Source organism: Alteromonas sp. (assembly GCF_984505615.1).
In genome coordinates this window covers 25,602-66,536 of record NZ_CFHOXV010000022.1, presented here as the reverse complement: position 1 = coordinate 66,536, position 40,935 = coordinate 25,602, and the positions used below count along the sequence as shown (strand labels likewise).

The 40,935-nt window shown below is 44.3% G+C and carries 38 protein-coding genes; 21 read left to right on the top strand and 17 right to left on the bottom strand.

Annotated elements, in window-relative coordinates; genetic code table 11:
* The first annotated feature begins 243 nt into the window (after positions 1–243).
* Positions 244–552, top strand: coding sequence for a hypothetical protein (locus AC4PME_RS12895; protein WP_491046563.1), 309 nt, complete (start codon positions 244–246; stop codon positions 550–552).
* Between the two features lie 84 nt (positions 553–636).
* Here the strand turns inward: AC4PME_RS12895 and AC4PME_RS12890 are convergent, their stop codons facing one another.
* Positions 637–1,749 carry a tyrosine-type recombinase/integrase gene (locus tag AC4PME_RS12890; protein ID WP_491046564.1) on the bottom strand — a complete coding sequence of 371 codons (1,113 nt, stop codon included), beginning with the start codon at positions 1,747–1,749 and terminating at the stop codon, positions 637–639.
* 269 nt (positions 1,750–2,018) lie between these two features.
* On the opposite strand from AC4PME_RS12890, the gene AC4PME_RS12885 reads away from it, so the two are divergent.
* Both AC4PME_RS12885 and AC4PME_RS12880 read left to right on the top strand, forming a co-directional pair.
* Positions 2,019–2,591, top strand: coding sequence for a hypothetical protein (locus AC4PME_RS12885; RefSeq protein WP_491046565.1), 573 nt, complete (start codon positions 2,019–2,021; stop codon positions 2,589–2,591).
* A gap of 13 nt (positions 2,592–2,604) precedes the next feature.
* The gene (locus AC4PME_RS12880) at positions 2,605–2,826 is read left to right on the top strand and encodes a hypothetical protein (RefSeq protein ID WP_491046566.1); all 222 of its coding nucleotides are present in this window, start codon (positions 2,605–2,607) and stop codon (positions 2,824–2,826) included.
* A gap of 260 nt (positions 2,827–3,086) precedes the next feature.
* Here the strand turns inward: AC4PME_RS12880 and AC4PME_RS12875 are convergent, their stop codons facing one another.
* The 3 genes from AC4PME_RS12875 to AC4PME_RS12865 are packed head-to-tail and all read right to left on the bottom strand — an operon-like array spanning position 3,087 to position 6,701.
* Positions 3,087–4,655 (bottom strand): hypothetical protein, encoded by a 1,569-nt coding sequence (locus tag AC4PME_RS12875; RefSeq protein ID WP_491046567.1) that lies wholly within the window; start codon positions 4,653–4,655, stop codon positions 3,087–3,089.
* Between the two features lie 2 nt (positions 4,656–4,657).
* A complete protein-coding gene (locus AC4PME_RS12870) occupies positions 4,658–5,776 on the bottom strand; it encodes a hypothetical protein (protein WP_491046568.1) in 1,119 nt (372 codons plus the stop codon).
* Positions 5,777–5,834: 58 nt separating this feature from the next.
* Entirely contained in the window at positions 5,835–6,701 is an 867-nt protein-coding gene (locus tag AC4PME_RS12865; protein ID WP_491046569.1) for a WYL domain-containing protein, read from the bottom strand.
* 1,012 nt (positions 6,702–7,713) lie between these two features.
* Between AC4PME_RS12865 and AC4PME_RS12860 the strand changes: the two genes are divergently transcribed.
* The 5 genes from AC4PME_RS12860 to AC4PME_RS12840 all read left to right on the top strand — a co-directional run bounded on the left by AC4PME_RS12860 (position 7,714) and on the right by AC4PME_RS12840 (position 14,437).
* Entirely contained in the window at positions 7,714–8,604 is an 891-nt protein-coding gene (locus tag AC4PME_RS12860; protein ID WP_491046570.1) for a transporter, read from the top strand.
* Between the two features lie 181 nt (positions 8,605–8,785).
* Positions 8,786–10,690 (top strand): sigma-54-dependent Fis family transcriptional regulator, encoded by a 1,905-nt coding sequence (locus tag AC4PME_RS12855; protein WP_491046571.1) that lies wholly within the window; start codon positions 8,786–8,788, stop codon positions 10,688–10,690.
* A gap of 166 nt (positions 10,691–10,856) precedes the next feature.
* Complete coding sequence (locus AC4PME_RS12850) at positions 10,857–11,405, top strand: gluconate 2-dehydrogenase subunit 3 family protein (RefSeq protein WP_491046572.1); 549 nt, start codon at positions 10,857–10,859, stop codon at positions 11,403–11,405.
* Positions 11,406–11,423: 18 nt separating this feature from the next.
* Positions 11,424–12,971, top strand: coding sequence for an FAD-dependent oxidoreductase (locus AC4PME_RS12845; protein ID WP_491046573.1), 1,548 nt, complete (start codon positions 11,424–11,426; stop codon positions 12,969–12,971).
* Between the two features lie 11 nt (positions 12,972–12,982).
* The gene (locus AC4PME_RS12840; protein WP_491046574.1) at positions 12,983–14,437 is read left to right on the top strand and encodes an aldehyde dehydrogenase family protein; all 1,455 of its coding nucleotides are present in this window, start codon (positions 12,983–12,985) and stop codon (positions 14,435–14,437) included.
* Between the two features lie 151 nt (positions 14,438–14,588).
* On the opposite strand, the gene catC is transcribed toward AC4PME_RS12840, so the two are convergent.
* From catC to AC4PME_RS12825, 3 genes are all read right to left on the bottom strand, one after another.
* On the bottom strand, positions 14,589–14,867 hold the full coding sequence (gene catC, locus AC4PME_RS12835) for a muconolactone Delta-isomerase (protein ID WP_491046575.1): 279 nt from the start codon (positions 14,865–14,867) through the stop codon (positions 14,589–14,591).
* Between the two features lie 19 nt (positions 14,868–14,886).
* Positions 14,887–16,002 (bottom strand): muconate cycloisomerase family protein, encoded by a 1,116-nt coding sequence (locus AC4PME_RS12830; protein ID WP_491046576.1) that lies wholly within the window; start codon positions 16,000–16,002, stop codon positions 14,887–14,889.
* A gap of 153 nt (positions 16,003–16,155) precedes the next feature.
* The gene (locus tag AC4PME_RS12825) at positions 16,156–16,935 is read right to left on the bottom strand and encodes an IclR family transcriptional regulator domain-containing protein (protein WP_491046577.1); all 780 of its coding nucleotides are present in this window, start codon (positions 16,933–16,935) and stop codon (positions 16,156–16,158) included.
* 271 nt (positions 16,936–17,206) lie between these two features.
* On the opposite strand from AC4PME_RS12825, the gene AC4PME_RS12820 reads away from it, so the two are divergent.
* The 11 genes from AC4PME_RS12820 (at position 17,207) to AC4PME_RS12770 (ending at position 28,101) form a co-directional block, all read left to right on the top strand.
* Positions 17,207–18,022 (top strand): CoA transferase subunit A, encoded by an 816-nt coding sequence (locus tag AC4PME_RS12820; protein ID WP_491046578.1) that lies wholly within the window; start codon positions 17,207–17,209, stop codon positions 18,020–18,022.
* A gap of 1 nt (position 18,023) precedes the next feature.
* Positions 18,024–18,842 carry a CoA-transferase subunit beta gene (locus AC4PME_RS12815; RefSeq protein ID WP_491046579.1) on the top strand — a complete coding sequence of 273 codons (819 nt, stop codon included), beginning with the start codon at positions 18,024–18,026 and terminating at the stop codon, positions 18,840–18,842.
* Positions 18,839–20,047 (top strand): 3-oxoadipyl-CoA thiolase, encoded by a 1,209-nt coding sequence (gene pcaF, locus AC4PME_RS12810; protein ID WP_491046580.1) that lies wholly within the window; start codon positions 18,839–18,841, stop codon positions 20,045–20,047. Before AC4PME_RS12815 ends, pcaF begins: the two co-directional genes overlap by 4 nt.
* The gene (locus AC4PME_RS12805; protein ID WP_491046581.1) at positions 20,047–20,829 is read left to right on the top strand and encodes an alpha/beta fold hydrolase; all 783 of its coding nucleotides are present in this window, start codon (positions 20,047–20,049) and stop codon (positions 20,827–20,829) included. The genes pcaF and AC4PME_RS12805 overlap by 1 nt, the downstream gene beginning before the upstream one ends.
* Before the next feature lie 524 nt (positions 20,830–21,353).
* Complete coding sequence (locus AC4PME_RS12800) at positions 21,354–22,523, top strand: DcaP family trimeric outer membrane transporter (RefSeq protein WP_491046582.1); 1,170 nt, start codon at positions 21,354–21,356, stop codon at positions 22,521–22,523.
* Between the two features lie 128 nt (positions 22,524–22,651).
* Positions 22,652–23,839 carry an ABC transporter substrate-binding protein gene (locus AC4PME_RS12795; RefSeq protein ID WP_232373487.1) on the top strand — a complete coding sequence of 396 codons (1,188 nt, stop codon included), beginning with the start codon at positions 22,652–22,654 and terminating at the stop codon, positions 23,837–23,839.
* 52 nt (positions 23,840–23,891) lie between these two features.
* On the top strand, positions 23,892–24,755 hold the full coding sequence (locus AC4PME_RS12790) for a branched-chain amino acid ABC transporter permease (RefSeq protein ID WP_119500389.1): 864 nt from the start codon (positions 23,892–23,894) through the stop codon (positions 24,753–24,755).
* Positions 24,756–24,764: 9 nt separating this feature from the next.
* Positions 24,765–25,733, top strand: a complete 969-nt coding sequence (locus AC4PME_RS12785) for a branched-chain amino acid ABC transporter permease (RefSeq protein WP_491046583.1) — start codon at positions 24,765–24,767, stop codon at positions 25,731–25,733.
* A complete protein-coding gene (locus AC4PME_RS12780) occupies positions 25,730–26,488 on the top strand; it encodes an ABC transporter ATP-binding protein (RefSeq protein WP_491046584.1) in 759 nt (252 codons plus the stop codon). Before AC4PME_RS12785 ends, AC4PME_RS12780 begins: the two co-directional genes overlap by 4 nt.
* Position 26,489: 1 nt before the next feature.
* Positions 26,490–27,203, top strand: a complete 714-nt coding sequence (locus tag AC4PME_RS12775; RefSeq protein WP_491046585.1) for an ABC transporter ATP-binding protein — start codon at positions 26,490–26,492, stop codon at positions 27,201–27,203.
* Between the two features lie 106 nt (positions 27,204–27,309).
* Positions 27,310–28,101: an IclR family transcriptional regulator gene (locus tag AC4PME_RS12770; protein ID WP_491046586.1), complete on the top strand. Its 792-nt coding sequence runs from the start codon at positions 27,310–27,312 to the stop codon at positions 28,099–28,101.
* 98 nt (positions 28,102–28,199) lie between these two features.
* Here AC4PME_RS12770 and AC4PME_RS12765 read toward each other — a convergent pair whose 3' ends face one another.
* The 9 genes from AC4PME_RS12765 to AC4PME_RS12725 all read right to left on the bottom strand — a co-directional run bounded on the left by AC4PME_RS12765 (position 28,200) and on the right by AC4PME_RS12725 (position 37,612).
* On the bottom strand, positions 28,200–29,462 hold the full coding sequence (locus tag AC4PME_RS12765; protein ID WP_491046587.1) for a tannase/feruloyl esterase family alpha/beta hydrolase: 1,263 nt from the start codon (positions 29,460–29,462) through the stop codon (positions 28,200–28,202).
* A complete protein-coding gene (locus tag AC4PME_RS12760) occupies positions 29,389–30,048 on the bottom strand; it encodes a tannase/feruloyl esterase family alpha/beta hydrolase (protein ID WP_491046588.1) in 660 nt (219 codons plus the stop codon). Before AC4PME_RS12760 ends, AC4PME_RS12765 begins: the two co-directional genes overlap by 74 nt.
* A gap of 328 nt (positions 30,049–30,376) precedes the next feature.
* Positions 30,377–31,579 carry a benzoate/H(+) symporter BenE family transporter gene (locus AC4PME_RS12755; protein WP_491046589.1) on the bottom strand — a complete coding sequence of 401 codons (1,203 nt, stop codon included), beginning with the start codon at positions 31,577–31,579 and terminating at the stop codon, positions 30,377–30,379.
* A gap of 184 nt (positions 31,580–31,763) precedes the next feature.
* Positions 31,764–32,543: a 1,6-dihydroxycyclohexa-2,4-diene-1-carboxylate dehydrogenase gene (locus tag AC4PME_RS12750; RefSeq protein ID WP_491046590.1), complete on the bottom strand. Its 780-nt coding sequence runs from the start codon at positions 32,541–32,543 to the stop codon at positions 31,764–31,766.
* Positions 32,540–33,562, bottom strand: a complete 1,023-nt coding sequence (gene benC / locus AC4PME_RS12745) for a benzoate 1,2-dioxygenase electron transfer component BenC (RefSeq protein ID WP_483957501.1) — start codon at positions 33,560–33,562, stop codon at positions 32,540–32,542. Before benC ends, AC4PME_RS12750 begins: the two co-directional genes overlap by 4 nt.
* A 15-nt stretch (positions 33,563–33,577) precedes the next feature.
* Positions 33,578–34,060, bottom strand: a complete 483-nt coding sequence (gene benB, locus AC4PME_RS12740) for a benzoate 1,2-dioxygenase small subunit (RefSeq protein ID WP_491046591.1) — start codon at positions 34,058–34,060, stop codon at positions 33,578–33,580.
* Positions 34,061–34,072: 12 nt separating this feature from the next.
* Positions 34,073–35,440, bottom strand: a complete 1,368-nt coding sequence (locus AC4PME_RS12735) for an SRPBCC family protein (RefSeq protein ID WP_491046592.1) — start codon at positions 35,438–35,440, stop codon at positions 34,073–34,075.
* A gap of 26 nt (positions 35,441–35,466) precedes the next feature.
* The gene (catA, locus tag AC4PME_RS12730; RefSeq protein ID WP_491046593.1) at positions 35,467–36,408 is read right to left on the bottom strand and encodes a catechol 1,2-dioxygenase; all 942 of its coding nucleotides are present in this window, start codon (positions 36,406–36,408) and stop codon (positions 35,467–35,469) included.
* Positions 36,409–36,493: 85 nt separating this feature from the next.
* On the bottom strand, positions 36,494–37,612 hold the full coding sequence (locus AC4PME_RS12725; RefSeq protein WP_491046594.1) for a muconate/chloromuconate family cycloisomerase: 1,119 nt from the start codon (positions 37,610–37,612) through the stop codon (positions 36,494–36,496).
* Positions 37,613–37,714: 102 nt separating this feature from the next.
* Here AC4PME_RS12725 and AC4PME_RS12720 point away from each other — a divergent pair, with 102 nt between their 5' ends.
* Positions 37,715–38,620 carry a LysR family transcriptional regulator gene (locus tag AC4PME_RS12720; RefSeq protein WP_491046595.1) on the top strand — a complete coding sequence of 302 codons (906 nt, stop codon included), beginning with the start codon at positions 37,715–37,717 and terminating at the stop codon, positions 38,618–38,620.
* Positions 38,621–39,116: 496 nt separating this feature from the next.
* Here AC4PME_RS12720 and AC4PME_RS12715 read toward each other — a convergent pair whose 3' ends face one another.
* A complete protein-coding gene (locus tag AC4PME_RS12715; protein WP_491046597.1) occupies positions 39,117–39,557 on the bottom strand; it encodes a cupin domain-containing protein in 441 nt (146 codons plus the stop codon).
* A gap of 338 nt (positions 39,558–39,895) precedes the next feature.
* Between AC4PME_RS12715 and AC4PME_RS12710 the strand changes: the two genes are divergently transcribed.
* Positions 39,896–40,114 carry a dihydroxy-acid dehydratase domain-containing protein gene (locus AC4PME_RS12710; RefSeq protein ID WP_491046596.1) on the top strand — a complete coding sequence of 73 codons (219 nt, stop codon included), beginning with the start codon at positions 39,896–39,898 and terminating at the stop codon, positions 40,112–40,114.
* The last annotated feature ends 821 nt before the right edge of the window (positions 40,115–40,935 follow it).

Sequence of the window (40,935 nt, the reverse complement as noted above, 5' to 3'; positions counted from 1 at the left end):
ACGGTATAGAGCTATCACAATGGCATCGATAAAAAATGGGTTTTCACACAGTCTGTACGTAAAGCGGACCTCAGCACCACGTAAAATAAATAGCGATTATGATCGACTGGTAGGCGCAAAATAATAGGTGCGAAGTGTCTTGAACACTGGTGGCGATTCATTGACCTTTTTCACTGTAAGTATTGTTCAAAGAAAAATGGGATAGCTAGCCCCGGAGCAAGAGTTGATGACGTATATCAAGTAGTGGGTCAAGCAGGAAAAAGTGTTAAGTGGTTTGGCGATAAAGAAAAGCTTATCTTACGTCTGATGGATCGTGAGCGCACTAGACTCAATCAAGGCAAGGCGTCACGTATTGATAAGAGTAAATATGAAGATTTGGTTCATCTTGCAAAGGTCGCAAGGTATTCAAATTTTAAGCTGGGAATAGCCATTGTTCAGCCCGCTATATCGAAAGCTCAAGTATCAAAGGATCAATTGTCAGTTTTGGGCGCTACATCGGCCTATATTGATGAAGTAAGCGGAGTTAAGTTGAGGGTCATCATTAACCAGTAAATTCCAAAAAACTCCGATTTTCAGCGAATTACATTATAGAAATCGAATATATCATTCTCCGATAATTCGTTATACTAGTGCTCATCAATTCAACGCGCTTAATTTATCGCGAGCAATTCGCTTCTGCTCTTCTTTTTCCATGTTATAGCGTTGAGTGGTGTCTGAATTCTCATGCCGCATAAATAACTGAGCCGTTTGCACGTCAAATCGCTTGATCATGTCGGTACAAAACGTTCGTCGTAGATCATGTGGAGCGATGGGCCCAATACCAGCACCAGAACATAATTCACCCAGGATGTACCGCACACCTGCACCCAGTAACGGGCTATCACGAAAGGTATCGTTTTTATTGATAACGGTGAAGAGATAGGCACTCTCATCCTGCGGCGTCCAGGCATCAAGATAGGCTTTTAGTGGTAGCCATGCCTCATCAAACAAAGGGATCTCTACGCGCTTGTTGCCTTTACCGAGCACACTCAACTGGCGATTCACAAAATCCAGATCCGCATACTTCACCAGTCCAATCTCACTGCGACGCAGTCCGGCGTATAATAATAGTCCGAAAATGGCCGCATCCCGCATTCCACGCCGGGTTCGGGATAATGACGCGTACCGCGTAACCTTTTTTTGCACTTCTGCAGGGATGTACTGGCCCCTGGGTGGCTGTGATCCTGACTTCACTTTTATCCGGCTGACCGCATAGTACTCATGCTCACTCATGAGCTTCATATCGGTATAGGCACCGATGATTTGCTTGAAGATAGACTTCATCAGCTGCTTGGTGGCTTGGGAAGCCGGCTTAATCACTTTCTCTTTGACGCCGTCAGGGTTCGTCTCAAATGATTGAACTGACAGTGAATTTAGCATCAGTCGGAAGTCGGCCGCTGTGACGTGTTGCCATGGGTAAGTGAAAATATTGGGCTTTGCGCCATCCGTTCTGACAACGTTAGGCTCTAGGGCCCGGATGATTCGCTGCAGCACGCTGACAGATTTTTTGCGCGATTCCAGTGAGCTCAGAGACGCAATGTACTGCAGGACCGGATGTTCGGTCACCGCAGAGCGAAGATCATTTTCTGACACTCCGTATAGCTGATACTCAAAAACCTGATCATCTGATAACGGTTTACCATGAGCCACCAGCTCCGACATAGTCCGGTTCGGTATATGGGCATCGTAAGGTGAAAGCGTTGTGAACATGTGTCAGTCCTGTCAGATCGTCCGGATCAGGATAGCAGACTCTTTTACTTTCTGAAATAGTCATTTCCGTTAGTAATAATTAGCTAATGTATAGTGGGTTAGTGCCTTAATTGGTGATATGTCACTTTTTTACAGAAAGTAGTTCACAAGGTCAGGGGAGGGGTGCTATAAAAGGTAACATATCACCTTTAAAGGGTAGGGGACTGGTTGGTGGTTACCTGGCATCAAATATAGGTAATCAAGACCACGCCATCACAGCAGGTATTATCATGACAGACAAAGAACAATTAACCAATGAAGTTTGGCAAAGCTATATTGAAAAAGGCCACGTTAGAAAATCCGTAAATCAGGATATAGAATTAGCATTATCCGGAAATTATAAAGCAGATATAAATTACCTTTTCGGAATTATATCGAAAGAAGATGTTGATAATATCCGTCAGAAGTTTAAAACATTCAAATACCGAAGCAAGAAAGAAACTACGACTATAGCTATCAATAAAAAGACGCTGGATAAGCTGAAAACTGCAGCATCATTGAATAGTATTAACCTGAAAGAAGACGGTTACGATCTCCTGTTTGAGATACTTCTATCTACACGTTCTGACGATTATATAGAAGGTGGTCAAAAACTTAGTGAACTTCCAAGCGCCATGGACACGGACAAATTTCTTGCAGTGCGTTTGCGTACAGATATAAAGCCAGGTCGTTATAAATCATGGCTAGAGATGTTAGCATGGGTATTTCAACAAGGATGGAATGCTAGATCAAGACACAAAGGTCGACTAAAAAACACAACTTTTGAAGAAGAGTTATTATCGTTTGAAGAACGTATACTATAAATAAGGATTTTTAATGGGTCGCTCAAATAAAAATTCAACAAGAAACGCTGGAAAAAAACAATCTAAAGAACAATTAAATGCCAACGATTTACTTATAAAACCAATAGATTTCAATAAATTTCTTTCAGTATTCATGATAAACGAGAAACCTGCTTATGCGCTACAAACTGAATCAGTTTACTCAAGGAATTATATAGGCCTACAATCTGCAAGGGCCCTTGGAGAGTTTGCATGAACCGTTGAAATTCAGCCCTAATCATAAAACGCCCTTATTCTACATTATTTATTTTTCAATTCTGAGGGGAGAATTTTCCAACGGGAAGCCTTAAATAAAAACGCCAAACACTAGAACTATTCACCCAATGTTAAAATCTACTTATTGTGCTATTGAGCTTATCTAAGAGTCGAGGTTGCTGAGAATACCAGAGTCAACAACGTAAAAAATATGTCTCATGCTTAGCTCTACTTTGACTTGCCTTGTTCTTTTATCAAATATCAATCCTCTACTTGATTACTAGCGTTCGATTTTTCCTTAATAACTGGCTTAGTCTTCAACGGAGTGGGGTCAACAAGAACCTTAACCTCTTTAGTACTTCCGACATTTTTGCTTTTGTTTTCTGATTTACTAAAATGCCAATTTCCAGTCGCAAAAGATAGAATAAATACAGCTAGCAATATCGACCACCAAATACCATAGCGTTTTAACTGTGATTTCAGGTAAACTCGGTTTTTGTCAATGACAGGATTAACTACATCTTCAATTTCAGACTCCATAATTACTTTTTGGTAATTTAACTTCAAGATGTCTTTGATCGTTTCAGACGCACTTTCAAATCGTTTGTTTGTCTCTAATAAAGTCATAACTAACCATACAATTGACACTAGAGTTAGTATTAGAACAATTGCTAGATAGCCATCACTAAATACCATCTTGTAACCGTTATCTTTAAGACCATTAACCAAAACAACCGTCAATAAAAACGTTAATAGGACTAAAATGTTGTTCTTTAGTGACTCCAATAACTGGTCTGCAATTCCATAGGTTTTTGCGGTCGAATCAATTATAAATTCACCGATCTTGTTTTTGACTTCGAGGTAACTTTGTAAATTTTCTTTTAAATATACCTGATAATTTGACTTAATGGCTTCCCAGGCTTCACTATCAAACCGAATACGGTTTCTATCGTCTAAGTGGATAGACAAAACATTTCGGACTAAACCCAGCTTATCAACTTTATTACCACCTTCGTATGCCCAAGAATATATCTTATGAGGTAGTTCACCGAAATCACTTATGTCAGTAAACTCTGCCTCATCATAGGAAATCATCTTATAACCATTAATTTTATAAGATAATTTCCCATCACTTGTTATCTCCGAAGTGTTAGAAATAAAGATAACTGAAAGGACACTTGCTAATCCATCAAAGTATTTTGCGATCTTTGACGCCGTATCGGGCCTTTTAATAAAGCTAAAATCTGAGGGTAGAAATTTCATATCATGACTAGTGTAATGACAATTTTCACTAAACATCTCAATTTGCTTTGCACGAATTTCCGGCTCTGACTGTGTGAAGTTATCTGGGAAATAGTCTTTTTGATAAAACACTATACTATTCGAATAAAATGGTTGGATAGTTGAGAAAACCTCAAAGTACAGTTGTTCTTCAAACATTGTAGAGAGCGTAGTAAGAATGTTATTAGGTGTCTCATCCTCAAGATATACTGAGAACTCATTAATAAAATAAACAGATACAGTCTTATCAACTACGTTCTTTTCAACCTTTAACTCGATCTCATATTCAGATCCAGCCTCATAACAATCTTTTACGTGAGCCGAGATAATATCGTAGCTATCCCTAGATGCATTTCTTATGCTCACTGAGCTCCCGTCGATTACAACAAATAACTCATAGCTATCTCGTGAAGATATTGTCTTCAGCTCATCGAAAAGCTTAGTCAACGAAGGCTTAAAGTCACCTATATCCTGTGTCGCTATTTTTAGTTGATTCAACGTTTCCCTTACAGAAACGCCTTCAAAGGAGTTAAAAAATTCGTTAAGCATTTTTAAGTCCTAACTTTTTCTTTAAATCTATTAAATTCTTTCTCCGACGAATCAATAACGACTAGATGACGACCATCCGCAGCTCTCTCACTCCAAACTTTGTCATGAATATTTTCAATTCCGTCTTCGATTGTTAAAGTGATTTCCTGTGATAATTTATATGTAGATTTTTTAAAGGGCACTTCTGACGGCACTAGGTTAAAGCGTGTATCAAAGTCCTTCTTTTCTGGCAACTTTTTTAATTGCTCAACAATTTTAGGTAGCTTTTCTACTAGTACAGGATCTTCAGGCTCGTAGTTTTCAAACGTATCGTGAATAAATTCATCGTACTTCAACTCACCCTTTTGTTTGAATGATGAAATAGCTGAATTTCTGAGAATGGTATGATCAGCTGGGTGATCTTTCTTTAGTTTATCGACGACCCTTAAAACTGACTTCGAAGCTTCTCTAGTATTATGAGAATCATTTCTTAGCTCTTTCAGCTCAAGAAACTCGCTCCACCAATACACAGAAGGCTTTGTATTAGTATCGTAAACAAAAACACTTTGTGGCACCCCAGCGGTATCAAAAGATGCCTTACATGCCTTATAAACCTTATTGGCTATAGATATGCCGATCTTTTTTCTGAAGTCTTCTTCATCTAAAAATGTTTGATGTTCTATTTTGACACCTAAATAAGATATTGAATCTGCATCTCTGTATAAAAACTGCAAATAACTACCTTTTTTAACATGACCAGCTCCGCTCGCACCCAGATGACCATACTTTTCATCAGCTTTAACTTCTTTATCTAGCAGCCTTTCTGCAAGGTTAGTCGAAACGGTATTTGCCTGAAGATCTTGGTTTCCCCAATATGAACTTAGTGCGTTATAAAACTCAGTTGTTTCTCTAACAAAGTCATAGCTTCGCTTTTGTTCTTTTGAGTGAATTTCCGACAATAAATCATCTAAGTAGCTTTCTAAATCCGTATTAGCACTGGATATCTCTATTAGTGTCGAACTTTTAGACTCAACATCTATTTGATGAAGAACTGTACTTATTATTCTTCCTGGCTGTTGTACGATTTCTTGAGGATTTTCTGCAAGCATTAAGCTTCTCCCTTTATATTTTTTATCTTCCAAATTTAGCCTGATTACTGCTCAATGAAAAACTAGATTCAGATATACTTATTTAATTTTTTTAGTTACTGCATGGAGCTATAGAAAAATCAATTGCTCCATTTAAACTGTTTTTATTTCTTAAATACAATTGATACTCTTTACCAGTCAATGTTGCATTGTCTGTACAATCAACATTCCATTGACGGAGTATGTAATTTGCTAAAGCGGCTCGCACCTCAATTTGCAACATGCCTTTTGTCATGGCGTAGTCCATCTCAATAGCTCTGCTATGGCTAAGCCTGGGATGTGGTACTAGTTGCAATTCACACAGCGTATTCCAAGTACTATCCATGTCGGCTAATTCATTACTTTTAGGCTCAGTTTCTTGTAGTTCGATATGCTTAAATCGCGTGCAAACAAAATCCCTAAATTCTCTACATCGACGATCAAATGCCCTTACATGCCAGCGATGACCATTGTTAACAATGGCATGTGGCACTAACTCTCTCTTGGTTGCACCGCTGCTAAGCGACTCGTATTCACACTTAATCGCTAAATTCGAGTAAATCGCTCGCATTATGGCCGAAATGATTACTGACTTAGGGTGAACTAATCGAACCGCATCAAAACACCTTGGTGACTTCTCTAATGGCAACGAGAAGCCGTCTCCAAAGCCTTTAGTCAAAGTTCTAAGGGCAGACTCAGGATCATGTTCGAAAATGGCTTTGAAAGCGTCTGAGCGGACATAGCGCTTATTCTCATGCATGAGCACAGCGTTATCAGGTGCTAGTTCTTTGTAAAGCGCGAGATCACGAGTGCAAGAAGCTAGGCCAGTGCCAAACTGTTGGATCAAGTCAGCCCTTGCTATTTGACCAAAGAATTCAAGGCTAAAGTCAATAAAAGCAAGGCGTTCACGCTGTGCATGGTTCAGATATTCGAGCTGCATACTTTAATAAAACCAAGTTTAATCAAAATACACTAGCTTAATCAAAGCTAGGAAGCAATCAAATTGATGTAATCATTTTGATTATTTTAGAGTTAATGGTGTAGGCTATTTAATAATTAATACAACAGAACTCGGAAAAGATGCTTGTTTCTGTGTCTTAGGTCACTCAAACCGCGGTTTCTAGGCATTAGCTCTGTTAAAGATGTTTGTTGACGGCACGATCACCGACATTGGTCAGGAGCGGACATAAGTCGCATTGTTGTATAATCCAGGGTCGTGAGCTTCAACCCTGTCAGAAGAACATTCTCATAGCGCAATAGACGAGCAGCAAAGCTAATATGCGATTTACCAACCGACCATGCTTGTGAAAGAGTGTTTTAAATATATGGCCCGCTAGTGCCCATACAAGATTCCCTACACAACCAATGATCGCAAGTAAAATACTTACATCCTATGCGTTATTCTTTTTGGTGTTATGGGCCTTGCTATGCTTGTATCAACATAATTTGTCATGCCATCAGATAAAACCCAAGCGACGACAAGATGTGCTTAATTATCTCTGCGCTATTCCGATGACTTCATCACAAAAAAATTGTAGGGAAGATTAACGGTAATTTTTTAAAAGTTAGTTGCTTATGTAAACCTCCCCTAAATATTCCTTCTTTTTGTTGCAAATTTCCCTTCCAACTTTGACAACTCACCCATGTGCTTATTAACGAAGTGTGAGCTTAGCTCTCTACGTATGAATTAGAGTAAAAAAGATTTGCAGCTAATCAGTGATCACTGATACCCAAAGAAAGTCTCAGACTTCATATAAAACTGTTTCATTTTGAGACGGCAGTCTTATGCGTATGTTTGTTTTTAAAACATCAATGAGGCGCACCTTTTTGGACAAAAATATCTAACTAACTGTTATTGCATCACTTAAATGTTTATGGAATGTTAAATGCTATTTATCCCTGTGACCTAAGAGAGCTTTTGCTCAGCGTAATCACTCACAAAGGATAACAAAATGAAAAACACATTCTTAAAAGCTGCTGTTCTGTCTGCTGGTCTTGCCTGCTCTACAATTAATAATATCTCTCATGCGGCTCAGGTTGCTACAGATCCGGGTGACTATTCACCATTGCCAGCAGGTATAGATCTCGGGATTCTATATCTGCAGTCTTTCGACAATGATGAGTTTTATGTCGATGGCAAACAGATTGAAAATGGGCCGACGTTAGGCGCAGATATAGGTCTTTTGCGTTGGGTCCACTATATGGAAATCGGTGGATTTATTATCGACCCTCAAATAATTCTACCATTCGGCCAACTGAAACTGGAGGCCGGCGGCAATACAATAGAAGCATCGGGTATTGGTGATCCTATACTCGGCGCAACGATCTGGTTATACAACAACGCCGAAGCAAAGCAAGCTTTCGGATTGACTGGTTTGGTTTCAGTTCCATGGGGTAGTTACGACATTGAAAAAGGACCCGTTAACCTTGGTGAAAACAGAACAAAATTAATCACGCAAGCTGCATTTGTAACACCGCTAACTGAACACTTTTCTCTTCATTTGATTGGTGAATATACATTCTTTGGAGACAACGACGATTTCGGCGCTTCAGGGGTCACCCGGAAGCAGGATGATCAGTACGGCTTTCAGGTACATTTGAACTACCACATTTCTGACTCCACTACTGCGTCGGTTAACTATTATCAGGATTTCGGTGCGGAAACTGAGGTAAACGGTTCCCGACAACAGGATAAACTGAACAGCAATCGTTGGCAGGCAACTCTGCAGCACTTCATCAAGCCCGACCTTCAGGTTCAAATACAATATGGCCGCAGCATCTCTGTAGAAAATGGCTTTTTCGAAAACGACAGACTTAACCTACGTTTTGTTAAAGTGTTCTAACTACATTTCCGCCGGAATAACAGACACCTCAAAAGTTCGCAATAAAAACCAAAGTTCGCCCAATAAACACATTACATTTAATTTACATTTCATGCTAAGTTATAGCTCCATTGAACAGGTATAAGGCTAATCGCCAAATGACCGATTTCAGTTTTCAATCTGGATAATGAGGGCAGTAGTCATGAATAACGAGCTTAGCGTAATTCGTCAGCGATTTGATGAGGGAGATACTCGGGTAGCCGACAGGCTGCCTGACGCTATCCGTGACTCTTGGCTTCGTTGTGCTAACCTGACTATTCAGATGTCCGGGCAGCTTGAATACGCCTATGTTCGTCCTGATAATCTTAAAGAGCTTAAATCTAAAAATTCTCGTTTACTAAACATTTCTAACCGGCATGTTGAACAATTATTTCAAGCTGTTGCTGGTGCTGGCTGGTCTGTTTTACTCACTGATAAAGACTGTACCGCTTTACAAGTCAGGCAAGCAAGTCGACTGAGAAATACCCGAATCGCGTCTGCTTTTCGAGATGGTGTCATATTAAATGAAAGTACTGTAGGTACCACTGCCATGTCATGTGCAGTAAACAGCAAACAGTTCAGCCGGGTTTTCGGTGCAGAACATTATCAACAACAACACAACTCATTTCACTGCGCAGCAGCTCCTGTGTTTGATCATCTTGGCCGACTATGTGGCTCTCTGGACATTACTAACGAAAACTCACTGAATGATATGGCCGTGTTTTATATGCTCGAGACATGTGCCAGAAACATCCAAAAATCACTTATATTAGATCTCAATGACAGTTATGTCTTAGAAATCATCCCCTCCTCCGGACAATTTGGTGATATTACAAACTTATTATTGGCTATCACTCCGGACGGTAAAATGACGGGATGTAATGAAGCTGCTTCAACATTTATCACCGATCAACGTCGTTTTTATGAAACCAGTTTTAGCGATTTATTCAGCTCCGACTTTCAAAGCCTGTCTTCACGAAGCGCAATCACCGGCGATCCCTTTTATCTCACATTACATTCTGGCGTGACTCTCGCGTCGAGGGTAATTAGCTTACCCCACGAAGATAAAAATCTAACGCGGTGCAAAGGCAAAATTAAACCTGTCGCCTCTGGTAAAAAAGAACCGGATACCACCTTTGGCGATGAAGGGTTGAAAAATTCTGTTGCACGAGGAGCTAAAGTGCTTAACCGACTACCGGTAATGCTCTACGGAGAGTCTGGAGTAGGTAAGGAAGTGACTGCCCGGCACCTGCATGAGGCCAGCCGATGCAATGGAAAGTTTATTTCTATCAATTGCGCTTCGATCCCTGAAAACCTCATTGAAAGTGAACTATTTGGTTACCAACCGGGCGCTTTTACCGGTGCTGACAAAAAGGGGTTCAAAGGCCGCATTGCCGAAGCCGATAGAGGTACTCTTTTCCTTGATGAAATTGGTGACATGCCTTTGGCCCTGCAGAGCCGGCTGTTGCGGGTCCTTGAAACCCGTGAAGTCAGCCCTTTAGGTTCTGCCCGCGAACATAAAGTTGACTTCCAGCTCATCTGTGCAACTAATGTGGATCTTAAATTAGCAATCGAAGAAGGCAGGTTTCGCCAGGATCTTTACTTCCGTCTGAAGGGATTTGAAATTCCAATTAAGCCACTGCGTGAGCGAAGCGACAAACTTGCCATCGCCCATCGAATCTTAAACAAAGACTGTCAGTATAAAAAGCACCTTAGTGCGGAGGTAGCTGAATTTATCGAAAAGCACACCTGGCCAGGTAATATCCGTGAATTACGTAACGTGCTTCTATACGCTGATACAATAGGGGAAGAAAGCAAAGAGGTAGCAACCTACGAACTTCCGGAAGAATATCAAAGCTGCCGTGGCATTCTGGTTCAGACATATGAGTCCGCTCCAAAACATACAACATCAGGGCGTCTCTTAGACCAGGCTAGTCAGGATTTGATAAACCAGGTTGTCGAAGACTGTAAGGGCAACATAAGTCAGGCCGCCAAAAAGCTTGGTATATCCCGGGCGACACTTTATCGCAAATTAGCGAAAGAACGTGACACTACTGCCTTAAACTGAGACGCACCAAAACACAGGGTGTTTCACTATGAAACACCTTCCCCTCCAGCCCCCTTAAAAAGCTAACGAATACAATAAATTAACTTAAATTTAACTTTTGGCATGATCTCTGCGTTGTTATGTGTAGTGAGTTCTTATCTCGATAACAACGAAAAAAGGCAAAGATATGTCAGATATAAATAAACAACGCAGGCAGTTTTTGAAACTGGCAACCGCCATCAGTGTTGCCGTTGCAAGCCTCTCTCCTATGCAGGTAATCGCAGGTAAAATAACTGAAGACAATAAGATGGACGCCACTGAGCATGCTGTTTTTACTAAAATGCTCACCATCTCCCTGCCTACGGAAGGCAGTCCTCTCATCCCCCCTGCAAGCTTGCCGGTTATCCCCACCATAGAAGGTGCACTCCTTGCAGGGATGCCGCCTCACATCCGCCAGGGCCTGAATCAGGGCATTCATTACTTCAATCAGGGGCCGCTGAAAAAGTACGGCAAATCATTTAATGAACTCCCTGATGAACAAGCTACAGCCTTTGTTGACGAATGGACTAACAGTGACAAAGCTCCACATCGTGCACTTGCAATGGGCTTAAAGAAGCTAACAGTTCTTGCATATTGGGCAATTCCTGACACCTGGACGCCACTAGGCTATGTCGGGCCTGTTTCAGAAAAGTGGAAGCTTAAATACCGCGGTGTCACACCAGAGCCAAAAGCATAAAAACAGGCAGGAGAAAAAATGATGTCGAACAAAAATCAGTTAAATGTAAAAACCTCAGAAGATATGACCGCCACTGAATTAAATATCGAAGCTGATGTAGTCATTATCGGCTCAGGCGCTGGTGGAGGAATTAGCGCCTACGAGCTTGCTAAAGCCGGGAAAAAAGTCATTGTTCTTGAAGCAGGTCCTTACGTACCTTCAGAGAAATTCACCGAAATGATGGCCGTCTCCATGGCCACCATGTATGAAGGAGAAGGTGCGCAAAGCAATACCGATGGCGATATAACAGTACTTCAGGGACGCTGTGTGGGAGGTTCGACTGTCGTAAATGCAGCTTTATGCTTCCGTACTCCGGACTACTATCTGAACAAATGGGGCAAGGAGTTTGGGCTTACCAATTTGACGCCTGAAGTAATGCTGCCTTATTTCGAAAAAGTTGAAAAAAATCTCGGCATAACTGAAGTAAAACCTCACGAAACCAGCTCTGGTGCAGAAACAATCAAAAAAGGTCTGAGAGCATTAGATATCCCTTTAGGTCTGGCTCGCCGAAATATCCGCGATTGTGCGATGACAGGTTTCTGCTTCGCTGGCTGCAAAACTGACCGCAAACAATCAATGATGGTGACCTATCTTCCCTGGGCGTGCAACCACGGTGCAGAGATTTATGCTGACACCCAGGTAACGAAAATTATCGCCGACAACGGCACAGCCAAAGGCGTTAATGCTGAAGTTATAGATCCTAAAACCGGAGTAACGAAAACAAGCTTAAGTGTAAAAGCTCCTATCGTCGTGCTGGCAGCAGGCCCAACTGGTTCGCCCCTTCTGCTTCAACAATCCGGACTGGCAAATTCCAGCGGACAGGTAGGTAAGAACTTTGCTTGTCATCCGTCGTTGTCGATAACGGCCATTTATGAAAAGAAACTAAACGACTTCCATGGTGCTACACATAGCCTGTTTGATGATCGCCATACCCTACCGGAAAATGGCGGTTGGATCCAGCTTAATGCCGTACAGGACCCCGTGGAAGCTTCATTTATGGCTGAGCCGGGTACAGGAAAACCCTATGTTCGATACATGCAGAACTATCCAAATTCTACCCGTCTCATCACACTTATCCATGATAAGAATGTCGGCGAGGTCACGATGGAAAATGGCTATAAAGAAATTCGCTATCAAGTAGACGACAAAGATTTTGAAGCCATGAAAAAAGGCCTGAAAGAGAATGCACGGATCTTGTTTGCATCCGGCGCTAAATACCTCTATTTACCCACCTATGACACTCAGCGAATTAACTCTGTAGACGAAATTGACAGTGTTATCGATGCGCTTGAAAACGAGAGCGCCCGATACAGATACACCTCGTTCCATCCTCAGGGCACCTGCCGCATGGGTGCCGATAAGTCGAAAACAGTAGTGAACCCCTATGGCGAAACTCACGACATAAAAAACCTTTATGTCGTAGATGCCAGCTTACTGCCAACCTCAATAGGCTATAACCCGTCCGAAACGGTGTATGCCCTCGCCAGCTATATTGCAGACCATATTAACGAAGCTAACCCGGGTTAAGGATTTTAAAAATGAAATATAACGAAATAAAAGAGCATGATTTTGTTCTGGATTATGATTCCGGTTTCTCAGGCGAATACTTCGATATTAGCGAACCCGCTACTGGCAAAATTTTCGGAACCGTAAGGGGGGCAAGTATTGAGGAAACGAAAAGGATAATTAGCTCTTGTAAGCACGCCCAGCCGGACTGGGCTGCCACCACGTTCGAATACAGGGCGGCGATTCTTCGTCGGTTTGCACAAGCTTTGGGGCATCACTGCGAAATGATTCACGCCTGGAACGCCAGAGAGTGCGGTTCAATTCGTCCTAAAAGTGAATGGGAACTTCAGGCTTGCATAGAGCAGGCTTATACGGCTGCTAACCTGGCGCAAGCCCCCAATGGTGAATTGTATCCGTCAACAATGCCCGGGCGGAAAAATATGCGGGTGAAAGTGCCGGTTGGTCTGGTCGGAGTGATTGCGCCCTGGAACTTCCCGCTGTTACTTTCCCTACGTGCAATTCTACCCGCCCTTGCACTGGGCAACACGGTAGTTTTGAAACCAGATCCACAGAGTTTCTTTACCGGCGGTGTCATCATAAGTGAATTAATGGCTGAAGCGGGATTACCAGAGAATGTACTCAGACTAATTCCGGGTGGCGCAGAGCCAGGCCAGACGATTGTAGAACATCCGGATACAGGAATGATTGCGTTTACAGGCTCAACGGCCGTTGGTCGTGCTATCGCTCATCAATGTGCAGGAACATTTAAGAAAACATCGCTGGAATTAGGTGGGAACAATGCGTTTATTGTAATGGCTGATGCCGATATAGAATCAGCCTCATCTTGCGCAGCATGGGGCTCGTTTTTGCATCAGGGTCAAATCTGCATGCAATCGGGCCGGCATATTGTGCATGAGAGCATTGCAGATAAATACGTGGAAGCACTGGCTGCCAGGGCCAACCAGCTCGTCACTGGTAACCCGTTTACAGAACAATGTCATCTGGGTCCGCTCATTAATGCGCAACAGGCTGAAAAGGTCAGGACACTCATTGAAGAATCTGTCGCTATGGGGGCAGAGATCGTGACCGGCGGTACGATAGATACCCAACTGGTGTCCCCTACAGTTCTGAAAAATGTGTCCTCTGATATGCCAGTATTTCAACAGGAGATTTTTGGGCCGGTTGCGCCCGTAGTAACGTTTAAAACGGAACAAGAGGCTATAGCGCTGGCAAATGACACAGCTCTCGGATTGTCGGCTTCAATTCACACATCAGACAGCGCGCGGGGAGAATATCTGGCGACGTTTATCAATGCAGGAATGGTGCACATTAATGACCAGACCGTTAACAACGAATATCACATTCCTTTTGGTGGGTTGAAAGACTCAGGTGATTCGGGCCGTATCGGCGGACCGGTGAATCTCGATGAATTCACACACACAAAGTGGATTAGTGTGATGAATCAGGGGGTTCAGTATCCTTTCTGAATGATGTTGAAGATTATTTAGGGGGCTGTGTTGCCCCCTTAGTTGTACTAGCTCTTTACCCTTTTGAAATTTCTGAAGTAGTGCGTTGGTGATCTCAGGAACCAGATAGCAACAAAGCCTTTATGGTCATAATTACCGAAATCGTGTCAGGCTACTTTATTGATGACGGATGCTTACAAAGAGCGGTTACGGATAAAGTCATATAAGGATAAAGTGGAAGTCCCATCAGAACTTCGTGAAGATGTGCGTTATCCTCAACCTCAAAGATACTTACATTTGCATACTGCCCAGCCACTCTCCACAGATGTACCCAAATGCCTTTCTTTTGTAACTCCTGTGAGTATTCTTTCTCTGTCAATTTGATAGCGTCAAATTCCTCAGAGCTCATGTCCTTAGGGGGATTGACTATCATCTTTACCTGAAAAAGCATCTTTGAATCTCCTGATTAGTTATTTGCGAACATATTGTGAAAACTTGTCTTCATCTATTTCTACACCCAGTCCCGGCAGCGTTGGAATTTCCACCCCATTATTAGCGTATGTTAGCGGGACTTTTACGATGTCGTCTTTTTGTAACAGAGGCCCGAACATTTCCGTACCCCACTGAATTTTAGGTAGTGCAGCCCATGTGTGTAACGAGGCCACTGTACCAATGGTTCCTTCGAGCATCGTTCCGCCATACAAACCAAAGCCAGCCCCGTTGCACACGGACGCTAAATTCAGTGCTCCGGTAAGTCCGCCGGCTTTTGCTATTTTCAGAGCCACTGCACCGCCGAAACCAGCACGAGATAGATTTACGCCGTCTGTTGCATCCAGAACGGATTCATCGGCCAGGATGGGCATATGAAACTTTTGAGCCAGACGAGCCAAAGTGGAAAAATCTCTGGCCGGGGTTGGCTGTTCAACCAGGTCGACGCCCACTTCCTGCAATGCAGCCATCGCCAATGATGCGGTAGGCTCATCCCAAGCCTGATTCACGTCTACACGAATACTGATTTCATCACCCAAAGTTGCTTTTATTTTGCTAACGTGGGCAACATCATCCTTATAATGGCGGGAACCAATTTTTAGTTTGAAAACATTGTGTCTACGTTCTGCAATTAGTGCCCGGGCTTCTTCAATATCCTGCTCCGTATCACCTGATGCAAGTACCCATAAGCATGAAAGATGTGAATTGCAGGCTCCCCCCAACAATGTGGAAACCGGCACGCCCAGGATTTTTCCCTGCAGGTCGAGTAGTGCCGTTTCAATAGCAGATTTAGCAATGGCATTGCCCCTGCAACTCTTATCTATGGCTAACATCAATTTTTTAATGTTATTTAGAGGCTGATTGAGCAGGTGTTGTACGAAATATTTATCAATATTAAGTTTGATACTTTCAGGACTTTCAGGTCCATATGCGAGACCACCAATGGTCGTACCTTCGCCAACACCCTCACGCCCTTCATTATCTCTGACACGAACAATTACCATCGACTGAACGGCCATTGATGTCACGGACAATTTGTGTGGCCGTATAGTAGGAATATCGACGATATAAGTCTCGATGTGAGCGATGTAACTCATACTAATTAATCAAGCTCCAAGTTGAACAGACGTAAACTTAGTGTGATTTAAAAGTGGCGACCAATATTGAATTAGTATCAGGCTATACCTTGAGGGTATGGAGCGGTTGTTTAATATGTGTGGCTCGCATCGCAGAACTATCTAAATTTATATTCAGCGGGTATGCACCCTGATATTTTCTATTGCTGCCATTAATACAGGCAGGCAGCGCTCTTTCAGGTCCTCCAGTGAAACCCGTAGCGCATTCGTACTTATATTGACGGCACCTATTAAGTGCCCTTTATGATTGAAAGCCGGTGCTGCTAAGGATCTCAGACCCAGTTCCAATTCCTGATCAACAATGCAGTACCCCTGAGCTGAGACTTTCTGCAGTTCAGAGCTCAATGATGCCTTGTCTTTAACACTAAAACTCGTATAAGCACTAAATGACACGCCGTTCAACCACTCTTCCTTCCTATCAGCCCCTAATTGGGCAGCCAAAACCCGTCCCATCGACGTGTATGCAGCGGGCAATCTGATGCCCGCAGAAAGATTAATCGACATTAACCTGTGAGCAGCACTTGAACGTACAACATAAATTATGTCTTGCCCGTCCAGGACAGCCAGTGAACAAGACTCACCAAGTTCTGCAGTCACTTCATGAAGATAATGTTCGACGACAGGTAAATAATCATTGCCTGCGCTATAAGCATATCCAAGCGAAAGTACTTTCGGCGTTAACATGAACAGCCTGCCATCTCTACGAATAAAACCCAGCGAATGAAGCGTCAGCAGAAACCTCCTGGCTTTTGCTCTGTCCATTCCTGCTCTTTCAGCAACTTCCGATAAAGTCATTTGCCGGTGACTGGCATCAAAAGCCTGGATAACTACGAGCCCCGAAGCTAACGCACCAACGAAATCGCGATGTTCTGGTGTAATACTTTCGTCTTCCATCTTGTTCCTAAAAACTTTGTCGTTTGAAATTTCTGCGGTATGCAGCCCTTCGCCATCTCAGGCTGAATTCTATCCAACACGTCCTAACCATGCAGCTGATTATTTTACGCATTTAAGTACATGAATACTTAGCTTACAAATCAATAGCTTGAAAATACCACAATAAATGACCGCACAAAATTTTAACAATTTATCTTGACGGTAACAGACAGTATGGCTTACTTTGTTCGTATATTAAATTTTAATTCGCATATCGAACAAAGGAGAAGCTGTGACTACATTCAGTTCACTGGCAGATGCAATTCGCGATGGGGTGAAAGATGGTGATAGCGTTGCGATGGAAGGTTTCACCCACCTTATTCCCTTCGCTGCAGGCCATGAAATTATCCGTCAGGAAAAACGAGAGCTGACACTTATACGCATGACACCGGACTTAATTTATGACCAATTGGTTGGTGCCGGGTGCGTAAAAAAACTCATATTTTCATGGGGTGGCAACCCTGGAGTGGGCTCTCTGCACAGAGTTCGCGACGCGATTGAGAACCAGTTCCCCAGGTCTCTGGAAACGGTAGAACACAGTCATGCAGCAATGGCTAACGCCTATGAAGCAGGTGCTTCAGGCCTGCCGCTGGCAGTGTTTCGCGGATATGTCGGTAGCGAATTACCCCTTGTGAATAATCAGATTGCAAAAATAACTTGCCCGTTTTCTGGCGAAGAACTGGCAGCAATTCCCTCTATTCGCCCGGATGTGGGAATCGTTCACGCTCAAAGAGCAGACCGCAAGGGCAACGTGCTGTTTGAAGGCATTGTCGGGATACAAAAAGAAGTCGTGCTCTCAGCAAAACACAGCATTGTGACAGTGGAAGAAATTGTGGATGAATTAGAAGCAAGTCCTAATGCCTGCGTACTTCCGTCATGGACCATAAACACTATTGCGGTTGTACCCGGAGGCGCGAAACCATCATACGCTCACGGCTATTATCCGCGGGACAATCAGTATTACAAAGATTGGGACAACATTGCCCGCGATCGTGAGCAGTTCACCGTGTGGCTAAACAACAGCGTTTACAAAAAGGGAGAGCAGTAACATGAATCAGTCTTATACACCTTCAGAAATGATGACAATCACTGCTGCCCGCGCTCTGTCAAATGGGACCAGTTGCTTTGTTGGTATTGGTTTACCCAGCGAAGCTGCAAACGTCGCAAGACTTACCCATGCGCCGGACATAACTTTAATTTACGAATCAGGGACCATTCAAACAAAACCTGATGTGCTACCTCTCTCGATAGGAGATGGCGAACTGTGTGAATCGGCATTAACCACGGTTTCGGTACCGGAAATGTTTCGCTACTGGCTTCAGGGTGGCCACATTGACGTAGGTTTTCTGGGGACCGCTCAAATCGATCGTTTCGCTAATCTTAACACCACAGTTATTGCAGCTGAGCACCAGGCTGACGGAAAACATGGTGCATATAGTTATGCACATCCCAAAGTACGTTTGCCGGGAGGCGGCGGTGCGCCTGAAATATCAACAAATGCAAAAGAAGTGTTCATCACTGTAAAGCACTCCACCCGCACTTTTGTAAAAGAAGTCGACTTTGTTACAACGCTGGGTTTTGGTCGCGATGGGAAGGGCCGCGAAAATAATCCTAATATTGGTGAGGGCCCCTCTGTCGTCATTACTGATCTATGTATTCTGAAACCTGATCCAGAAACCAAAGAACTGGTTGTGACAAGCCTTCATCCGGGAGTGACACAAAAGCAAGTACAAGATGCCACAGGTTGGGAAATTAAATTCGCCGAAGAGCTCGATGAAACACCCGTACCCGATGAAGCATCGCTAAAAGTGCTACGCGAATTAAAGGCCCGTACTGCAAGACAACATGCTGGGGGGAATGCACAATGAAAATCTCTCTTTGCCACCCCCGACGTTCTGCGGTTGGACGCTACGCCGGCGGCCTTGCTCCAATCCGTCCGGATGATTTACTTGCGCAGGTTATCCGGGCAACTATGAAAGAAGCGGGCGACCTGGATCCTGCTGCTATAGATGACGCAATTTTCGGATGCGCGAACCAGTCAGGTGAAGACAACCGCAATGTTGCGCGGATGTCAGTATTACTGTCAGGCTTACCTCAATCAGTGTCTGCCACAACAATAAACCGCTTATGTGGCTCTGGAATGGACGCAATTGGGACGGCTTCACGCGCAATACGAGCCGGAGAATCTCACCTTGTTCTTGCCGGCGGTGTAGAGTCGATGTCACGTGCTCCGTTTGTTATGGGTAAAGCCGGAACAGAATATGACCGTAGCCAAATACTGGAAGACACGACAATGGGCTGGCGTTTTATTAACCCCGCACTTAAAAGTCTCTATGGCACTGAAACGATGCCAGAAACTGCTGAGAATGTGGCTGAGAAATATGGTATTTCCCGCGAGGACCAGGACGCATTTGCCTTGCGCTCTCAACAAAAAGCAGTAGCAGCAAGGGAATCCGGCCGGTTTGCAAAGGAAATTGTACCTGTTACCTTTACCCCCCGCAAAGGCGACCCCATTATAGTTGACACTGACGAGCATCTCAGACCACAGACAACACTGGAAGCACTGGCAAAGTTGCGAGCACCTTTCAGAGAAGGGGGTACCGTCACTGCCGGCAATGCATCAGGCATAAACGATGGTGCTGCAGCCATGCTAATAGCCAGTGAGCTGGCAGTAAAACAGCACGGGCTACTTCCTGTTGCAAATGTTATAGCAATGGCAACAGCGGGTGTTGAGCCTGCATTAATGGGGATGGGCCCGGTAGCAGCGGTACAAAAGCTCCTGCAACGCACCGGCATTTCTCTGGCAGAAGTCGATGTGATCGAATTGAATGAAGCATTCGCTTCGCAAGGACTGGCCTGTATGAGAGAGTTAGGTCTGAAAGATGACGACGCGAGAGTAAACCCGAATGGAGGGGCAATAGCCCTTGGACATCCACTGGGCATGTCAGGCGCCCGCCTAGTGCACACCGCAGCAATACAACTACAGCAAACGGGAAAACGTCTTGCACTTTGCACTATGTGTATTGGTGTGGGCCAGGGAATTGCAATGTTAATTGAACATCCGGAGGCATAATGACACCAGTACTTAATTATGAAACCCTTGGCGATAGAAATAATCCCGCCCTGGTTCTCGCTCATCCCCTGGGTATGAATTTACATGTATGGGATCACTTAGTTGAGCACCTTAAGGATAGTTTCCATATTCTCAGGTTTGATTTGCCGGGCCACGGAAAATCGAAACCGGTAGCACCAGAAATCACCGCGCTTAATGAAACCAGCATTGTAGATGCTGTTTTGAATGCATGTGATTCGGCTGGGATCCAGCAGTTCCACTTTGTAGGTACATCTATTGGTGGAATGCTCGGACAACAATTGATTATTAATCATCGCGACCGGTTGTTGAGTGCTGTGCTGACGAACACCGGTCTTGTTATCGGTACCCGGGAAGGCTGGCTTCGCAGGCAAGCTGACGTAATATCATCAGGCCTTAGCAATATGGCCCCTACGCTTGTTTCCCGCTGGTTCGGTAAGGTCTTTACTGCAACCCGACCTGACCAGGTAGTACACTGGACAGAAGAGCTGTCGAAAGTTGATGATCATAGTTACGGATTGTTGTCAGCCTGGATAGGTGAAAGGAACTTCATCGGAGAACTGACTCCCCTACACCACCCCACAATATTGATTGCCGGAAGCGATGACATGGCGACCCCTCCTTCGTTACTGGCAACATTATCGCTTAGCCTGGGGAATCCGCCACTGTTGGCAATGCCGGATACGGGACACGTTCCTTCAGTGGAGCAACCCGAACAATTTACACACCATGTAAAACAATTTTTGGCGACCGCTTGTCGCTGAAACCAGTCGCCGTAAGTCAAAGGGCGGGCTTCCTGATTTTGTTCGCCCTTTTTATCTGAATATATGGCGTTTTGAACACTGCCTGTAGCACATCTCTTTATCAGCTTCGGTAGAGATCATTTATCGATGCGCATCAAAACTCTTTTTTGACTCTCCTGATCAGCCTCCAGAAAATTTATTTTTAGTAAACAGGTTCACCAATTATCAATAAAAGCCACGCATTCTGTCAGGAGGTAAAAGTTCAACAGCCGCTGTTCAAACTAAAATCAAATCTATATTTTTCAGCATTTTAATAGTTAAAACCATTTTTAACATTATCATCATAAACTAAAATCATCCTTCACTGATACTTAGAGGGTATCCCACGGGACTCATTCAGTATTGGATAATGTAAAAAGTTCAACGTAATTTCTCCAAATAAAGAAACAATCAAATAACACTTATTTTACAACAAGGATGTGAGCAGTGTTGTTCGGACGTTTCAGATAAAAGCGTGTGTTTTGCAAATTCCAACGGAGAGAACCATGAACACTTTAGAACGAAAAACGCTCAACAAAACCCTACTCGCTGTATCAACAATTACTGCACTCACTCAACTCCAAACGGCAAGCGCTGCCAACATTGCTGGTACAGATGTAAAATTTAATGGCTATATTAAGGTCGACGCAATGTACAGCGATTATTCAAACGGTGAAGGTATTGGCCCGATGAGAGATATCTACGTTCCCTCTCTGGTCCAGACAGGCGCTGAAGATGATGATCTAGGCGGACGATTTGACGCTCATGCAAAACAATCCCGTTTCAGATTTACAACCAATACAGCTGTTGATGGCGAAAACAGCGTTACAGGAGTCCTGGAGTTTGATTTTCTGCTGACTTCTGGCGGTGACGAGAGAGTAAGTAACTCATATGTACCAAGGTTACGTCATGCATATCTGCAATATGGTAACTGGCTGGTAGGCCAAACATGGTCAACCATAATGGATCTCGGTGCACTGGTCGATTCAGTAGACTTTATCGGAACGACCGACGGCGTTGCGTTTACCCGTCAACCTCAAATCCGCTATACCAATAATGGATTTTCTATTGCTCTGGAAAATCCTGAAACAACTGTCGGTACTACCGAGACAGCCCAGATTACAACAGACGATAACTCGGTTCCGGATCTTATTGCTACCTACACAATGAAAACTGGCTGGGGCCACGTGAAATTCGGTGGTCTTGTTCGCCAGTTGGCTTACGAAATTGCAGAAGAGGATTATACCGAGACTGGGGTTTCGCTCTCGCTGTCTTCAAGAATTAACATTGGTAATGGTGATGACATTCGTATTCAGGTTGCCAGTGGTTCTGGTATTGGCAGATATGTGGGTGTGAACGCCGCAAATGGTGCATTTCTTAATGCCGAAGGCAAGTTTGAGGCTGTTGACGCTACCGCAGTTACGTTGGCGTATCGCCATACATGGAATGAGCGTTCACGGTCAAACATAATTTTCTCATCTCTGGATGTCGACACGATTGAAGGCATGGTGGGTTCATTGACTAACGATGTTTACAGCACCCGAATCAATTACATCCACCACATAACAGCTCCCCTCTCACTTGGTATTGAATATACCTATGCCAAACGTGAAACAGTCAACGGTTTCGACGGCGACATGAGCCGGGTACAAGTTTCAGCAAGATACGACTTCTAAGCTTTTTACCGAACCTGCCCAACCGGCAGGTTTGTACTCCAGCTGACAAGATTATCAGCCAGATTTCTACAAATTAAAAAATAACTACATAAGTTCAGAAATTTAATTTTCAAAAATGCGAGTAGACAATGATGAAACTGAATAAAAAATTTATTAAACAGTGCATGTTGGCAACAGGCATGATGGGTACAACTTTAATGGCTACTTTTCCTGCCCATGCAGATGAGGAGCCGATTAAGATAGGTGTAATGTTACCTTATAGCGGCGTTTATGCTGGTCTGGGCGAAGCAGCAACCAATGGCCTCAAACAAGCGTTGAAAGAACATGGTAATGAAATTGCCGGTCGTCCCGTGGAATTCATGATCAGTGATACCGAAGCAAAGCCAGCGCGGGCGCCGGAACTCACCTCTGCAATGGCAGATAAAGACGATGCCGATTTCATTGTAGGACCCGTTCACTCTGGTGTAGCTATGGGGATGATAAAAACCATCCGAAATAAAGATTCCATCATGATTATTCCCAATGCGGGAGCCAATGCTGCGACCGGCGCCTTTTGCCAGCCCAATGTATTCCGGACATCATTCTCATCCTGGCAGACCGCATATCCTATGGGAAGCGAAGCGGTTGAAATGGGCTATAAGAAGGTCGTAACCATGAGTTGGAATTATGGTTTCGGTAAGGAGTCTTTAGAAGCTTTTGAAGAATCCTATGAGAAAGCAGGGGGCGAAGTTGTTAAAAAGATATACGTTCCGTTTCCCAATACAGAATTCCAGTCTTACCTGACAGAAATAGCCTCAATTAAACCAGATGCTGTTTTCGTATTCTTTGCTGGCGGCGGCTCAGTCAAATTTGTAAAAGATTACGATGCTCTGGGCCTCAAAGGCAAAATTCCACTTATCGGTTCAGGATTCCTGACGGAAGGAACAATTGAAGCACAAGGTGACTCTGCTGAAGGTTTACTCACCACGCTGCACTATGCAGATACGCTTGATAATCCGAAAAATAAAGCCTTCCGTGAACATTACCAGTCACTCTACAACAAGCCTGCCGATTTATACGCTGTTCAGGGTTACGATGCCGGACAATTAATAATTCAGGCTGTCGAAGCTACAAAGGGTAACACAAGCGATAAAGATGCGCTGATCAAAGCGATGGAGAAGGTGGAAATAGACAGCCCCCGTGGTGCATTCCGTTTTTCTAAAGCACATAACCCAATTCAGAACATTTACCTGAGAAAGGTTGAAAACGGAGAAAATGTTGTAGTTAAAACTGCCGCAAGCGAGCTGAGTGACCCTGCTCGCGGTTGCAGATTATAAGCTTCAAGCGTTGTACGGAAGCCTGCGGGCTTCCTTTATAAGGTGTAATAGTATGGATATGTCTTTATTCCTGGTGCAGTTGTTGAATGGTGTTCAATACGGGCTTCTCCTGTTTCTGATTGCATCCGGGCTTACGTTAGTTTTTGGCGTAATGGGAATACTGAACCTTGCCCACGGTTCAATGTATATGATTGGCGCTTACCTCGTGTATTACTTCGCGACGGTAACAGATAACTTCTTATTTGCGGTTATCATTGCATGTCTTATCGCAATGATTCTCGGAATAGTTATTGAGCGCTTTCTGATCGTACATTTATATAAACGGGATCATCTGGATCAGGTTCTGTTAACTGTCGGTCTGATTTTTATCTTTAATGCTGCACAGAGCTTTATCTGGGGCAATGATCCTCTTGGCGTTCAGGTACCATCACTTCTCTCTTCCTCAATACAAATAACTGACATTGTTGAGTATCCAGTTTACCGTTTATTTGTCTCTGTATTGTGTGTAGCAATCGCCGTTGCGATGTACTACATCATCAATAACACAAAACTTGGAATGATGATCCGGGCAGGAGAATCAAACCGGGAAATGGTGGAGAATTTAGGCGTAAATATTGGCAAGCTGTTCACCATTGTATTTGCCGTTGGCGTTACCTTATCTGCACTTGCGGGCATCGTATCAGCGCCAATTGTCAGCCTGGTGCCAGGTATGGGTGAAAGGGTTTTAATATCCTGCTTTGTAGTGGTTGTTATCGGAGGAATGGGATCCATAAAAGGCGCCTTCGTCGCAGCTTTGCTTGTAGGCATCGTAGATACCTTCGCGTCTGTTTTGTTACCGGGGATGTCGAGCATGACAGTTTATCTGTTAATGGCAATTATCCTCATTTTCAAACCACAAGGGCTATTCAAAAGTTAAGGTATACCGATGTCTGTATTTTCTACCAAAGCTGAAAAAATATTCATTTTTGCGTTCTTTTTCATTGCCCTTGGGATCCCCTTGTTCTTCAATGAAAACACGTTCTATGTAAACAAAATTTCCAGCATGCTCATCCTGTCAATATTCGTCATGTCGCTGGATTATCTGGTTGGCAGAACCGGTCTTATCAGTTTAGGGCACGCGATGTTCTACGGACTGGGAGGTTATCTGTTCGCTATTATGCTTCCGGAATATGAAGTGGTTAATTTCTGGCTGTATACCTTTTATGTAATGACTGCCAGCGCAGTTATAGCGTTTGTAGTGGGTTTAATTGTACTTCGCACAAGTGGCATTTATATGATTATGATAACACTGGCACTGGCACAAATGACCTTCTACTTTTTCGCAGACTCTACCGAATATGGTGGTCTCGACGGCCTGTTTATCTACCTGAAACCCGAAACCAGTATTTTCGGGTTGAACTTTCTCGATCTGGATAATGAAATTCACTTTTATTACCTCTGCCTGCTTTCACTGTTCAACTGCTATCTGTTTTGTAAAATCAGTCTCAATTCACGTTTCGGAAGGGTTATTGACGCAATAAAGGAAAATCCTGACAGAGCATTGGCGCTCGGCTACAACATTTTTCATTTCCGTTTGATTGCGTACGTTTTGTCATCGTCTTTGGCCGCTTATGCTGGATACCTTTTCTCGCTCCAATATGGTTTTGTAAATCCTACGATGATGTCCTGGGAGGTTTCTGCATCTGCGCTGGTTATGGCCATTCTTGGCGGCCTCGGTACTATTTTTGGTGCCATTCTTGGCGTGTTCGTTTATGAAAGCCTTCATTATGCCATTGAACATATGACGCAATATTGGATGTTCTGGATGGGGTCACTGATCATCGTTATGGTGTTAACACTGAAAAGTGGAATCGCGGGTCTGGTTGAACAGTTTGTCACGGGGAAACGAAAATGAACGATTGCATTTTACAAGCGGAGAATCTCTCTAAACATTGGGGCGGACTTAAAGCTCTGAATGAATTTAACATCAAGTTTCATGACAAATCAGTACACGGCATAGTCGGTCCTAATGGCGCAGGGAAAAGCACAATGCTGAATATTCTTTGCGGAACATACCCGGCTACCAAAGGCGTGATTCTCTATAAGGGTGAGAACATAACCAACCTGAAAAGTTACCAATTCTGTCGCAAAGGTATTGGACGTAGTTTCCAGAAAACGAATATTTTCAGGGAAGCTACATGCTTAGAAAATTGCTGCATCGCCGCGCAGCAGCGTATAGGTAGGTGCTTTAACTTGTTCCAACCACGTCAGGCTGATAAGAAAGTGAGAGAAATAGCGCTGGACGCGCTTGAGCAGGCTGGTCTTAGCCGTCGTGCAAATACCCGGGCCGGAGCCATCAGTTATGGTGAACAAAGGCAATTAGAGATTGCTATGGTACTCGCTACAGCCCCGCAAGTCTTGTTATTGGATGAGCCAATGGCTGGCATGGGTCATGAGGAGTCTCAGACTATTATTGAGCTGCTTAAAAAGCTGAAGCAAAGATATTGCATTGTATTGGTAGAGCACGATATGGACGCGGTTTTTGAACTGTCAGATTTGATGACAGTGATGGTGGATGGTCAACACTTAATCACAGATGTCGTCGATAATATCCGTTCAAACCCACTGGTTCAGGAAGCATACCTGGGTAATGACGATGAGGTATTCTGAGATGAAAAACAATATTCTCGAAGTAAATGGAATCCATACCTTGTACGGCGAAAGCCACATTCTGCACGGTATTTCTTTCAGTATTCAGAAAGGTGAAACCGTAAGCATCATGGGGCGGAATGGTATGGGTAAATCAACTACGTTGAAGTCCATACTTGGTATTGTACGCCCCCGCAGTGGCACAATACGTTATAAGGGAAAGGATATTGATACACAACCGACCTGGCAACGCATGCGCAACGATATTGCCTATGTTCCTGAAGGTCGCGGTATGTTTCATAATCTCACGGTAAAAGAACATCTGCAGATGGCCGCAAGGAAAAACTCTCGTGGTGAGGAGAACTGGACGTATGACCAAGTGCTGGATGTATTCCCGCGACTCACTGAAAGACTCACGAATAAGGGTACTCAGTTATCTGGTGGTGAGCAACAAATGCTGGCCATCGGTCGTGCTCTGCTGACTAACCCCGACCTGTTAATTCTTGATGAGGCGACAGAAGGACTTGCTCCCCTTATCCGCAAGGAAATCTGGGACGTTATACGAAAAATTAAAGCAACGGGTGTTTCTACTATTATTGTTGATAAAAATATCAAAGTACTGGAAGAATTATGCGATCAGCACATTTTGATTGTTAAGGGTAAAATAAAGTTTAGCGGCGACTCTGAAGCCCTCCTTGCCAATAAGACATTTATTGAGTCCTCCCTTGCTGTATGACCAAAATGTGATATTTTCCTGACGAAACATATATAGAAGTATGTCCCTTCAGCAAACCGGTCACATTAGATGACCGGTTTTTTATAACCAAAAATAGAAATGAGCCATGTCAGAAAAACAAGGCGTCTCGGCGAGACAAGGCATAAATTCACTGGAATTGGGAATGGAAGTTCTCAGACTCATTGCCGAACACAGTTCTCCGGTTTCGCTAACGAAACTATCTGAACTTTCTAATATGAGCCCCAGCAGACTTCATAAGTACCTGGTGAGTTTCACTAAATTAGGTTATGTGGCTCAGCTAGAAAATTCAAAATATACCCTGTCATTCAGTAGTGTACGATTAGGAATGTCAGCGTTAAGGAACCTGAACCCCGTTCAGGTCGCCTTCGAATATGCGGACCGGTTGCATCAGGAGCTCGATAAAACAATTACTGTCACCATCTGGAATGGAGATGTACCACTGGTTATCAAATGGCTGGACTCAAGCCGCTTCCTTCCGGTAAACATCCGCCTTGGCTCTGAACTTTCACCTTTTAATTCCGCTGCAGGAAGAATTTTTCTATCAAACCTTCCACCATCGCGCCGAAGAGAACTTGTAGAGGCGTATTTCAACGCCCCCGCCCCCTTACCCAGATACATGGGAAAACCTGTTTACAAAGAACAGTTTTACAGCCTTCTGAATGAAATAAAAAGAGAAGGGTTGTGCTGTTTTAAAGAAGACTTCTTACCGGACATCAATGTGATCGCAGCTCCGATATTTAGCCTGGATGGCTCGGTGAATTCAGTGGTAAGTTTGCTCGGCTTAAGCAGTGATACGCCCGTAACTAAAAGCTGTGTTTATGTTCAATCAGTTATTAACGCGTGTGAAGCGGCAACCCGGAAAATTGCGGGTATATGATAGTGCCTGATGCGAATCGGGTAGCATGAAGGGAGTTTCTCTGGCAGTGAGAGCTCACCGCCAGAGACTGTTCTTTAAATTTCTTAACTCAGCTTAATTCATTCACACGTGTAGCTTGATTCATCTGTAATAGAGCCAGTGCCGCTATAAACTGCCTTTTTCGGATATGAACAGACGGGCATTGTCACACTATCATCAGCTGAGCTGAGGATCACATCATCGGGCGGAGCAACGCCATTTTCTACCCAATCCATGACAAGATTAAAAAACTGATCCGTTTTTGGTATTGGAACATTGTTTTCATTTAACGCCGGGCTGTCATTACCGTTTACAGAACCGATGCCTCTACAGTGCCCAAATCCCGGGATAAGGTACAGCTTATTAAACTCATGTACAGCTTCAGCACCTCCCATCTCGTCCGCAACCCGATTGAAATAGTTAATTGAACCATCTGAAGTAATTAGTTGATCAGCGAGGCCATGATAGCTAATAATTTTAGCTCCCTTTTCCTTCACACCAGTTAAATCAGGGTTATCTGTGTTTATGTTGCCAAACCAACCCTGCAGAAAAAGGCCTTCAGTGTAAGCATAGGCAAGATCCGCATAACTCAGTGTTTTCCATCCGTCCTCTCCATTCCCAGTTGGATTGATAAAGGTAGGCTGTGCAATAGTGGGATCTTGTAATTGCAGTGCCGCAATATCCGTTGAATAGCCAAAAGGCTCCGAACTACCCGCAAGTCGTAAGAGGTTAGTGCCTCTGTTTAATCCCCACCATAGCTGTTTGTTTGGGGCAGAGAGATAGGCGTTGCCAACATTTTCTATTGTAGGGAATGGGGCGGTTCCATCAACTGTCTGCCCGTACCAAATTTTGTTGATTGCGGTCGCTTCTGATGCCGTAACACAATACGCATTTGTACTGGTTCCGGTAATACCATCCCCAGCCTCACCGCTGCAAAGAACTGCTTCATCTTTCATTGGATGGTAAGCACAAGACTCAGTATCCAGTACAAACCCAAGATGTTGACCATCTACCAAATCGCAGGCACTTACAGCTGCTCCGCTAACAAATTCAAGTTTCGCTTCATCTATTGGTCCACCCAGATCCTGTTGCATCACAATCTGCGGATACAACTCGCTTGTGATAAACCGAGTCCAGTTCATCGCCGGAGCACCATTCAGATAGCCGTCGTAATATTCAGGATGTTCCTGCGCCATCTTGTAACCCTGACGACCACCTGTAGAGCAGCCTTCCCAATAGGCATAATCTTCCTCTTTCCCGTAGAATTGCTTAACTATGTCTTTTGTTTTTTTCCGCGAGCTTTTCAAGTGCGCGGTCAGCAAAATCTTCCCATAAGTTATCATTGATGGACCCGTCCTCATCCATTGCAAAAGAGCCTGATTGAGTGATGGTGTGTCCTGCGTCAGTAGTACCAACTACAAAACCTGAGCCGGCAATCTCTGAAGCCTGACTATTACCGATTTTAGTGAGAGATGTTTGCTCACCGCCAACCCAGCCTCCTCCGCCAAGATTCCGGATTCTGTTATTCCAGTGTTCGTGATCAGGTAACCAAATTTCTAACCCGATCCCTTGTGAGGTCGAAGGCAATCCATCAGTACCCGGATTCCCGGGCCCAACCAGTATCTTTACAAGACACATGTCTACCGCTGCAGTCATGTTTGTTTCGGATCCATCCAGAGTTATCTCATCGCCCTGAGCAAATGCATGCACCAGAAGGACACTGGTTTCTGAGTCTGTTTCAAGGCTTGTGATGAAACTGTCATCACAACTCAAAACTGTTTCTGAGGGGAGCTCAGCAATATCACCATCATCAGGTTCATCATCACCGCAGCCCGTCAGGGCAACAACTGGCATAAACAACGCTGCGTAAATGAGATTTCGATTAAATAAAAGCTTTTGGAATTGTGTGTTTTTCTTTGTACGAATCATATGAAGCCTCTACTGACTTTTCATTTTATGACCTGAAAATAATGCTAACTGAGAAAACAACGTCTTAATTGCATCATAATCTGGCCGGACTGCAGTCAGACTTCAGAATTTGGCCTTAGCCTTTCAATCTGAATTGAAAGAGACGTTCACTGACAAGCGCTTGTAAACACCACAAAGTAAAAAATTAGTTATTATTTTGCTTAATAATTGTTTACACATTGAAAAATAACGAAACTAAAATTGCTTAACAAATACCATATTTGTTAAAAGTGATACTTAGAAGGTATGTTTTCAGAAGAGCCTTTGAACCTTAATTATTAGACCCTTCTTATTGATTTTTGCGAAGTAAAAAACTCTGAACTAATACGATCCCGCCACCAAATATCACCCCCCAAAAAGCAGAAGATAGCCCCAGCAATGAAAGATCAGACGCTGTTACCAGAAATGTACACAATGCCGCTTCTCGCTGTGTGGGTTGACTCATAGCAGCATTTAGCGAGCCTTCGAGGGCGCCTAATAGGGCTATACCAGCTACCATCGCAATGAATGCGGCCGGAAATGATTGAATAATACTGACTAAAGCAGCACTAAACAGACCAAACATAAGATACCAGAGCATAGCGACAACTGGTCCGAAATACCGCTTCCCCGGATCCGGGTTAGCGTCCCGACCGGTACAAATTGCCGCTGTGATAGCCGAAAGATTAACGCCATGGCAGGCTGTAGGAGCAAACAGAATACTTAACAATCCGCTACCGGCGACAATAGAATTTGCCGGCGGATCATATTTGTCCTGTCGCAGGATAGCGATCCCAGTAATAAACTGACCGCTTACAGCAACCAGTACCAGAGGAATGGCGATACTGAAAAGAGCCGTAAGTGAAAATGTTGGCCAGTACCATTGAGGCACTGATACTTTCCATTGCACATCTGAAAAAGATAAATCGTAGGTGGCCAGAAGTACCAACACACCAATGGCCACAGTGAGCATAATGGTATAACGAGGTAAGAGCTGCCTCAAAATAATATAGGCAACGAACATAGTGAGTCCAAGCAGTGGCGAGCCGGACATCTGCGAAAATAAATCCAGACTGAAATGCACAAGAATGCCTGCTAGTAAGGCCGCTGCAACTGAAAGCGGTAGTCGTCTGACTAACTTTTCAAAAGCCCCGGATATTCCCAGAAGCAAAAGAATGATACCAGCCATTACGTAAGCGCCAATAACCTCACTCCACGCCAAACCCGGAACAAGCGTTACCAGTAATGCTGAGCCCGGCGCATTCCAGGCAAACAGTAATGGTATGCGGTATCTCAAACTGAACCAGCCGCACAACAAACCACTGGCAATTGACATCCCCCATATCCAGGATGTCAGTACTTCATTGCTCAGATTCGCAGCTTCTGCAACCTTAAAAAGAATAACAAGCGGCCCCGCATAACCCATTGTAGAAGCCAAAATACCGGCAACTACAGCGGACAGCGACCAGTCTTTCAATGGAGGAAAAAATACAGAATTGGCAGGTCCGGACATAGTGAAGATTCCTCATGTGTTACATTTTAAAAAGGCGAAAAGACAGGCTACTTTTAGAAGCGACAAGTTCGCAGTAAGAGATAGTGTGTAACAGCGAGTGGCAGACCGAGTCTGATAACAAACATTCCAGTGACAAAATTGTCACCGGAGTATTTGCAATGGATGAGGGAAGACGTAACTAATGTCAGCCACAATCTCCTCCGGCAACCGGTAAAATGGTGCCAGTTATGTAGCTTGCTTCATCTGACGCAAGAAACAAAATTGCGGAAGCCTGTTCATCCAGCGTGCCGTAACGGCCCATGAAACTAGTATCTTTGGTCTGATCAACGATCTGTTGATACCAGATTGCTTCTTCGTCAGATTGCTGCTGTTCATTCCTTGGGATGATTCTGGCTGGCGCGTCAGTGCCACCCGGTGCAGTGGCATTTACGCGGATGTTATACTCCGCATATTCAAATGCAAGCGCCACAGTTAGTGCGTTTACGCCGCCTTTGGCAGCAGCATACGGCACACGGTTTACCCCGCGGGTCGCAACAGAAGACACATTAACAATAGCGCCGCGACCATTCTCAAGTAAAGCGGGAAGTACAGCCCTGCAACACCAGAGTGTAGGGAATAAAGAACGGCGTACTTCTTTTTCTATCTCTGAAGGTTGATAGTGCTCATAAGGCTTGGCCCAGATCGTGCCACCTACATTGTTGATGAGCTTATCAATGTGGCCAAAATGGGCCTTAGCATTCTCAATAGCACCAACAGCCCCTTCCCAGGTCTCAAGATCAGCCTCAACTGCAATTGCTTCTTTGCCTTGTTTCACAAGCGAAGAAGCAATTTCGTGAATATGACTGGCACGGTCCACCAGAACAACTTTAGCCCCCTCTTCTGATGCACGTTCTGCTACCCGAAGACCAATCCCCTGCCCGGCACCAGTCACTACTATAACTTGTCCCTCAAAACGCCGGTTCATGCGGCTTTCTCTTTCGGGGTGCTCGGATTGAATTTCTCATAATGGAAGCTTGCCGGCTCAGTTGCTTCCTGTTTGAAGTATTGCCTTACGGCATCAACCATCGGAGGTGGTCCGCACAAATAGGTATCGGCGTCTGCAATTGCAAACGGAACCGCATTCATGTGTTCAGTAACAAAGCCTAATTTTTCATGCTTACTATCCGGATTCACCACGACGGTTGCATAAGAGAAATTGCTCATTTTTTCTGCGAACGCGTTCAATGCTTCCAGCTTCACCAAATCATCGACATTTGTTACGCCGTAAAGTAAAAATACCTGTTGCTCAGCTCCCTCTTCTGCAATCAGCTCTAACATCGACAGAATAGGGGCCAGGCCGGTGCCTCCGGCAAGCATTAGCACAGGTCTTTCAACTGCACGCAAATAGAAGCTACCTAATGGGCCGGTAAGGGGGAGCTCGTCACCAGGCGCAGCCTTCTCTCGAAGATATGAGCTCATCTTACCGTTGGGAACGTTTCTGATAAGAAAGCTGGCTTTTTGTGCGCCCGGCGCCGAGCTGAAAGAATATGCCCTGCTGTCGTCTGACCCCGGAATACCCAGGTTGACGTACTGTCCAGGAAGAAACTGCAGTGGTTCGGACAACGTCACATTAAGTTCAATTGTTGTCTCCGATAAAGACTGCACAGTCTCTACAGTAGCAGTAAGGCTCTGTGGTCCGGATGAACAGAGTGATGAAGCTGCGGGAATACTGACGACTACATTTGATTCCGGCACCATTTGACAAGTGAGAACCACACCATCAGCAGCTTCGTCATCTGTCAGCGCTTCATCTATGTACTCATCACCTAAGTCGTATTGTCCCTGCTTGCACGTACCTTTACAGGTTCCGCAAACACCGTCGGAGCAGTCCATTGGCAGTTTCACATGAGCCCGATAAGCAGCATCGAGAACTGTTTCACCATCATTGCATTCGATTACGCGGGTAACCCCGTCCTCAAAATTGAGCGCAACTTTAAAAGACATAACTTCTACTCCATCTTAAAGGTGGTAAACGTCAATGACCTGATTGATATAGTCATTGTTAAGTACGATCTTCTTACTCGTGATCACAGGCTGCTCTCCTGACGTGTCCAATGTGCAGAAGATAGTACCGAAGAACCGCGTAGTTTCTTTATACCTGTGGCTGAGAGTATTGAAGTTATAACGAATTTCAGCTTTGCCTTCAGATTGCTCGAGAATTTCAAGATTGGCACACTGATGTGTTGTTCTCGGCTCAGGCATACTGGCTCCTGAACGTTCTGTCTTAATGCGGTAAACCCGGTCTTCGAGGCCATTGCGATTCGGATAATAAATGAGCGAAATCTCTTTTGTCGGATCAGATGTCAGCTTGTCGTCATCATCCCATGCTGGCATCCAATACTCGCACTTAGGATGATAACAAGTCAGCCAGTCGTCCCACTGCCGGTCATCGAGCAACCTGGCCTCGCGAAAAATAAATGCCTGAATATCTTGATATGTCATGATCGATACCTCTTAACCTTTCTGCACAACAGGGATTTGCGCGGCCTTCTCAATTTTAATAGCCTGTAACATTTCATCCACCCAGTGTTTATGGTGATGTACATAGAGCCCTTCATCCTCAGGTTTGATACCTGTTGCGATGGTATCCATTCCGACAGATTTAGCGTAATCGTCAGGTCCTTCCATCCAATGAGCTGCACCTCTACTCATGTCGTTCCAACGCATGTCGCGGGCTTCGTAGCCTTGCTGACAACCACGGAATTCTTCCAAATCATCAGGCGTTCCCATTCCTGAAACATTGAAGAAATCCTCATACTGACGGAGACGTTTTTGTCGGCTTTCAGCAGATTCATTTTTCGGCGCAAAACAATAGATACTGATCTCTGTTTTATTCACTGAAATTGGGCGCAGTACGCGAATTTGCGTTGAGAACTGGTCCATCACGTATACATTTGGATAAAGGCAGAGATTACGCGTTTGATTAACTATTGTGTCGGCACGAGCCTCACCAACTTTTTCCTTAAGTTCGTCGAGCAGACTATAAACAGGTCGTGCTGTCGGATTGGCTACCCGCGTCCACAGCATCATGTGGCCGTTTTCGAAAGAATAAAAACCGCCCTCGCCTGACCAACTCTTGGCATCGACAGCTTCTGTGCCGCCATCTTCGTAGTTGCGATGTCCCATTGTTGACAAGTAATTCCAGTGCACTGTGCCTACATGATAACCATCAGCGCCATTCTCTGCGGTGAGCTTCCAGTTACCTTCGTAGGTATAGGTCGACGTTCCGCGCAAGATTTCGATACCATCAGGATCCTGATCAACAATGTTGTCCAGCACTTTGGTGGTTTCGCCAAGGTATTGTTCTAACGGCAACACATCGCTGTTCAAGCTACCGAACAAAAACCCTCTGTATGATTCAAAACGGGCTATATGCTTAAGATCATGAGAGCCCTCTTTATTGAAAGACTCAGGGTAACCGCCTTTCTTTTGATCGCGGGCTTTTAGTAACTTGCCTGAATTGTTAAAAGTCCATCCATGAAACGGACAGGTAAATGAAGTTTTGTTACCACGTTTGCGGCGACAAAGCGTAGCCCCTCTGTGCGAGCAGGTATTCAGAATGGCATTCAAATCTCCATCTTTATTGCGGGTAATAACGACTGGTTGGCGCCCAATTGTAGTCGTGAAATAATCCCCTACCTCAGGAATCTGACTTTCATGAGCAAGAAACACCCAGTTGCCTTCAAAAATGTGCTTGAGCTCGAGTTCAAACAGATCCGTGTCGGTGAAAATACTGCGATCACAGCGATAATGTCCGGTTTTTTCATCTGCCTCGACGGCACCGCGAACTCTTTGCTCAAGTTGTGACAAAGTTGCTTTCATCTTATTTCTCCTGGCAAATTTCGTGGTTACGCCTGACTCGCAGCCGCACGAGCACGTGCGTGTTTGTTCTGCTTTTCGTCGTCACTGGTTTGCATCAATGAGATATTGAATTCCACATCCAGGTAGTTGTCTTTAAAACCTTTTTCAGTAATTCGTTTGCTGTCTGTGACTTCAACAGCTTCAACAACCAATTCATCCCTTGTGGCAAAAGCGAAGTCATCGTACGTATACTCATCACCTGCAAGATTGATCTGAGTTGTGAGATGTTTATAACCAGGCTTTGAAACAAAGTAGTGAATATGAGCCGGACGGTTGCCATGACGTCCGAGACTTTCAAGCACTTTCATCGTTGAGCCTCCCGGAGGACAACCATAACCGCTGGGTACAATGCTGCGCGCGCGATACTTTCCTTCAGAATCGGTCTTAATACGGCGACGAAGATTAAATTCACTTTGGGTAGGATCGAAGTGAGAGTAACCCCCTTTCTTATCTGCGTGCCAGATATCTACAATCGCGTCGGCAAGCGGGGTGCCGGCTTCATCGAGCACTTGTCCGTGAAGCCACATTTCCTGTCCAGGTGATTGACCATCGTCCATTCTGGCCTCTCCATCACTCAATGGCGCGCCTTCCACATACAACGGACCTTCAATAGTACGCGGTGTGCCGCCGAGTTCACCGGCCAGGGCATCTTTAGCGTCTTCCCGTAAATCCAGGAAATGATCAAACCCGAGCCCCGGTGCAAGCAATACAGCTTCACCGTTAGCTCCCAGTTCATTGAGGTAGTTCACACCTTGCCAAAATTCTTCCGGTGTGATGTCCAGATCTTCGATCATCGTATAAATGTCTGTAAGTAGCCGATGCATAATCTGCTTATTTCGGGTACTGCCTGTTTCTTTATCGAGTCCGGCTGCTTTATGGAGCAATTCTTTAACGTGGTCGGTATTCATGATATTGGTGGTGATTGTCATCTTTTTTCTCCGATAATTTGTAACGGGTTTTCTGCCTGTTTGTTGGGAAGCTGCCACCCGGCTTACTTCCACCTTTCAAAAGCTTTCAGTAACTTCTGGCGTATTCCTTCAACTTATTTTCGTCCAGCGTCAGTCCCAGACCCGGTCCCCGGGGCACATCAACGCCAAAGTTGTGATAATTTAGAGGTGCTGTGACTATGTCATCACGTTGTAAAAGAGGACCGAACATCTCTGAGTCAGCCTGAAGTTCAGGGAGTGTTGACCAGGCGTGAATTGCAGCAGCAGTTCCGATAGAACCTTCAAGTAGGGTTCCTCCGTAGAGATCGATTCCCGCAGCCTGACAAACGGTTGCCACTTTTAGCGCCTGTACCGGTCCGCCGGCTTTAGCAATCTTTAAAGCGACAGAACCTGAGAAGCCCCTTTTTGCTAATTCGAAACAATCATTGATGTTTGAAATGGACTCATCGGCCATAACGCCGATGCGGTACTTATCTGCCAATCTCACAAGGCTGTCGAGCTGACCGGCTGAAGTAGGTTGTTCAACAATATCGACTCCGGCCTCTTGCAACAGAGCCATACCCAAATTCGCATCTGATTCCGTCCATGCCTGATTCACATCCACGCGAATACTAATTTCGTTCCCCAGAGCAGATTTGATAGCTGCAACATGAGCAACATCATCCTGCACACTGCGATTGCCAATTTTGAGTTTGAACGTATTGTGACGACCAGTTGCAATCATGGTTTTCGCCTCGTCAATATCTCTTTGAGTATCGCCGGAAGCCAGTACCCACAAACAAGGAATGTGGGAATGCAAAGCTCCTCCTAACAGTGTGGATAGAGGAACATTCAAAGTTTTGCCAAGTAGATCCAGTAGTGCGGTTTCTATAGCTGATTTGGCAATACTGTTTCCGCGTATTGCGCGGTGAATGTCTTGCATAACAACCTGAGGATTGTCTGTACCCTTGCCTTTCAGCAGAGGTGTAATGTAACTGTCGATATTGGTTTTAATACTCTCCGGGCTTTCAGCGCCGTAAGCCAAACCACCTATAGTGGTGCCTTCGCCAATCCCCTCTCTTCCTTCTGAATCACGTATCCTCACAATGACCATCGATTGCACAGCCATTGAGGTCATCGAGAGTTTGTGAGGTCGAATTGTTGGAATATCGACTATGTATGAGTTAATTTGTGATATAGTTGCCATTGTTAAATTCGTGTTGCCAATTACCTTCTAAATGCAACTTACAGATATTTATTATTTACAACCAATATTGATTTAGTCCGAAGAAATACTCAGGAGGTATCAGTGGAACTCAGGCATCTACGTTATTACTGCGCTGTGGCAGAAGAAAAAAATCTCACCAGAGCTGCGGAAAAACTCTGTATGGCGCAACCGCCTTTAACACGGCAAATAAAGCAATTAGAAGAAGAAATTGGCGTAACTTTATTCGAGAGACAAGCGCGTGGAATAGCTCTGACTCCTGCGGGGGAGTACTTTTGGAGGCAGACGAAACTAATTTTTGAAAAACTGGACATTGTGATTAGCGAATCAAAGCGAATAGATTCGCGGAAGAAACAGATCTTCAGAATTGGTTTTGTACCATCAATATTTTATGGACAATTACCGCAATTGGTCAGGCGCTTAAGGCCGATGACTGGTGCAGATATAGAGCTGCATGAGTTAAAAACTGCAGAGCAGATTGAGGCCCTCAGAGCAGGAAAAATAGACATTGGGTTTGGTCGTGTTGTAATGAATAATCTGGAATCTGATGTATCGCAAACGCTCTTATTCCATGAGCCGCTCGTGGCAGCCCTACCTGTGAATCATCCCATGGAAAAGAGTCAGCTCTCAATGGAAGAATTATCAAAGCTACCAATGGTACTTTACCCCGCAGGAAATACTCCCAACTTTGCGAATTTATGCCTTCAACTTTTTTCAAACCGTGGCTTACGGATTAAAGTTGCTCAACAAGTAAATGATGTTCAGACAGCTTTGAGCCTCGTGGCTTCCGAGATGGGATTTGCCCTTGTTCCAGAACAAGTCAAACGTATCAACCGGGATGATGTGAGCTTTATTCCTCTTTCCGATCACAATGTCACCTCTCCCGTTTTTTTAAGTAAAAGAGTTGAGCCGCAAGATGAGATTATGAAAGCTGCGATGGGGATTCTGGACGAATTGGTGCAAAACCGGATTCAGGGCAGATATCCCTGAATTTGTTTTAAAATTTTCGTATCAAATGGCTGTGGAATTGGACTTTGAGCAGATCTCGCCTCGGCTATTCATGCGGACTGCACGACGTCGTTCAAATAAGGATTATGCATATGTTCGGTTGTCTATGGACTTTTAGGAATAAATTCGCCTAACAATTAACTTTTAAGCATTTGAGTAGATGAACAGACTCATACACGATCTGAAAGTTTGGGATTTTTAGTTCAATCAAACCCCGCAGTCCGCAACAAGTTAATCCGAAAAGAGCGAATTTCGGAGATCTGGAAGGCAGATTAGGAATGTCAGCTAAAGACAAGTACCGCACGCTCAACGCTTAAATCTAACGAATCCCCTCATAAATTAAAGCAGATTCAATGATATAGACACGCATAGCGCAATTTGATCTAATCCATTTCGCCAAAAACATACCAGAACAACACACCATGCGTGATATCTCTATCTTACATGATTTACTTAAAAATCAATGCCCTAATTTACATCAAAAGCGTCTCTCTTCTCTAATGGTAGCTGTGCAATCATTGTTTAAGTACACACTGTCGGGAACAGATTGAAATTTTAATCCGCCAGAAGCTCTTTTAAGCATTTGGGAAACCGCTTGCAGCTCGATCATTGTCTCCATGTTTACGGGAAGTAGTTCTCTGTCGAACTGAATAGTGAACCACTCAGCTGCATCTTCGGCATTTATCAGGTTATTCTGCCAACAATGAGGTAAGTCCGGACCACATAGTACGAGATAATTTTCATCATAGTATTCGACACTATCCCCGACAAATTGAAGACCGGTGCTATGTATAATCCAGGTCAGTTCAAATTGAGGGTGAAAATGAAGCGGGTGATCCTCTCTAAAATCGGTTGCTCTTCGTTTCATACAACGAAACGAAGAGGTTTTCTCAAAATCGACTAACTCAAATTGAGCCATGTGTCTGAAATTAGGACGGTGGACGTTAATTACACACTTTATCAAAAGGCTGTTTGTGCAACCAGATCCTTATAGGACAGCGTTTACAAATCGATGGCATAACAGATGCACAGGCACAGCAAACAGAGTTGAAGGTTTCATTCAATCAACGCTCTCAGGAAAAATTAAGATTCGCAAAGTTGATGTCCGTCTTCAGCTTTTCTGCGACCAACTCGTGCTCACAGAACTCGCTGGATTGTCAGCTTCAGAGTCACCGAACCACTTCATCTTATTCACAATGGCTGGTCGATGCTCTATTCCAACGCAATTAGGGATAATTACACGTACAAATCGTCGAGATGGTATGTAAAGACCTTAAGTCATCTGATATTTACACGCCCGCAGCGTTTCACAATGCCCTTTTAATTTACGCCGCTATTGGTGGCTCAACCAGCGCGCAGCCACATATTCTGGCTATCAGCCATTATGTAAAAGGCATGCAATTAAGTATTGCTGACTGGCAAATAGGGCGAAAAGTACCAATGATTGTAAATTATCAGCCGAATACCGAGGAGTAGAGTTTCATCGGGCAGGAGGTTTGCCTGTGCTAACATTGAGTTATGACGCTCTAATTTACGCCTTGTAAATGAGTTCAGTTTTCTGAAAAGAATTATTGAGACACAATTGTTATACTAAACGAGGTCCTACCATTATACACCCCCTAAAAAAGAACTCACTGTAACATAAAGGTTCGTAGATAGGAAACCTTGACACTATACTATTGCAAAACTATACAGAGTATCGCCACACAGCATTCGCAGGCGAACCAAATGTACAGAACCAAATGTACTGACTTATACACGTTCTGGCAGTTTAGGATTTTAAGTTTAACCAAATCAGACAGTCCGCATCAAGTTAATGTCCGAAAAGAGCGAATTGCGGACTTAAAAAGGGAAAAGCCATCGTAGTCCGCTTCAGACAAGGAGCGGACGGTCAACTCCTTCATTGTTCCAAAACCACTTAAAATTTTAGTAAATAGATTATGAGCCGATTCTATCTGCGCAGTGACAATGAGGTGTACCATTCAGATGAGCAAAGTGCATGACCTTACTTCGTAGCTTGCTCAACGATCCGGATTGTCACTTTGAGTGATATAGGAACTTTCTCAACTTCAATGCCATTCTAATGGGCTGAACGCGGCAATTAGCGCCTTCCGCACTACCCTATTGGGCGCAACGGGGCGATTACCATATTCCGCACTGCCCTATTGGGCGCAACGGGGCGATTACCATATTTCGCACTACCCTATTGGGCGCAACGGGGCGATTACCATATTTCGCACTACCCTATTGGGCGCAACGGGGCGATTACCATATTTCGCACTACCCTATTGGGCGCA

Coding starts and splice junctions, on each gene's coding strand:
- AC4PME_RS12850 (WP_491046572.1), top strand. CDS start 10,857: ATGTCAGATATAAATAAACAACGCAGGCAGTTTTTGAAACTGGCAACC.
- AC4PME_RS12865 (WP_491046569.1), bottom strand. CDS start 6,701: ATGCAGCTCGAATATCTGAACCATGCACAGCGTGAACGCCTTGCTTTT.
- AC4PME_RS12735 (WP_491046592.1), bottom strand. CDS start 35,440: ATGAAAGCAACTTTGTCACAACTTGAGCAAAGAGTTCGCGGTGCCGTC.
- benB (WP_491046591.1), bottom strand. CDS start 34,060: ATGACATATCAAGATATTCAGGCATTTATTTTTCGCGAGGCCAGGTTG.
- AC4PME_RS12765 (WP_491046587.1), bottom strand. CDS start 29,462: ATGATAACTTATGGGAAGATTTTGCTGACCGCGCACTTGAAAAGCTCG.
- AC4PME_RS12755 (WP_491046589.1), bottom strand. CDS start 31,579: ATGTCCGGACCTGCCAATTCTGTATTTTTTCCTCCATTGAAAGACTGG.
- catA (WP_491046593.1), bottom strand. CDS start 36,408: ATGACAATCACCACCAATATCATGAATACCGACCACGTTAAAGAATTG.
- AC4PME_RS12715 (WP_491046597.1), bottom strand. CDS start 39,557: ATGGCTCAATTTGAGTTAGTCGATTTTGAGAAAACCTCTTCGTTTCGT.
- AC4PME_RS12805 (WP_491046581.1), top strand. CDS start 20,047: ATGACACCAGTACTTAATTATGAAACCCTTGGCGATAGAAATAATCCC.
- AC4PME_RS12890 (WP_491046564.1), bottom strand. CDS start 1,749: ATGTTCACAACGCTTTCACCTTACGATGCCCATATACCGAACCGGACT.
- AC4PME_RS12780 (WP_491046584.1), top strand. CDS start 25,730: ATGAACGATTGCATTTTACAAGCGGAGAATCTCTCTAAACATTGGGGC.
- catC (WP_491046575.1), bottom strand. CDS start 14,867: ATGCTTTTTCAGGTAAAGATGATAGTCAATCCCCCTAAGGACATGAGC.
- AC4PME_RS12750 (WP_491046590.1), bottom strand. CDS start 32,543: ATGAACCGGCGTTTTGAGGGACAAGTTATAGTAGTGACTGGTGCCGGG.
- AC4PME_RS12840 (WP_491046574.1), top strand. CDS start 12,983: ATGAAATATAACGAAATAAAAGAGCATGATTTTGTTCTGGATTATGAT.
- AC4PME_RS12710 (WP_491046596.1), top strand. CDS start 39,896: ATGGTATGTAAAGACCTTAAGTCATCTGATATTTACACGCCCGCAGCG.
- AC4PME_RS12860 (WP_491046570.1), top strand. CDS start 7,714: ATGAAAAACACATTCTTAAAAGCTGCTGTTCTGTCTGCTGGTCTTGCC.
- benC (WP_483957501.1), bottom strand. CDS start 33,562: ATGTCTTTTAAAGTTGCGCTCAATTTTGAGGACGGGGTTACCCGCGTA.
- AC4PME_RS12800 (WP_491046582.1), top strand. CDS start 21,354: ATGAACACTTTAGAACGAAAAACGCTCAACAAAACCCTACTCGCTGTA.
- pcaF (WP_491046580.1), top strand. CDS start 18,839: ATGAAAATCTCTCTTTGCCACCCCCGACGTTCTGCGGTTGGACGCTAC.
- AC4PME_RS12770 (WP_491046586.1), top strand. CDS start 27,310: ATGTCAGAAAAACAAGGCGTCTCGGCGAGACAAGGCATAAATTCACTG.
- AC4PME_RS12815 (WP_491046579.1), top strand. CDS start 18,024: ATGAATCAGTCTTATACACCTTCAGAAATGATGACAATCACTGCTGCC.
- AC4PME_RS12845 (WP_491046573.1), top strand. CDS start 11,424: ATGATGTCGAACAAAAATCAGTTAAATGTAAAAACCTCAGAAGATATG.
- AC4PME_RS12830 (WP_491046576.1), bottom strand. CDS start 16,002: ATGAGTTACATCGCTCACATCGAGACTTATATCGTCGATATTCCTACT.
- AC4PME_RS12885 (WP_491046565.1), top strand. CDS start 2,019: ATGACAGACAAAGAACAATTAACCAATGAAGTTTGGCAAAGCTATATT.
- AC4PME_RS12880 (WP_491046566.1), top strand. CDS start 2,605: ATGGGTCGCTCAAATAAAAATTCAACAAGAAACGCTGGAAAAAAACAA.
- AC4PME_RS12725 (WP_491046594.1), bottom strand. CDS start 37,612: ATGGCAACTATATCACAAATTAACTCATACATAGTCGATATTCCAACA.
- AC4PME_RS12795 (WP_232373487.1), top strand. CDS start 22,652: ATGATGAAACTGAATAAAAAATTTATTAAACAGTGCATGTTGGCAACA.
- AC4PME_RS12760 (WP_491046588.1), bottom strand. CDS start 30,048: ATGATTCGTACAAAGAAAAACACACAATTCCAAAAGCTTTTATTTAAT.
- AC4PME_RS12785 (WP_491046583.1), top strand. CDS start 24,765: ATGTCTGTATTTTCTACCAAAGCTGAAAAAATATTCATTTTTGCGTTC.
- AC4PME_RS12790 (WP_119500389.1), top strand. CDS start 23,892: ATGGATATGTCTTTATTCCTGGTGCAGTTGTTGAATGGTGTTCAATAC.
- AC4PME_RS12855 (WP_491046571.1), top strand. CDS start 8,786: ATGAATAACGAGCTTAGCGTAATTCGTCAGCGATTTGATGAGGGAGAT.
- AC4PME_RS12825 (WP_491046577.1), bottom strand. CDS start 16,935: ATGGAAGACGAAAGTATTACACCAGAACATCGCGATTTCGTTGGTGCG.
- AC4PME_RS12875 (WP_491046567.1), bottom strand. CDS start 4,655: ATGCTTAACGAATTTTTTAACTCCTTTGAAGGCGTTTCTGTAAGGGAA.
- AC4PME_RS12775 (WP_491046585.1), top strand. CDS start 26,490: ATGAAAAACAATATTCTCGAAGTAAATGGAATCCATACCTTGTACGGC.